General features: G+C 72.1%; 45 protein-coding genes, 1 pseudogene and 1 riboswitch (1 of these 47 running past the window's edge). Of the genes and pseudogenes, 16 read left to right on the top strand and 30 right to left on the bottom strand.

Annotation, left to right across the window (positions count from 1 at the left end; genetic code table 11):
- The 5 genes from ACH4YP_RS21690 to ACH4YP_RS21670 all read left to right on the top strand — a co-directional run.
- On the top strand, positions 1 to 857 hold the 3' portion of the coding sequence (locus ACH4YP_RS21690; RefSeq protein ID WP_398491875.1) for a PLP-dependent aminotransferase family protein. It extends 586 nt beyond the left edge of the window; 857 of the gene's 1,443 nt are visible here — the last part of the coding sequence; the start codon falls outside the window, past its left edge; the stop codon is at positions 855 to 857.
- A 196-nt stretch (positions 858 to 1,053) separates the two neighbouring features.
- Positions 1,054 to 2,631 (top strand): alkaline phosphatase D family protein, encoded by a 1,578-nt coding sequence (locus ACH4YP_RS21685; protein WP_361054729.1) that lies wholly within the window; start codon positions 1,054 to 1,056, stop codon positions 2,629 to 2,631.
- A gap of 200 nt (positions 2,632 to 2,831) precedes the next feature.
- Positions 2,832 to 4,247, top strand: coding sequence for an SWIM zinc finger family protein (locus tag ACH4YP_RS21680; RefSeq protein ID WP_361054726.1), 1,416 nt, complete (start codon positions 2,832 to 2,834; stop codon positions 4,245 to 4,247).
- Positions 4,244 to 6,904, top strand: a complete 2,661-nt coding sequence (locus ACH4YP_RS21675; RefSeq protein ID WP_398491872.1) for a DUF6493 family protein — start codon at positions 4,244 to 4,246, stop codon at positions 6,902 to 6,904. Before ACH4YP_RS21680 ends, ACH4YP_RS21675 begins: the two co-directional genes overlap by 4 nt.
- Positions 6,905 to 7,012: 108 nt before the next feature.
- Entirely contained in the window at positions 7,013 to 8,449 is a 1,437-nt protein-coding gene (locus ACH4YP_RS21670) for a GNAT family N-acetyltransferase (RefSeq protein ID WP_361054723.1), read from the top strand.
- Positions 8,450 to 8,613: 164 nt separating this feature from the next.
- Here ACH4YP_RS21670 and ACH4YP_RS21665 read toward each other — a convergent pair whose 3' ends face one another.
- Positions 8,614 to 10,062, bottom strand: coding sequence for a trans-sulfuration enzyme family protein (locus tag ACH4YP_RS21665; RefSeq protein ID WP_398491870.1), 1,449 nt, complete (start codon positions 10,060 to 10,062; stop codon positions 8,614 to 8,616).
- Here ACH4YP_RS21665 and ACH4YP_RS21660 point away from each other — a divergent pair.
- Positions 10,024 to 10,530, top strand: coding sequence for an Lrp/AsnC family transcriptional regulator (locus ACH4YP_RS21660; protein ID WP_361054717.1), 507 nt, complete (start codon positions 10,024 to 10,026; stop codon positions 10,528 to 10,530). The two genes, ACH4YP_RS21665 and ACH4YP_RS21660, sit on opposite strands and share 39 nt — an antisense overlap.
- An 84-nt stretch (positions 10,531 to 10,614) precedes the next feature.
- Positions 10,615 to 12,306, top strand: coding sequence for a DUF885 domain-containing protein (locus tag ACH4YP_RS21655; protein ID WP_361054714.1), 1,692 nt, complete (start codon positions 10,615 to 10,617; stop codon positions 12,304 to 12,306).
- 71 nt (positions 12,307 to 12,377) lie between these two features.
- Here the strand turns inward: ACH4YP_RS21655 and ACH4YP_RS21650 are convergent, their stop codons facing one another.
- From ACH4YP_RS21650 to ACH4YP_RS21640, 3 genes are all read right to left on the bottom strand, one after another.
- On the bottom strand, positions 12,378 to 13,226 hold the full coding sequence (locus tag ACH4YP_RS21650; RefSeq protein ID WP_361054711.1) for an SDR family oxidoreductase: 849 nt from the start codon (positions 13,224 to 13,226) through the stop codon (positions 12,378 to 12,380).
- 520 nt (positions 13,227 to 13,746) lie between these two features.
- Positions 13,747 to 14,262, bottom strand: coding sequence for an immunity 21 family protein (locus tag ACH4YP_RS21645; RefSeq protein ID WP_361054708.1), 516 nt, complete (start codon positions 14,260 to 14,262; stop codon positions 13,747 to 13,749).
- Between the two features lie 132 nt (positions 14,263 to 14,394).
- A complete protein-coding gene (locus ACH4YP_RS21640) occupies positions 14,395 to 14,895 on the bottom strand; it encodes a rhodanese-like domain-containing protein (protein WP_361054705.1) in 501 nt (166 codons plus the stop codon).
- A 191-nt stretch (positions 14,896 to 15,086) separates the two neighbouring features.
- Between ACH4YP_RS21640 and ACH4YP_RS21635 the strand changes: the two genes are divergently transcribed.
- Positions 15,087 to 15,533, top strand: coding sequence for an Lrp/AsnC family transcriptional regulator (locus tag ACH4YP_RS21635; protein WP_361054702.1), 447 nt, complete (start codon positions 15,087 to 15,089; stop codon positions 15,531 to 15,533).
- Between the two features lie 47 nt (positions 15,534 to 15,580).
- Here the strand turns inward: ACH4YP_RS21635 and ACH4YP_RS21630 are convergent, their stop codons facing one another.
- From ACH4YP_RS21630 to ACH4YP_RS21580, 11 genes and pseudogenes are all read right to left on the bottom strand, one after another.
- On the bottom strand, positions 15,581 to 18,571 hold the full coding sequence (locus tag ACH4YP_RS21630; protein ID WP_398491866.1) for an AAA family ATPase: 2,991 nt from the start codon (positions 18,569 to 18,571) through the stop codon (positions 15,581 to 15,583).
- Between the two features lie 139 nt (positions 18,572 to 18,710).
- Positions 18,711 to 19,874, bottom strand: coding sequence for an exonuclease SbcCD subunit D (locus ACH4YP_RS21625; RefSeq protein ID WP_361054696.1), 1,164 nt, complete (start codon positions 19,872 to 19,874; stop codon positions 18,711 to 18,713).
- Positions 19,875 to 20,013: 139 nt separating this feature from the next.
- Positions 20,014 to 20,979 (bottom strand): GNAT family N-acetyltransferase, encoded by a 966-nt coding sequence (locus ACH4YP_RS21620; RefSeq protein ID WP_361054693.1) that lies wholly within the window; start codon positions 20,977 to 20,979, stop codon positions 20,014 to 20,016.
- 194 nt (positions 20,980 to 21,173) lie between these two features.
- Positions 21,174 to 23,111 carry an FHA domain-containing protein gene (locus ACH4YP_RS21615; RefSeq protein ID WP_361054690.1) on the bottom strand — a complete coding sequence of 646 codons (1,938 nt, stop codon included), beginning with the start codon at positions 23,109 to 23,111 and terminating at the stop codon, positions 21,174 to 21,176.
- A 1,456-nt stretch (positions 23,112 to 24,567) separates the two neighbouring features.
- Positions 24,568 to 25,450, bottom strand: a pseudogene (locus ACH4YP_RS21610) (serine/threonine-protein kinase); the annotation flags it as partial.
- Between the two features lie 264 nt (positions 25,451 to 25,714).
- Entirely contained in the window at positions 25,715 to 26,341 is a 627-nt protein-coding gene (locus ACH4YP_RS21605; RefSeq protein WP_361054684.1) for a YigZ family protein, read from the bottom strand.
- A gap of 91 nt (positions 26,342 to 26,432) precedes the next feature.
- The gene (locus tag ACH4YP_RS21600; protein WP_361054681.1) at positions 26,433 to 26,996 is read right to left on the bottom strand and encodes a histidine phosphatase family protein; all 564 of its coding nucleotides are present in this window, start codon (positions 26,994 to 26,996) and stop codon (positions 26,433 to 26,435) included.
- Positions 26,993 to 27,784 (bottom strand): hypothetical protein, encoded by a 792-nt coding sequence (locus tag ACH4YP_RS21595; RefSeq protein ID WP_398491863.1) that lies wholly within the window; start codon positions 27,782 to 27,784, stop codon positions 26,993 to 26,995. The genes ACH4YP_RS21600 and ACH4YP_RS21595 overlap by 4 nt, the downstream gene beginning before the upstream one ends.
- 152 nt (positions 27,785 to 27,936) lie before the next feature.
- Positions 27,937 to 28,839 carry an ABC transporter ATP-binding protein gene (locus ACH4YP_RS21590; RefSeq protein ID WP_361054675.1) on the bottom strand — a complete coding sequence of 301 codons (903 nt, stop codon included), beginning with the start codon at positions 28,837 to 28,839 and terminating at the stop codon, positions 27,937 to 27,939.
- A complete protein-coding gene (locus ACH4YP_RS21585; protein WP_398491860.1) occupies positions 28,839 to 29,852 on the bottom strand; it encodes a FecCD family ABC transporter permease in 1,014 nt (337 codons plus the stop codon). The genes ACH4YP_RS21590 and ACH4YP_RS21585 overlap by 1 nt, the downstream gene beginning before the upstream one ends.
- Positions 29,849 to 30,883 (bottom strand): ABC transporter substrate-binding protein, encoded by a 1,035-nt coding sequence (locus ACH4YP_RS21580; RefSeq protein WP_398491858.1) that lies wholly within the window; start codon positions 30,881 to 30,883, stop codon positions 29,849 to 29,851. The genes ACH4YP_RS21585 and ACH4YP_RS21580 overlap by 4 nt, the downstream gene beginning before the upstream one ends.
- A 66-nt stretch (positions 30,884 to 30,949) precedes the next feature.
- Positions 30,950 to 31,137: riboswitch (cobalamin riboswitch) on the bottom strand.
- A gap of 228 nt (positions 31,138 to 31,365) precedes the next feature.
- Between ACH4YP_RS21580 and ACH4YP_RS21575 the strand changes: the two genes are divergently transcribed.
- The 3 genes from ACH4YP_RS21575 to ACH4YP_RS21565 all read left to right on the top strand — a co-directional run bounded on the left by ACH4YP_RS21575 (position 31,366) and on the right by ACH4YP_RS21565 (position 35,177).
- Entirely contained in the window at positions 31,366 to 33,294 is a 1,929-nt protein-coding gene (locus ACH4YP_RS21575; protein WP_398491856.1) for a TIGR03767 family metallophosphoesterase, read from the top strand.
- A gap of 105 nt (positions 33,295 to 33,399) precedes the next feature.
- On the top strand, positions 33,400 to 33,807 hold the full coding sequence (locus tag ACH4YP_RS21570) for a CoA-binding protein (RefSeq protein WP_398491854.1): 408 nt from the start codon (positions 33,400 to 33,402) through the stop codon (positions 33,805 to 33,807).
- Positions 33,808 to 34,040: 233 nt separating this feature from the next.
- Positions 34,041 to 35,177, top strand: coding sequence for a PQQ-dependent sugar dehydrogenase (locus ACH4YP_RS21565; RefSeq protein ID WP_398491852.1), 1,137 nt, complete (start codon positions 34,041 to 34,043; stop codon positions 35,175 to 35,177).
- A gap of 83 nt (positions 35,178 to 35,260) precedes the next feature.
- Here the strand turns inward: ACH4YP_RS21565 and ACH4YP_RS21560 are convergent, their stop codons facing one another.
- The 3 genes from ACH4YP_RS21560 to ACH4YP_RS21550 form a co-directional block, all read right to left on the bottom strand.
- Complete coding sequence (locus ACH4YP_RS21560) at positions 35,261 to 36,142, bottom strand: MHYT domain-containing protein (protein WP_398491850.1); 882 nt, start codon at positions 36,140 to 36,142, stop codon at positions 35,261 to 35,263.
- 236 nt (positions 36,143 to 36,378) lie between these two features.
- Positions 36,379 to 37,176 carry a VOC family protein gene (locus ACH4YP_RS21555; protein ID WP_398491849.1) on the bottom strand — a complete coding sequence of 266 codons (798 nt, stop codon included), beginning with the start codon at positions 37,174 to 37,176 and terminating at the stop codon, positions 36,379 to 36,381.
- 177 nt (positions 37,177 to 37,353) lie between these two features.
- Positions 37,354 to 37,713 (bottom strand): metalloregulator ArsR/SmtB family transcription factor, encoded by a 360-nt coding sequence (locus ACH4YP_RS21550; RefSeq protein ID WP_326731151.1) that lies wholly within the window; start codon positions 37,711 to 37,713, stop codon positions 37,354 to 37,356.
- 69 nt (positions 37,714 to 37,782) lie between these two features.
- Here ACH4YP_RS21550 and ACH4YP_RS21545 point away from each other — a divergent pair, with 69 nt between their 5' ends.
- Positions 37,783 to 38,916 carry a cation diffusion facilitator family transporter gene (locus ACH4YP_RS21545; RefSeq protein WP_361054655.1) on the top strand — a complete coding sequence of 378 codons (1,134 nt, stop codon included), beginning with the start codon at positions 37,783 to 37,785 and terminating at the stop codon, positions 38,914 to 38,916.
- A 27-nt stretch (positions 38,917 to 38,943) separates the two neighbouring features.
- Here ACH4YP_RS21545 and ACH4YP_RS21540 read toward each other — a convergent pair whose 3' ends face one another.
- Both ACH4YP_RS21540 and ACH4YP_RS21535 read right to left on the bottom strand, forming a co-directional pair.
- Positions 38,944 to 39,501: a YbaK/EbsC family protein gene (locus ACH4YP_RS21540; protein ID WP_361054652.1), complete on the bottom strand. Its 558-nt coding sequence runs from the start codon at positions 39,499 to 39,501 to the stop codon at positions 38,944 to 38,946.
- A gap of 43 nt (positions 39,502 to 39,544) precedes the next feature.
- A complete protein-coding gene (locus tag ACH4YP_RS21535) occupies positions 39,545 to 40,117 on the bottom strand; it encodes an XRE family transcriptional regulator (protein ID WP_361054649.1) in 573 nt (190 codons plus the stop codon).
- Between the two features lie 162 nt (positions 40,118 to 40,279).
- Here ACH4YP_RS21535 and ACH4YP_RS21530 point away from each other — a divergent pair, with 162 nt between their 5' ends.
- Entirely contained in the window at positions 40,280 to 41,131 is an 852-nt protein-coding gene (locus ACH4YP_RS21530; protein WP_398491847.1) for an EamA family transporter, read from the top strand.
- A gap of 64 nt (positions 41,132 to 41,195) precedes the next feature.
- Here ACH4YP_RS21530 and ACH4YP_RS21525 read toward each other — a convergent pair whose 3' ends face one another.
- On the bottom strand, positions 41,196 to 42,014 hold the full coding sequence (locus ACH4YP_RS21525; RefSeq protein WP_361054642.1) for an acyltransferase: 819 nt from the start codon (positions 42,012 to 42,014) through the stop codon (positions 41,196 to 41,198).
- A gap of 86 nt (positions 42,015 to 42,100) precedes the next feature.
- Here ACH4YP_RS21525 and ACH4YP_RS21520 point away from each other — a divergent pair, with 86 nt between their 5' ends.
- Positions 42,101 to 42,631, top strand: coding sequence for a gamma carbonic anhydrase family protein (locus ACH4YP_RS21520; protein WP_361054640.1), 531 nt, complete (start codon positions 42,101 to 42,103; stop codon positions 42,629 to 42,631).
- A 93-nt stretch (positions 42,632 to 42,724) separates the two neighbouring features.
- On the opposite strand, the gene ACH4YP_RS21515 is transcribed toward ACH4YP_RS21520, so the two are convergent.
- The 9 genes from ACH4YP_RS21515 to iolC form a co-directional block, all read right to left on the bottom strand.
- Positions 42,725 to 43,381 carry a DedA family protein gene (locus ACH4YP_RS21515; protein WP_361054637.1) on the bottom strand — a complete coding sequence of 219 codons (657 nt, stop codon included), beginning with the start codon at positions 43,379 to 43,381 and terminating at the stop codon, positions 42,725 to 42,727.
- A gap of 112 nt (positions 43,382 to 43,493) precedes the next feature.
- Positions 43,494 to 45,962, bottom strand: a complete 2,469-nt coding sequence (locus ACH4YP_RS21510) for a beta-glucosidase (protein ID WP_398491844.1) — start codon at positions 45,960 to 45,962, stop codon at positions 43,494 to 43,496.
- Positions 45,963 to 46,183: 221 nt separating this feature from the next.
- The gene (locus tag ACH4YP_RS21505) at positions 46,184 to 48,652 is read right to left on the bottom strand and encodes a SpoIIE family protein phosphatase (RefSeq protein WP_398491842.1); all 2,469 of its coding nucleotides are present in this window, start codon (positions 48,650 to 48,652) and stop codon (positions 46,184 to 46,186) included.
- Between the two features lie 118 nt (positions 48,653 to 48,770).
- Positions 48,771 to 49,553 (bottom strand): GntR family transcriptional regulator, encoded by a 783-nt coding sequence (locus tag ACH4YP_RS21500; RefSeq protein ID WP_361054628.1) that lies wholly within the window; start codon positions 49,551 to 49,553, stop codon positions 48,771 to 48,773.
- 122 nt (positions 49,554 to 49,675) lie between these two features.
- Positions 49,676 to 51,172, bottom strand: coding sequence for a CoA-acylating methylmalonate-semialdehyde dehydrogenase (locus tag ACH4YP_RS21495; RefSeq protein WP_398491840.1), 1,497 nt, complete (start codon positions 51,170 to 51,172; stop codon positions 49,676 to 49,678).
- Positions 51,173 to 51,203: 31 nt separating this feature from the next.
- Positions 51,204 to 53,078 (bottom strand): 3D-(3,5/4)-trihydroxycyclohexane-1,2-dione acylhydrolase (decyclizing), encoded by a 1,875-nt coding sequence (gene iolD / locus ACH4YP_RS21490; RefSeq protein WP_398491838.1) that lies wholly within the window; start codon positions 53,076 to 53,078, stop codon positions 51,204 to 51,206.
- 7 nt (positions 53,079 to 53,085) lie between these two features.
- Positions 53,086 to 53,970 carry a 5-deoxy-glucuronate isomerase gene (iolB, locus tag ACH4YP_RS21485; RefSeq protein WP_398491836.1) on the bottom strand — a complete coding sequence of 295 codons (885 nt, stop codon included), beginning with the start codon at positions 53,968 to 53,970 and terminating at the stop codon, positions 53,086 to 53,088.
- A gap of 19 nt (positions 53,971 to 53,989) precedes the next feature.
- Positions 53,990 to 54,868 carry a deoxyribose-phosphate aldolase gene (locus ACH4YP_RS21480; protein ID WP_361054617.1) on the bottom strand — a complete coding sequence of 293 codons (879 nt, stop codon included), beginning with the start codon at positions 54,866 to 54,868 and terminating at the stop codon, positions 53,990 to 53,992.
- 27 nt (positions 54,869 to 54,895) lie between these two features.
- Entirely contained in the window at positions 54,896 to 55,846 is a 951-nt protein-coding gene (gene iolC / locus ACH4YP_RS21475) for a 5-dehydro-2-deoxygluconokinase (RefSeq protein WP_398491834.1), read from the bottom strand.
- A gap of 315 nt (positions 55,847 to 56,161) precedes the next feature.
- Between iolC and ACH4YP_RS21470 the strand changes: the two genes are divergently transcribed.
- Both ACH4YP_RS21470 and ACH4YP_RS21465 read left to right on the top strand, forming a co-directional pair.
- Positions 56,162 to 57,178 (top strand): sugar ABC transporter substrate-binding protein, encoded by a 1,017-nt coding sequence (locus ACH4YP_RS21470; RefSeq protein WP_398491832.1) that lies wholly within the window; start codon positions 56,162 to 56,164, stop codon positions 57,176 to 57,178.
- Positions 57,179 to 57,183: 5 nt separating this feature from the next.
- A partial coding sequence (locus ACH4YP_RS21465) for an ABC transporter permease (RefSeq protein WP_398491830.1) occupies positions 57,184 to 57,671 on the top strand: 488 nt, incomplete at its 3' end.

The following is a 57,671-nucleotide window of genomic DNA, read 5'->3' as shown; positions in this document are numbered from 1 at the left end:
CACTGCTCGGATTCGTGCTCCACGCGCGCGGGGTGCGCACCGTCGGCGTGGAGGATCCCGCGAGCCCGGAGCACGGCGCCCTGTACGCGTCGGCGGGCATCGGCACCGTACCGCTGCCCCTGGACGACGAAGGGCTGGCCAGCGGGCCGCTCCGGGCGTCGGGGGTGCGGGCGGTGGTGACGACGCCGGCGCACCAGTTCCCGTCGGGGATCGCGTACTCCGCGCGGCGCCGCACCGAACTCCTCGACTGGGCGCGCGCCGTGGACGGGCTCGTCGTGGAGGACGACTACGACGGGGACTTCCGGTACGACCGGGCCCCGGTGGGCGCCCTTCAGGGACTCGATCCGGAGCACGTCGCGTACACGGGGTCGGTCAGCAAGTCCCTGGCACCCGGGCTGCGGCTCGGCTGGCTGTTGGTACCGGCGGCACTCGCCGAGGAGGTCGTCGAGCGCAAGCGCACGATGGACCTCGGCAATCCCGTCGTCGACCAGGCCCTGTTCGCCCGCTTCGTGGAGCGGGGCGACTACGACCGCCAGCTCCGCCGCTGCCAGCGCGCGTACAAGGAGCGCCGCGACACGCTGGTCGCGGCCCTGGAGGACCACTTTCCCGGCGCGGAGATCTCCGGCATCGCCGCCGGCCTCCATGTCATCGCCACGCTGCCCGACCGCTACGGGCCGCAGGACGACTTCCTGGTCTCCATGACCGCGGCCAAAGTCGCCGTACGCCCCCTCAAGGACTACACGTGGGCTCAAGCTGAGGGCGACAGGGTGCGCCTGGTGCTGGGCTACGCCCATGTCTCCCCGACCCGAATCCGGGAGGGGGTGCGCTTGATGGCGGAGGCGGCACGATCCAGGTAGGAGTCGCTCGTGTCCCCCTCAGGGACGCGGGGAACTGCGCGACAGGCCACAGGCGACCCGCACGTCACCTATCGCCCTCGTCCACCCGGTCCCAACCCGGCGGAGCACGTTGTTCACTTGTGGTTTGCGTGTGCGCTGCGGCGCACCAGTAGTTGTGGCCGTGCACACTGGTCCGACCCGTCCCAGGAGGCGTCCCATGTCACACCGCCCGCCGAGCCCGTCCCCCGGCCGCCGCAGCGTCCTGCGCGGCTCGCTCGCCGCGTCGGCGGCGCTCGCCCTGCCCTCTTCCGCCGCGGCCCCGGCGTTCGCCCTGTCCGGCCGGCCGAAGGCGCAGTGGGGTGTGCAGGCCGGAGACGTGACCACGAACTCCGGCCTCGTATGGGTGCGCTCCGACCGCCCCGCGCGCATGATCGTGGAGACCTCCGCGACCGAGTCGTTCCGCAGGGCGAAACGGTGGCACGGCCCGCTCCTGGGCGCCGGCACCGACTTCACGGGTACGGTCCCGCTGCGCGGTCTGCCGGCGGGCGAGCAGATCCACTACCGGGTGACGCTGGCCGACCCGGACGACGACCGCCGCACCGGTGAGCCCGTACCGGGCACCTTCCGGACCGCCCCCGCCAAGCGGCGCCAGGACGTCCGGTTCCTCTGGTCGGGCGACATCGTGGGCCAGGGCTGGGGCATCAACCCGGACATCGGCGGCCTCTACGCGTACGAGGAGATGCGCCGCCTGAACCCGGACTTCTTCCTGTGCAGCGGCGACACGATCTACGCGGACGGCCCGCTGTCGGCGTCCGTGACGCTCCCGGACGGCCGTGTCTGGCGGAACGTCACCACCGAGGAGAAGTCCAAGGTCGCGGAGACCCTCGCCGAGTACCGGGGCAACTTCCGCTACTCGCTGCTCGACGAGAACGTACGCCGGTTCAACGCGCAGGTGCCGACGATCACCCAGTGGGACGACCACGAGGTCGTCAACAACTGGTACCCGGGCGAGATCCTCACCGACGACCGCTACACGGTGAAGGACGTCGACACGCTGGCCTCCCGCGCCCGCAAGGCGTTCAGCGAGTACTTCCCGATCTCCACGCTCCCGCCCACGGGCGAGGACGGCCGGGTGCACCGCGTCGTGCGCCACGGTCCGCTGCTGGACGTGTTCGTGCTCGACATGCGTACCTTCCGCAACGCCAACTCCCCGGACCGCCAGCCCGACGACACCAACGGCATCCTGGGCGCGGAGCAGCTGGTCTGGCTGAAGCGGGAGCTGGCACGGTCGCGCGCCGTGTGGAAGGTCATCGCCTCGGACATGCCGCTCGGTCTGGTCGTGCCGGACGGCGCCACGGACATCGAGGCCGTCGCACAGGGCGACCCGGGCGCCCCGCTCGGCCGCGAGCTCCAGATCGCGGAGCTGCTGCGGTTCGTCAAGCACCGCCGGATCACCGGCACGGTGTGGCTGACGGCGGACGTGCACTACACCTCGGCGCAGCACTACGACCCGTCGCGGGCCGCCTTCAAGGACTTCGCGCCGTTCTGGGAGTTCGTCTCCGGTCCACTGGCCGCGGGCGGTTTCCAGGCGAACGCGCTGGACGGCACGTTCGGTCCGGACCGGGTCTTCGTCAAGGCACCCGACAGGGCGAACGTTTCACCGATGGAGTCCCCGCAGTACTTCGGCGAGGTCGACATCGACGGTGACAGCGGCGAACTGACGGTCCGTCTGCGGGCGACCGGCGGGGCGGTGCTGTTCACGAAGGTGCTGCAGCCGGGGCGTGTGGGCCAGTAGTCCCGCGTGCACGCGGGACGCCCCGTTCGCGTCCGCGCGGGTCGGCAGGTTCGCGTCTGCGCGGGGCAGCAAGTCCCGTACTCTCGAACCTCGTGCCGCGTACCGGAGTCATCCCCCGGTGCGCGGCACGGCCGTTGGCCCGTTTCTTGCGTTTCCGCAGGTCAGGGCCGATTGTCAGTGGTCGCCTCTACGGTTTTCCCATGACGCGATCTTTGCAGGCCGTGGCCTACACCCGACCCTCCGCGCTGGAGTCCGCACCGGACGGACGGCGCCTGGGACTTGAGACCTCGCGGGGTGCGACACCTCGCGGCGTCGAGGACCATCCGCGGTTCTTCGCGGGCTTCCTGACGTCACCTCAGGTGGCCTCGGCGGGTCTGCTCGCGGTGGCCGACGTGGCGGGCGCCCGGTACTACCAGCGGCAGCTGCCGGCATCGCTGGACCCGGTGGTCACGGGCAACGGCGACCGGCTCCGCTTCGAGTCCTTCTCCGGGTGCGGTGGGGTGTACGCGCGTCTGGACGTGCTGGAGACGGGCCTGGACGGCGGCGAGGTGGGCCACGGCACGACGAACGTCGACGTCAACAACCCATTGCGGGAAGCCCTGTCGAGGATCGGCTCGGACGATCCGCTGCATCTGCGCGTCGGCCCGGACGACATGGCCGTGACCACGCTCGACGGGCCGGTCGTGGAGAAGAAGGTGCCGCTGCCGGACCGGTGGCTGCGCGGATTCGCCGAGGCCCAGGTGACAGCGGCCGGCTTCGACCTGCGGGCCGAACTGCCCGCGGCGGAGGCCGTGCGGTTCCTGCGCTCCCTGCCCCGTTCCACGGCGCGTGGCGCCTCCCGGAGCGCGGGGTGGGTCGTGCCGGCCGGGCGGGGGCTGCGGCCCACGACCAGGCCGGTGCCCGGAGCCGTGTGCCTGCCGGGTCCGGAGCGGCTGATCGCCCTCCAAAGGGTGCTCCGCCATGCGACGGCACTGCGGGTGTACGGACCTCCGCTCGCCGGGAACACCTCGGCAGCCAGTGCCTGGGAGGTCGTGCTGCCCGGGATGCGGCTCACTCTGACGCTGTCCCCGGAGGCTTCGCGGGGATTCTCCGGCGAGGGCGGCGTCCTGGACGCGCTGTCCACCGACGAGGCCGCCGAGGACGCGGAGCTGATCTCGGTGCTCCTCGCCTGGGAGCCCCGGATCGACGTCGGGGACCTGTCCGCCGCCTCGGGCCTGCCGGCCGAGCGGGTACGCGCCGCCCTCGTCCGTCTGGGCACCTCGGGGCGCGTGGGGTACGACACGGCGGAGGCGGCCTACTTCCACCGCGAACTGCCCTACGACGCCGAGCACGTGGAGCGGCACAACCCGCGCCTGCGAGACGCCCGGGCTCTCGTGGCGGAGGGCGCGGTGGTCCTGGACGGCACGCTCGGCACGGTGACCGCGCGCGACGGGCACGTACACCGGGTGCGGGACGACTCGGGAGCGCTGAGCTGCAGTTGCCTGTGGTGGGCCAAGTACCGGGGAGGGCGCGGACCGTGCAAGCACGCACTGGCCGTGCGGATGGCCCGCCGGGGAGCGGTTGCCGGACAAACAGAGGTACAGACAGAGGTTCTGATCGACGGGGGTGCGCGATGAGCGGTGCGGTGGCGGCGAACGAAGCGTTGCTGAGGGCTGTACGGGCCGGGCGGATGGGCGAGGCCGCGGGGCTGCTGGACGGAATGACGGATGCCGAACGACGGGCCTGTTTGCCCGCGTTGAAGGACCTCCGCAAGGAACTGCGGGCCGCGCCCTGGGACGCCGCGTCGCGTAAGGCGTATCCCGCGCTGCACGCGGCCGGGGCCGCCTGTCACACCGGCGCGGCCGGGACGGCGACCTGGCTCACCGCCGCCGACCTGCGCTGGTCCCAGGCCTCACCCGGAGTGCTGCTCCATGTGCTGGGCGACCGGGAGCGCGACTGGCTGGGCGACGTGGCGCAACGGCTCGCGGAGCGCCCGCCGCTCGCCCAGGTGCCGTACGAGCTGATGTCGGGCCTGGTGCGGCTCTCCGGCTGCCCGGTGCCGACGACCGAGACCTACGTGGTGGGCTGGATCGAGCAGGTCGGCAGCCTGTGGCAGCGCGGTGACACCATCCTTCAGCGGCTTCGCCGGGACCCGTACACGGCGGAGCTGGTCGCCGCCGTCTTCGAGATCCCGGACATCGGGAGCCGCCTTGACTGGCTGTTCGGTGACGGCTCGGACAGCTGGTTCGCGGCGATCGCGCAGCTCACCCGGGAAGGCGCCCTCGACCGGAAGGCCATGGTCGACGCCTGTGTGGCCCGCCTGCTGCGCGGCGGTGTGCCGTCCGACTGCCGGGTGTTCCTGCGGCTGCTGACGGCCCTGGAGCTGACTCGGGACGAGGAGCGGGAGCGGGCCGCCGACTGGCTGGCGCTCGCCTCGGATGCGGTGTCCACGGTGGCGTCGCACGCCCAGTCGGTGCTCGGTTCCCTGGCGCTGGACGGCGAGTTGACGCCCCGGCAGCTCGCGGAGATGTCCGGCGGTGTGCTCTTCCGCACGGAGAAGAAGCTGGTCCGGGCTCAGCTCGTACTGCTCGGGAAGGTGCTCCGGCGCGACCCGTCGAGCGCGGCCGAGCTGCTCCCCGCGCTGGCCCAGGCCTTCGGCCACGAGGACACGGACGTGCAGGAGCGCGCACTGAAGCTGGTCGAGCGCCACCTCACCGCGGCATCCCCGGAGGTGCGGGGCGAAGTGGCCGACGCTGCCGGTGAGTTGAGCCCGGGACTGCGAGTGCGCGCCACGGAAACGCTGGGCCTGGACGTAGCCGACGGAGTGCCGGAGCCCTATGTGGAGCTGCTCCCGCCCGCACCGGAGCCGGCTCGGGTGCCGCCCGCGCCGGACTCGGCGGTCGAGCTGGCGGAGGAGGTCGGCGCCCTGCTGGCGTCCGGTGGTGACGTGACGGCGTTCGAGCGCACCCTGGACGGCTTGGTGCGGCACGGATACCGGGACCGGGAGGCACTGGCCGAAGCCCTGAGGCCGGTGCTCGCGAGACGCTGGTGGGTCGACGCCGACCCTCAGAACACCTCGGTGGAGCAGTACTTCCGCTCGGAGTCGCACGGGCTGGAGGTCGTGCTCGCGACCCTGCTGGGCCAGGTGAGTACGGCCACACTGCACAAAGCCGTCCAGCACGGGCCGATGACGGACCCCTGCGTGCACAGCGCGCTGGCCGCCGCCTTCAACGCCCGCCTGTGGGAGGCGGCCCACCGGCTGCGCACCGGCCCGCTGCCGTTCCTGCTGGCCACGCCCACCTGGGGGTCGGGACTTCTGGAGCCGGACGAGTTGGTGGCACGCCTCGACGAGTACCGACGGCTGGGCGCCCGGCCCGGGGAGGCCGACTTCGCCCAGGCACTGCTCCGGGTCCGGCGCGACGACCACGCGGCGACCGCTGCCGCCGCCGAACAGGCCGCGGCGCTCGGCACGGCGGAGGGCGACCGGCTGGCGCTGTGGCTCACCACCGACGGCCCGTCCATGCCAAGGAGCAGCCGGGGGACCTCGGGGGTCCGCATCCTGCTCGAACTCGGTGAACTCGACGGGTTGCCGGGAGAGTTCCCGCCGGCGTTCCGACGGCTCGGCCGGCCCATGGGTCTCTTCGAGTCGCGCGCGTACTGCGCCCACTACTGGGACCGGGCCGAGCGACACCACTGGCTGGCCGTGGTTCCCGGGCGGCGGGAGCTGGTGGCCGCGCGGCTGCTGCGCGAACTCTCCTCGGCCGCGGTGGAAGACACCCGCGGTAGTGCCTCCGTACTGCCGCTGATCGCCGAGGCACCGGGCGAGGCGGGCGAGGCCGTGCATCTCTGCGTGGCGTACGGGCTCGGCGCGCGTCACCCTGAGGACCGGCTCGGCGCGGTGGACGCGATGCTGGTGCTGGCCGCGCGGGGTCAGCTGGACGCCGAGGGGCTCGGCGCGGATCTGGGGCAGCTGATGCGCCGCGGGGCGGTGAAGCCGCTGCGGCTCGCCGAGTCCGTGCGGACCGCGGCGACGACCGGCGCGTACGCCACCGTCTGGGAGATACTCCGCGCCGCGCTGCCCGTGCTGCTCGCGGATCTCGCGACGGACGGCGCCGCCGCGTCCGCCCGCGGGTTCGGGGAGCTGCTGGCCATCGCCGCCGAATGCGCCGAACGGACGGGAGCCCGCGGCGACATGGCGCATCTCGCACAGGCGGCGAACCGGCGCGGTTCGTCCCGGCTCGTCACCCAGGCCCGCCGGCTGCGTGCCACGCTGGATCACGGGGTGGCCGCCTGAGTCGTAAAAAACGCAACAAACAGGTCAGAAGCACACTTAACCGATCAGTCACAAAGCGTTCGTGATCACGCAACACCCATCCTTCACAGTGACTGTATGACTCAAGACATGTCTCAAGTAACGCGTACGAAAAACGGTCGGCCGGTCCACCACTGGCGCCGGGATCTCGTCGAACTGGCCGCGCTGTTCACGGCGGTGGCGGTGGCCGACGCCGTGGCGAACCTCATCGGGCACGGCCCCGACGGCCCCACCCTCCTCCTGATCTCGGCGGTCGTGCTGGTCGCCACGGCGGGCTTCCACACATGGTGGTCACGCCGCCACGGCCATGCTCCTCCGACAGGCGATACCGGCTCCCGGCCGACCGCCGCCGCGCGGAAGGCCGGGGCGGCCGAAGCGGACGCCACCGCGCCCGAGGCCGTCGTCGGGGAGACCGTGCTGTGGCGGATGCGGACCACCGTTCGCGACGAGCCGGGATCACTGGCGTCGCTGTGCGCGGCGCTGGCGGGACAGCGGGTCGACATCCTCAGCCTCCAGACGCATCCGCTGACCGAGGGCACGGTGGACGAGTTCCTGCTGCGTGTTCCCGCGCAGGTCTCGGCCGCCGACGTCACCCGGGCGGTGTCCCACGCGGGCGGCGCCGGCACCTGGATCGAGCGGGCCGACGCCCATGATCTGGTGGACGCGCCCACCCGGGTACTGGGTCTGGCCACCCGCACGGCCCTGGACGCGGCCGAACTACCATTGGCGCTGCGGCAGTTGCTGGGACGGTGCACGATCCGGTCGCTGCCCGCCGGGTCGGTGCGCGGTGAGCGCGCGGACGAAACGGCGCCCGTCGAGGGGGCACTTGAGGACACTGTGATGCGGCTGCGTGCCCCGGAAGGCGGAGTGATCACTGTGGAGCGGCCGTATCTGCCGTTCACGCCCACCGAGTTCGCGCGGGCCCGGGCGCTGGTCGAGCTTGACGCCCGGCTCGGTCCGCGCGTCCCCCACAGCAGCGACGTTCTGACGCTGCCGAAGGGCAACGACATCACCGTGCGCCGCGCCGACGCCGGTGACGTCGAAGCCGCCAAGGCCATGCACGAGCGGTGCTCGTCACGCACGCTGAGCATGCGCTACCACGGGCCGGTCGGCGACGCCGACAAGTACCTCAACCACCTGCTCAGTCCCCGTTTCGGGCGCACCCTCGCCGTGCAGACCGCGTCGGGGCGCATCGTCGGGCTCGGGCATCTCCTCTGGGACGGCGACGAGACGGAGATCGCACTGCTCGTCGAGGACGACTGGCAGCGACGCGGTATCGGCGGCGAACTGCTCGGCCGACTGGTGACGATGGCCGTCGAGGCCGGCTGCGAGAGCGTGTACGCCGTCACGCAGTCGTCCAACACCGGCATGGTCGCCGCGATGCGCGGCCTCGACCTCCCCCTCGACTACCAGATCGAGGAAGGCACGCTCGTCATCACGGCCCGCCTCGACGCGACGCCGGTGGGTTCGCGACTGCCGTACAGCGAGGGCCAGCAGCACCAGCCGGAGCACTCCGTGCGGGACTGACGAAGAGGCGAGCGGTCTCTTGGCCAGTCGCGCCACGGCTCGGCACGCGACGGCCGGGCGCGCGGCGCCTCCACCCGACGCAGATCACCCCAGTACAGATCGTCCCGCGACGGTGGCGGGCCCGGTGAACCTCGCCGGGCCCGCCACCGTTCCCGCCGGAAGCGTCACCCGCGGCCCAACGCCCCGTCCAGATCCCGCCAAAGATCCTCGACGTCCTCCAGGCCCACCGACAGTCGCAGCAGCCGGTCACTCACTCCGCTGTGGCGCCGGTCGTCCGCGTCCACGATGCGGTGGCTGATCGAGGCCGGATGCTGGATCAGCGTGTCGACACTGCCGAGGCTCACCGCCGGGGTGATGAGGCGGACGGCGGCGATCACCTCGTGCGGATCGCCGTGGAGCTCGAAGGCGATCATGGCGCCGCCGAGCCGCGGGTAGTGGACCCGGGCGACACGCGGGTCGGCGGCAAGGCGCCGGGCCAGTTCGGCGGCGTTCGAGGAAGCGGCACGCACGCGTACGGGCAGGGTCGACAGCCCGCGCAGCAGCAGATAGCCGGCGAGCGGGTGCAGCACTCCCCCGGTGGCGAACCGGACCTGCCGCAGCCGCCCGGCGAACTCCTCGTCGCAGGCCACCACCCCCGCCATCACGTCTCCGTGCCCGCCCAGGTACTTGGTGGCGCTGTGCAGCACGAGCCGCGCGCCGTGTTCGGCGGGGCGTTGCAGCACCGGCGTGGCGAAGGTGTTGTCGGCGAGCAGCGGAACGCTTCCGCAGGCGTGGGCGATCGCCCGTAGATCGAGTTCGGCGAGCGTCGGGTTGGCGGGTGACTCGACGAGTACGAGACCGGTGTCCGGCCGCAGGGCGTCCGCGATGCCCGCCGGGTCGACCCACGTCACCTCGGACCCGAGCAGGCCCGCCGTCAGCAGGTGGTCGCTGCATCCGTACAGGGGGCGTACGGCCACGACATGGCGCAGGCCCATGGCGTTCCGTACGAGGAGTACGGCACTCAGCGCGGCCATGCCGCTCGCGAACGCGACGGCGCTCTCGGTGCCCTCCAGACGGGCGAGGGCGGTCTCGAAGCGGGCGACGGTCGGGTTGCCGAGGCGGCCGTAGACCGGCGGGCCCTCCGGCTCGGCCCCGTCCGTGGCGAAGGCGTCGATACGGGCCGCCTCGCCCCGGCTGTCGTACGACGGATAGGTCGTGGACAGATCGATCGGTACGGCGTGCAGTCCCTGCCGGGCGAGATCGTCCCGCCCGGCGTGCACGGCTTCGGTGGCCAGCGCGCGCGTTCCTCCGGTGGCCGAACCCCTCACGGCTGCGGTGACCGGGCCTCGCACGGTCTCGGTTGTCGCGCCCCGCACGCTGCTCCCCTTCACCCCGAACTCCGTCTCCCTGGCCGACGATTCCCCCAGCGCCTCCCCGGCCACCGCCTCCCTGCCGGACGTCTCCCTGGCCGGCGCTCGCTCCGTTCCCTCTACGTCGTCACACGTGTCGCGTACATCAACGCTGCCGATGTCCATGAACAGCAGCCTGAACACTGAACGGGTGATGGGGGCAGAGGTCCGTGTTACGTTCGGGCCATGGCCGAATCCGTCGTACTGGACCCGGTGGATCTTCATCTTCTGCGGTTGCTGCAGAACGACGCCCGGAGCACCTACCGCGACCTCGCCGCGCAGGTGGGTGTCGCGCCCTCGACGTGCCTGGACCGGGTGACCCGCTTGCGCCGAGCCGGGATCATCCTGGGCCATCAGCTCAGGCTCGATCCGGCCAAGCTGGGGCGCGGTCTGGAGGCCCTGCTGTCCGTGCAGGTCAGGCCGCACCGGCGGGAGTTGGTCGGTCCGTTCGTGGAGCGGATCAGGGCGCTGCCCGAGTCCCGGACCGTGTTCCACCTCACCGGGCCCGACGACTATCTCGTCCATGTGGCCGTCGCGGACATGACCGATCTGCAGCGGCTGGTCCTCGACGGCTTCACCGCACACCGCGAGGTGGCCCGCGTCGAGACCCGGCTGATCTTCCAGCAGTGGGACTGCGGGCCCCTGCTGCCGCCCGAGCCCGCGCCGATGACGCCCACGGCGAAATCGGGCTGACATCGAGCCACCGTCCGGCCGACGCGGCACACGGCCCGGTAAACCGGGCTGACGCACCGGCCGTCCCCGTATGAGGATGGCCGCATGTCACAGACGAAGAACCCGCTGCCCCGCGAGGTCGCCGACACCTACGTCGACGAGCTCATCGCCCTCAACCCTGTCATCGGTACGTATCTCGGCGTGAAGGAGAGTTCGGGCTCGTTGCCCGACACCTCGCCCGCCGGCCAGGAGGCGCTCGCGGCGCTCGCCCGCGCCACACTGGCACGGCTCGACGAGGCGGAGCGGCAGCCCGGCGCGGACAGTGACATCGAGCGCCGCTGCGCACGCCTGCTCCGTGAGCGGCTCACCGCCGAACTCGGCGTGCACGAGGCCGAGGAGGGCCTGCGGGCCGTCGGCAACATGAGTACGGCCGCGCACGCCGTGCGCGAGGTGTTCACCGTGACACCCACGGACACGGACGAGGACTGGGCCGCCATCGCCCAGCGACTGCGCGCCGTACCGACCGCCCTCGACGGCTACCGCGAGTCCCTCTCCCTCGGCCTGGAGCGCAAGCTGTACGCGGGCCCGCGCCCCACCGCGACGTTCGTCGAACAGCTCACGGAGTGGTCGGACACCGACGGTTCGGGCCGCGGCTGGTTCGAGGACTTCGCCTCGGCCGGCCCCGAAACGCTGCGCGCGGAACTCGACGAGGCCGCCGGCGCGGCGACCGCCGCCCTCGTCGCCCTGCGCGACTGGATGCGTGACGTGTACGCCCCCGCGATCGAGGGAGCGCCGAACACCGTGGGCCGCGAGCGGTACGCGCGCTGGTCGCGCTACTTCAACGGCACGGATCTCGACCTGGACGAGGCGTACGCGTACGGCTGGGCCGAGTACCACCGGCTCCTCGCCGAGATGAAGAAGGAGGCCGAGAAGGTCCTGCCCGGCGCCGAGACCCCGTGGGTGGCACTCGCGCACCTGGACGAGCACGGCAGGCACATCGAGGGCGTCGACGAGGTCCGCGAGTGGCTGCAGGGCCTGATGGACCAGGCGATCGAGGAGCTGGACGGCACCCACTTCGAACTCGCCGAGCGGGTACGGAAGGTGGAGTCCCGCATCGCCCCGCCGGGCAGCGCCGCGGCCCCCTACTACACGGCGCCCTCGGAGGACTTCTCACGCCCCGGCCGTACGTGGCTGCCGACGATGGGACAGACCCGCTTCCCGGTGTACGACCTGGTGTCGACCTGGTACCACGAGGGCGTCCCCGGTCATCACCTCCAGCTCGCCCAGTGGGCGCATGTCGCGGGCGACCTCTCCCGCTACCAGGCCACCGTGGGCGGCGTCAGCGCGAACGCCGAGGGCTGGGCGCTGTACGCGGAGCGGCTGATGGACGAACTCGGCTATCTCAAGGACGCGGAGGAACGCCTCGGCTATCTGGACGCCCAGATGATGCGCGCGGCCCGCGTCATCGTCGACATCGGCATGCACCTGGAGCTGGAGATCCCGGCGGAATCGCCCTTCCACCCGGGCGAGCGCTGGACTCCCGAGCTCGCGCAGGAGTTCTTCGGCGCGCACAGCAGCCGCCCGGCGGACTTCGTGGAGAGCGAGCTGACCCGCTACCTCTCGATCCCCGGCCAGGCCATCGGCTACAAGCTCGGCGAGCGCGCCTGGCTGCTGGGCCGTGAGAACGCGAAGAAGCGCCACGGCGACGCGTTCGACCCGAAGGCCTGGCACATGGCGGCCCTGTCCCAGGGTTCGCTGGGCCTGGACGACCTGGTGGACGAGCTGTCCCGGCTCTGACGCTCTGACAGGGTCGGCGACCGGGCTCAGCGCAACGCGGTTGAGTGCGCTGAGCCCGGTCGACGAACGCCTCAGCGCCGGAACCCGCCCTCCGAGTCGATCACCTGTCCGGTGACCCACCCGGCCTCGTCCGTCGAGAGCCAGGCGATGAGCCGCGCGGGGTCGTCCGGCATTCCCCAGCGCCCGGCAGGGAACATCGCGGCCACGGCCGCGTACGCGTCGCCCGTCATGTAGTCCGTGTCGACGGGACCCGGGTTCACCGTGTTCACGGTTACCGCGTGCTCGGCGAGCGTGGTCGCCAGCGAGCGGGTGACCGAGGCGAGGGCACCCTTCTGCAGGGCGTACGCGATCTCGTCCGGCATCCCGCCCGCGATGTCCTGACCCGACGTCATCATCACCACACGCCCACCCGCCGTACGCGGTGGCAGAACAGCGCGCAGCCGGGCGTAGGCCTGGACGAGGAGGATCACGGAACGGGTGTCGACCGCCCAGTGCGAGTCGAGCATCGTGGCGTCGATCGTGTCGAGCGGGCCGTCCGAACCGCTGAGCGCGTGGTTGGCGACGAGGATGTCGATCCGTCCGCCGAGTGCGTCGGCGGCCGTGGCGACCAGTTCGGCCGGGGCCGCCGGGTCGGAGAGGTCGCCCGGACCGCCGACGACCCGCGCCCCGGGGTCGGCGACCGCCTCGCGGATCCCGGCGACCACGTCCTCGGGGCGGTCCGCACCCCAGGGCATGCCGGCGTCGTGCGGTACGTGGTGGTGCGCGTACACGCTCGCGCCGTACGCGGCCAGCCGTCGGGCCACGGCGTAGCCGATCCCTCCGCGTCGGCTCGCGCCGGTGACCAGGGCGGTACGGCCACGCAGCGGGAGGGGGTCGCGGCGCAGCGCTTCGGGTGTGGGGGAAGGGAGTTGGGGTGGCATGGCGGACCATGATGCGCGGCGCCGGTGCACGCCGCATGTCATTTTCCACGGCGGGCGGCGCGCATCGACGCTGTCCAGGCCTGGCAATTGGGCTCACGCAGCCCGCGCGATTCGGCTCGTGCGGGCCAGGCGACTCGGCTCGCACCAGCGGCGCGATGTGGCTCGCGCAGGCCAGGCGACTCAGCTCGCACCGGCGGCGCGATGTGGCTCGCGCAGGCCAGGCGACTCAGCTCGCACCGGCGGCGCGATGTGGCTCGCGCAGTCCGGACGACTACTGGGCTCGCGGAGGCCAGACGATTCGGCTCAGGCAAGCTGCTGCGAGCGCGGGCCGCCAGGCGCGGGAGCCCGGGCATCACGCCCGCCCCCCACCGATCGCCCTCGACCACCCTCGACCGCCCCGCAGCCGGGGCAGATCGCAGGCCCGCCCTCAATCACCGGCCCGAGGCCATCCATCACTGGCCCCGGCCTCGCGTCCGTCACTGGCCGAGGTCTTGCGTCCGTGACGGGCCGAGGCCCCGCGTCACTGCCCGAGCGGCCTCAGTTGCACGAGTCCGAGCCATGTCTCGGGCCCAGGCTCCGCATGCGCCGCCCGCACCGCGTACCGCCCCGGCGCGAGCTCGATCCGCAGATGCCCCGTCTTCGTCGACTCCTCCCCCGGCCATGCCGCGTCGAACAGCACGACGGGCCCGGGGATCTCCCACCGCACCTCCCGCTCCCACGCCGCGCTCTCGATGGCGGCCGGAACGGCGGCCAGCAGCTCGCGCTCGGACTCCCCGGCACACCACCGTACGAAGGTGCCGTGCTCCGGCAGATACGCCGTCGCGGCGGGATCGTCGCCGAGGACGAGGGCGGTGGCGTTGCCGACGGGCAGCAGGCCGACGAAGCCCTCCACCTCGCACGCTCTGTCGTAGTCGGAGGCGAGCTCGTCGCCGTCCGCCCCCGTCCAGAACGGCAGCACCACTTCCGGTATCGCTATGAGCGGTCCACCGCCCGACTCCACCCACTCGACCGAACTGGGATCCGCGTAACTCGCCATGCCCAGAAGTTACATGGCGCGGCGACCCAGAATTGACGATTCCTTTGCACTACGGGGGAGGTGATACACGACTGAGTCCGTACGACGTCCCGACGGCGGCGAGATCGCGGCGTCACGGCGGCGATCCGGCGATCAGCAGCCGCAGTCCTCCGCGCCGACCGGAGCGGTCAACGGGTCGGCGGCGCGGCGCTCGTGGCCCTCCCAGGTCTCGAACTCGAAGCCCTCGCGCACCCAGTACTCGAAACCGCCGAGCATCTCCTTGACCTGGAAGCCGAGTTCGGCGAGAGCCAGGGCGGCGCGGGTCGCGCCGTTGCAGCCCGGGCCCCAGCAGTACGTGACCACCGGCACGGCCTTGTCGAGGAGTTGCTCCGCCTGCTCGGGGACGAGCGCGGTGGGCAGGTGGATCGCACCGGGCACATGCCCCTGGTCCCAGGACTCCGTGGAACGGGAGTCGAGGACGACGAAACCGGGGTCGCCGTCGGCCGCCAGCGCGGCGGCGACGTCGGACACGTCGGCGTGGAAGGCGAGGCTCGCACCGAAGTAGGCGGCCGCCACGGCGGGCGACGCCGGGGCGACTCGCAGAACGGGGTTCATGGCGATGGTGCCGCCTGTGGTGGTGCTGGTCGCTGTCATGGTCCGGCCTTCCCTCCCGGTCCCGCCGTCACCGTCGGACGACGGTGACGTACGACGGCCGGGTGCCTTCTCCGCACCGTCCTGCGCGGGACTTCATGACCAGAAATCTACGGCCGGATACCCGCTTCCTGAAGGAGTGATCCACTGCTCCGCACTTGATCCGCCGGGGATTCCCCTGCTATCCCTCGATCATGACCGCGTATTCCCCGGACGCCACCGACTGGCGCATTCTCGAAGTCCTCCAGCGCGAGGGCCGGGCCAGTTTCGCCGAGCTGGCCCGTGCCGTGTCGATGTCCGCGAGCGCGGTCACCGAACGCGTGCGCCGCCTGGAGGAGGCGGGCGTCATCCAGGGCTACGCGGCGGTCGTGGACCCGGAGAGCCTTGGGCTGCCGATCCTGGCCTTCGTGCGGCTGCGCTATCCGAACGGCAACTACAAGCCGTTCCACGACCTCGTCGCCGCGACCCCCGAGATCCTGGAGGCGCACCACGTCACGGGCGACGACTGCTTCGTCATCAAGGTCGCGACGCGCTCGATGAGCCACCTGGAGGAGGTCTCGGGCAGGATCGGCACACTCGGCTCGGTGACGACGAGCGTCGTGTACTCGTCACCCCTGCCGCGACGCCCCGTCGGCCGCTGAGAGCGACGACCACGCAACCGCAGCCCCACAGTCACGCGAACGCGCGGTCAGCCGCCGCCTTGGCGAACAACCGACCCCGACCGCCCCTTCACGACCTCCAGTTGCGCATGGATCCGGCGCCGCAGATCGGCGACATGGCTGACGATGCCGACGCTTCGGTCCCGCTCCCGCAGTGAGTCGAGGACGTCGAGGACCTCGTCGAGCGTCTGGTCGTCGAGGCTGCCGAAGCCCTCGTCGATGAAGAGCGTGTCGAGGCGTACGCCCCCGGCCTCGTCGGTGACCACGTCGGCGAGGCCCAGCGCGAGGGCGAGAGACGCGAAGAACGTCTCGCCGCCGGAGAGGGTCGCCGTGTCGCGCTCGCGGCCGGTCCACGCGTCGACCACGTGCAGGCCGAGGCCGCTGCGGCCCCGCCCGGCCCGGTCGTCGGAGTGGACGAGGGTGTAGCGCCCCGAGGACATCCGCTGAAGGCGCGTGGTCGCGGCGGCCGCGACCTGCTCAAGGCGGGCGGCGAGGACGTAGGACTCCAGGCGCATCTTGCGTTCGTTGTCCGCGGAGGTGCCGGCCGCGAGGGTGGCGAGGCGGGCCACACGGTCGTACTCCTCGCGCAGCGGCCCCAGTCTGCGCACGGAACCGGCCGCCCGGTGGGTCAGCCGGTCCAGTTCCGCGCAGCGGCGGTCGGCCGCGTCCCGGGCGGAGCCCGCCTCGCGCACCCGTCGGCCGGCGAGGGACGCGGCCTGTTCGGCGGCCTGGAGGTCGGCGGGCGGCTGCCCGCCGGCGGCCGTCGTCTCGGTCTCGGCGAGCACCGCGCGGACCGCCACCTCTTCCTGTTGCCAGGCGTCGAGCCGGTGCTGGAGGTCGCGATGGGCCGCGTCGTCGAGGAGGGCGTCCGCCGCGGCCGACGGCGTGTCGAACCCGGCGCGGAAGGCCGCGTCGGCGAGCCGCGCGTCGGCGTCCTTCAGTCGCTGGGCGGTGTCCGCCGCGACACGTGCGGCGTCCGCCGCCTCGGTGAGCAGCGTGACCTGCCGCTCCAGCTGCGCCGCCCGCGCGGTGACACTGCCGGCCGAACCCCGGGCCTGCGTCAACTCCCCCTCCAGGGAGGCCCGTTCGCGATCGAGCGCGTCCCGAAGCGAGGCACGGGACGCGACCCGGCGGGCGGCCTCCTGCTGGGCGGCGAGCCGCCGTTCGCGCTCGCGTTCCGCCTGGCCCAGGGCCTCACGGACCGCGTGCAGCCCGGAAGCGGCGCTGTGCGCCTCGGCGTGTCGTTGCTCCAACTCCTCGGCCAGTTCGGCGAGTTGCCCGGTTGGCAGGTCTCCCGCCTCGGCCGTCGCGGCAGCCAGCGCCTCGCGGACGACCCCGAGCCGCCGCTCCTCCTCGGCGCGCTGCTCATCGGCCCGCTGGTACGCGGCCAGCGCGGCCTCCTCGGCCTGCCTGCCGACGTGTCCGTCGACCTTCCGGGCGGGCGCCGGGTGCTCGGTGGCACCGCAGACGGCGCATGCCTCGCCGCCCACCAGCCCCGCCGCGAGCTCCGCGGCGATGCCCTTCAGGCGCTGTTCCTTGAGGTCCAGCGAGTGGGCGCGCGCGTCCGTGGCCCGCTCGCGTGCGGCGAGCACGCGCGCGTGGGCCTCTTCCGTGTCCCCGGCGAGCTGGTCGCGCATCCTGGCTGCGGCGAGTCTCGCCCGCGCAGGCTCGCGCTGGACGGCGAGCTGCTCGGCACGGGTGGCGGCCTCCTGGGCGGCCTCGATACGCGTCTGCAGGTCCGCCCGGGTCGAGTCCCACTCGGCGAGCCAGGTCCCGGCATCGTGCAGCACGTCACCGTCGGCGCGCTCCTGCCGGTCCAACCCGTCGCGTTCGTCGGCGAGTTCGGCGATCCGGTGCTCGGCGCGGCGGGCCGACTCCAGCCCGCCCAGTTCCTCGGCGGCCTTCCGCGAGGCAGCCGCGAGGCTCGTCGCCCCCGCCTCGGCGAAGGTCTCCGGCAGGAGGGCACGCGCGCGCGTCTCGGTACCGGCCGCCCGCCGGTGCTCGGTCTCCGTGGCGTCCCGCAGCCCGAGTGCGGGTGCCACCGCCTCGGCCTTGCGGGCGCGCTCCATGCGCACCCGGTCCTCCCGGTGGTCCCCGGACCGCTCCTCCAGCCGGGCGGCCCGCTCCCGTGCCTCGGCGAACCGGCGCTGGAGCCGCGCCACTTCGCGTACGTCCTCCAGTACGTGATTCGCGACGGCCTGGGCGGACTCGGCGGCCGCCTGCGCGCAGTGGGCGACCGTGAACCTCTCGCGGGCCGTGCTTCTGGCGATCGCCGCCCATTCCAGTACGGATTCGGCGAGGCCGGGGTCGCCCGGCGACAGGTCGGGCAGCGGCAGCTCCACGATGTCACCGGCCGCCTGCTGCATGCGGTGGCCGTCGGCCAGCAACTCCGCGTCCCCGGCGCGGACTTGGGTCTCGGCGGCGCGTCGGAGCTCGGCCAGTCGCTGTTCGACGGCGGCGAAGCGGCGGGTGTCGAAGAGCCGGCCCAGGAGCTTGCCGCGGGCCTCGGCGTCGGCCCGCAGGAAGCGCGCGAAGTCGCCCTGGGGCAGCAGCACGACCTGGCAGAACTGCTCGCGGCTCATGCCGAGCAGCTGGGTGATCTCCTCGCCGATCTCCTGGTGGGAGCGGCTGAGGTCCTTCCAGGAGCCCGTCGGCGCGTCGTACTCGCGCAGCCAGCTCTGCGCCTTGTCCACAGTGGTGCCGGGGCCCCCCTTCTTCTTGGGACGCTCCCAGGGCGGCTGCCGGGTGACCTCCAACCGGCGTCCGGCCACGGTGAGTTCGAGGGTCACCTCGGTGCGGGTGGCGGCCAGTGCGTGGTCGCTGCGCAGGGAACCTCCCTGGCGTGCGCCCGGCACGGATCCGTACAGCGCGAAGCAGACGGCGTCGAGGACGGACGTCTTGCCCGCGCCCGTCGGTCCGTGCAGCAGGAAGAGCCCGGCGGCCGACAGGTCGTCGAAGTCGACCTCCTGTGCGCCGCCGAACGGCCCGAAGGCGGTGATGTGCAGCCGGTGCAGCCTCATCGGGCCCCTGCCCCCTCGATGTGCGGGTCGTACGTCTCGACCGGGCGCCCCATGAGTCCGGCCCCACCGGCCGGCTCGCACTGCGCGTTCACCGGGCGTCCCATGGGTCCCGCTCCGTCGGCCGGCTCGTACGGTGGCTTCACCTGGCGACCTCACGGACCGTGTCGTCGGCGCGGACGGCGTCGAACACGTCCTGGAGCACGGCCTGTTCGCGTGCGTCGGGTCCGGCGCCGCGCACATGGGCCACGAAGTCCTCCGCGATCTCCTGGTCACTGCGGCCGGCCAGCCGCCGGGCGTACGAGACGTCGGGGTCGTCCGGTGCCCGCTCGGGCTCGAAGACGAGGCTGAGCGTGTGCGGGAAGCGCTCGCTGAGCCGGGCCATGGGGTCGGCCGGTCGCACCGGGTCGGTGAGAGTGGCCTCGACCCACGCCTCCTCGTGCCGAGCGAGGTCCGGGTCGACGAGCAGGTCCTCCAGATGCCCCCGGACACGGGCCAGGGCACGCGGCACCGGGCAGTCCAGGCGCTCCGCCCCGACCGAGCCGTCGGCCCCCAGGTCGACCAGCCACATGGTCTTGCGGTGCTCGGTCTCCGAGAAGGAGTACGGCAGCGGCGATCCCGAGTAGCGCACGCGCTCGGTGATGGCCTGGCTGCCGTGCAGATGCCCGAGCGCGGCGTAGTCGACGCCGTCGAAGACCCCGGCCGGTACGGCCGCGACCCCGCCGACCGTGATGTCCCGCTCGCTGTCGCTGGCCTCGCCGCCGGTGACGAAGGCATGGGCGAGGACGACGGAACGGGTGCCCGGCTCGCGCGTGGCGAGGTCGGCGCGGACCCGCTCCATGGCGGCGGCGAGCACGGCCTCGTGGCCCGCCTTCTCCACGCCGAACGCGTCCTTCACCAGCGCCGGTTCCAGATACGGCAGTCCGTAGAAGGCCACCTCGCCGAAGCCGTCCCGCAGCACCACCGGCGTCCCGCACGCCGAGGGGTCCGTCCGCAGATGGATGCCCGCGCGGTCGATGAGTCCGGCGCCGACGCCGAGGCGGCGTGCCGAGTCGTGGTTCCCGGAGATCATCACCGTGGGCACGCCGAGGTCCGCCAGCCGGTGCAGGGCCTCGTCGAAGAGCTCGACCGCGGCCAGCGGGGGCACCGCCCGGTCGTACACGTCCCCCGACACGACCACCGCGTCCACCTCACGCTCGCGCACGGTCGTGACGAGGTGGCCGATGAACTCGGCCTGGGCACCGAGCATGTTCACCCGGTGGAACGCCCGGCCCAGATGCCAGTCGGAAGTGTGCAGAATTCTCAAGACGCCGCTCCGACCCGCATGCTTCCCCCTGCTTCGCCCCTGGACTCAGCTCCGGACCAGCACGGCCCTCGCTCTCAGCACCGACCACGCTAACGCCTGTCAGCACCTGATCCATCACAGACCTCGAACCGACCCACCGCTACAGCGGCCGTACGTACCCGACCCAGGTGTGCCGGGTACGGAAACCGCACCGCTCGTACAGGCCCAGGGCGCCGGTGGCGTTTGCGCTGTCCACGTTGAGGCCGGCCCTGCGACAGCCCTGTTCCTGGACGGTCCGCAGGCAGGTGGTGAGCAGCGCGGTGGCCACGCCGGTGCCGCGCCAGGCCGGACGGGTGCCGAGCCTGTCGATCCAGCATTCGCGGATGCCGGTCATCGCGGTCTCGGCGTCGTACTCGTGGCTGAGGAGGTAGCCGGCGACCTCGCCGCCGTCCAGTGCCAGGAACGACGCGTTGGGCCGGAACGACCGGGTGCCCGTGCTCTGGTGACGCCACCGGTCCGGGGTGCTCGGGGTGTGACCCCAGTGGTCGAGGAAGGCTTCGTTGTGTGCCAGCCGGGTGGCGTCGTCGTACGCCACGGTGAAGGGCACGACACACAGCCCGCCCGCCGGGGTCGTCGCCGGGATCGGGTCGTCGTCCAGCGGTCGGCACATGTCGAAGAACCAGCGCCGCGCCTCGAACCCGGCTTGCCGGTACAGGTCGCGTTTGGCGGTGTTCGGTGCGTGGAGCTGGATGTGCGCCTCGCCCGGCAGGTCCGGAAAGCGCTCACGATGCCGCTGCGTCGCCCGGGTCACCAGCCAGTTCACCAGCTCGGTACCCACGCCACGGCCGCGTGCGTCGGGTCGCACCGCGCCCTCGACGTACACCCGGTGGACGTCGGTCGCGTCGGGCAGCCACATCGCCTTGGCGTAACCGATCAGCTGGCCGTCGGACCACACCCCCACCGAATCGCGGGCCAGTTCCACGTGTGGGTTGCCCAGTTCCTCGGCGAGGTCCTCGGCGTCGTAGTGCTCGTCGGTGCCGTCGGCCGCCTCCACCGCGGCGAACAACTTGGCCAGGGCCGGGGCGTCGTCCAGCACGAGTGGCCGCCGGGCCGGCGTCGCGTTCATGGAACGGCACGATAGGCGTCACCGGGGCCGCACACACCTCGGTTTCCGCGCGGCGGATTTCAAGAGCGCGCGGCGGACTGCGGAAGGGGGCCCGGATGTGCCGAGCCCCCCTTCTTCTGCTGACCTCCTACTGGCGCCCCTTCTCCTGCCGGGACAGGTGGTGAACCTGCGGTCTCAGGGGCACAGTGCCCGCGTCACGCCGGGTCGAGCGCCCCCGGCTGCCGGGGTCCTGTCGTCTGTCCCGCGGTGCGCGGATCGATGGGGCGGCCGACGAAGACCGGGGCGTCCGACTGGTAGAAGATGTCGATGTCGGCCTCCTCGCCGCCGACGATCAGCGTGTCCCAGGCGCCGCTCTCCTGTAGGGAACGGAGAGTCGACGGAGCGAGGGTGGACAGGTGGCTGCGCAGTTCCTCGTCGCTGGGCAGTCCGGGGAGACGGGGGGCGAGCCGCTCGCGGATCGCGCTCATCCGGTCCAGCAGGAGATCCAGGTCGGACCGCTCGGCGTCGGGCTCGGCGACGGCCCGTTCGCCTTCCATGCTGTCGGCGATGATGTCCTTGATGGCGCGGGTCACGCCTCGTTCGTCGGTGGTGACCATGGCGTTCCAGGCCCGGCTCTTGTGCCGGTACTGGAGCATGGACATCGCCGCCTCGTGCCGGATGAAGTCGGCGTCGCGCAGCGGACGGCCCTGCCAGACCCGGCTGAGGGAGCGGGCGAGCGAAACAGCCGAGGCGAGGCCGCTGTTGAGGCCGCGCCCGGGCCAGAAGTGGATGGCGTTGGCCGCGTCGCCCAGCAGGAAGCCGTACGTTCCGGGGCTCTTGGCGGTGGGGCGGCTCAACTGGGCCGTGAACCGGGGGCGTTGCACCATGTCCAGCCGGAACGACGTGATGGCGCTGAGATCGTCCTCGGGGACGCCGTACATCTTCAGGCCCTCCTGGATCCGCTTCCACAGCGGCGAGCCGCGCAGCAGGGCGGGCAGGAACAGGGTCCCGTGGGTCGGGCAGACGAACTCGTTGTCCTCCTGGCGGGTCATCAGGCAGGGCCGGGCCGCCACGCACTCCTCGAAGACCTGCCGGACCGGGTCGATACCGATCACGTTGCCGGCCTCCTCGCGGGTCAGCCTCATGTTGAGGAACCCCTCGCCACGCAGCGAGTTGAGCAGGAACCGGTTCTGCGCCACGGTCAGCAGGACGCTCATGGGGTCCGGGAGCCGGGACTTGACCCGCAGTCCGAGCACCAGGTCCTGAAGGTGCTCCCCGTCGAGGGAGTAGATCGAGGAGTCGGCCGCGCCGAACCGGTCCGCGAAGTGCTCCCGGGTGCGCGACCCGCCGCCCTCGGCGATCACCAGGACGTGTTCCTGGGAGAGCCGGTGCTGCTGCTCCGACGGATCGAACCGCTTCGGCACGAGGCGGATCGCGGACTTGGCGTTGGCCAGTTCCAGCAACTGGTCCTCGATGTAGGCGATCCGGATGTTGCGGGGCGGGCGGCCGTCCACGGAGTCCGGTCCCAGGGGCCACATCTCGGAGAAGCCGCCCGCGTCGAACAGCGCCGACTGCATCTCCTCGGTGAGCGCGAGGTACTGACGGCTCTGGGCGGTGACGACCTGCTGGCGGCGGACGTTGCCGTGGGTCTCGTCCTTCCAGACCACGGTGGAGCCGTTCCTGATCCACCGGCCGTCGTGGACGGTGATGGTCACCTTCCCCGGCAGGGCGTCCTCCAGCAGCAGGGCGAAGGCGAGGCCGACCGGGCCTCCTCCGGACACCGTGACCCGCAACTCGCCCGGGTTCGGCGTGGCATTGGCCCGGGGCAGGTCGAGCTGGGAGAGGTCCAGGACCGTCTCCAGTGCCTCCTGCGTCTCGAACAGGAAGGTCTCGTCGCCGATGCGTATGGAGTCGCCGGGCGCCAGCACATGCCGGGTGACGGGCCGGTCGTTCACGAAGGTGCCGTTCTTGCTGCGGTCGTAGAGGACGAACTCGCCGTCCTCCGCCACGATCTCGGTGTGCAGACGGGAGGCGCTGACACTGACGATGACCACGTCGTTGTCGCTCTTGCGTCCGAATCGCAGCGGAGCGCTGCCCAGAACCACGCTCTGACCGGCGAAGGGACCCGTGCGTCCCACGATGACCGACGACACAGAAACTCCTTGCGAACGTCTGGGGTGCGGGCAGAGGAACCGCACCCTGCGGTTGATCCGCTACGGGAGTGGGAGTCGTCCGTCGCTCCCACCGAACTCCGGTCCGGTGAAGCTCACTTGACCGGTGATGTCCGAGTCGGCCCGGCAGTGGTCCGACTCGTGCTTGTAGAAGTATGGCCGATGCTCGGCGATGACCCGGCTGCTCGGCATCGGCCTTGACGCCCGGTTGACTAACCGCCGTTCGTCGAGGAGCAAGTCACCGAGAACGGCACCGAGTTGGACACCGCCTCGAACGGTGAGCGGATCTCCACGGCCATCTCGCTGCGGAGGGTTCCGGACTTGGCATACGTCGACAGCCGCACCGTCTCCTTGTGGGTGCGGGGGCCGCCGTCCGGGAACGACAGCGTCCGCCACTGCCGGTCGATCACGGACCCGTTCGTCGAGACCCACCGGTACGAGAACTGGAAGGGCAGTTCGGCCACCGTGAAGGTCGCGGTGAACCAGGGAGCCTGCGAGTCCGCCGGGGGGCAGTCCCCGGCGTACGTGGTCGCGCCCCCGGTCGCGGTGACCGAGACGGGCGGCTCGGCGGTGTCGTCCGAACCGCTGCTCTCCGCCCCGGAGGAAGGTGCCTGCGCCTGCCCCGTGGGCGAGCCGGTGCCCTTGTCGCTGTCATCGGCGCCGCCGAACGCGTAGATCAGGCCGCCTGCGACCAGCGCGAGCACGACCGCTCCCGCCGCCGTCACGTACCCGATGCGCCGTCGCCGCCTCGTGGAGCCGTGACCGGACGCTGCGGCGTTCTCTGGCCCGATCACCACCGGCGAGGCGGGCATCGCGGAGACGACCGTGGGTACGGGCTCTGGTGCCGGGCCTGCCAGGACGGTGGGCGACTCGGTCGTGCCGGATGCCGAGGCGGCGTCCGGCGCGGGACGTGGTGGGGCGGGAGAAGCGGGGCCGCCGGGGGCGGTGAGGCCGGCAGGGCTGTCCGCGGCGGGCGGGGAGGCCGGGTCGACGGATGAGCGGGGCGCCGGGGTGGCCGTCTCGGCGGTGGCCGCGGGTGCGGGACCGGGAGGCGAGGGCCGCGCCTGGGCGTAGGGGGCACGGGGGTCTGCAGCGGCCGGGGGTATGGCGGCCGTGGCGGTGGGTGGGTCGGCCGGGGGTATGGCGGCCGTGGCCGTGGACAAGTCGGCCGCGGTCGTCGTCCCCGCTTCCGGTGCGGCGGGTTCGGCGGCTGTGTTCGCCGGCGCCCCGGAAGCCGCCGGTTCCTCTCCCTCCGCTGTGGGAACGTCGGCTGTGGCCGCCGTGTCCCTGGCAACCGTGGTGTCCGTGGCGTTCTCAGGGACGGGCGAGGGCGCGGGGACGGTCGGGGCCCCGGCCGTGGCCGTTGGCGCGGCGGTGGGCGCGGTCTCCCCGAGCGGGGACTCGGCGGTGGGCAGCTCTTCGGTGGCCGCCGCGGGCAGCGGGGCGGACGGCGTGGCCGTGTCGGCGCCCGAGGTGCCGTCGGCACCGGCCAGGCGCAGCTCCCGCTCGGCCTCGACGGCCGGCATCCGCTCGTCGGGGTCCTTGCGCATCAGGCCTTCGATGACGGACACGAGGGGTCCGGCCCGATGCGGCGGGGGCAACTCGTCGTCGACTATGGCGCGCAGAGTGCTCAGCGGGCTGGTCCGGCGGAAGGGCGAACGGCCCTGGACGGCCGTGTAGAGCAACGCTCCGAGGGACCACAGGTCCGACGCGGGGCCCGGGTTCCGGCCCAGTGCCCGCTCCGGCGCCAGGTACTCGGGAGAGCCGACGAGCTCACCGGTCATCGTCAGCGCGGAATCCCCCTCCACGGTGGCGATGCCGAAGTCGGTGAGCACCACCCTGCCGTCGTCCGCGAGCAGGACGTTGGCGGGTTTCACGTCGCGGTGCAGCACTCCGGCGCCATGCGCCGCGCGCAGCGCGGCCAGCACCTCGCCGCCTATCCGGGCGGCCTCCCGCGGCGCGAGGGCACCCTGGGAGCCGATCAGGTCGGCCAGCGAACGACCGCGGACGAGTTCCATGACGATCCAGGGCCGGCCGTCGTCGGTGGCGACGTCGTGGACGGTCACCACACCGCGCGCACTGATGCGCGCCGCCGCCCAGGCCTCCCGCTCCAAGCGGGTGTACATCCGCTCGACCTGCGCCAGGGCCTGTCCGACGGGAGCGCGTACCTCCTTGACGGCGACCTCGCGGTGCAGCACCTCGTCGCGGGCACGCCACACGGTGCCCATACCGCCCTCGCCGAGAACGGACAGCAAGCGGTAGCGACCGGCGACGAGCCGTTCGGCACCCGCGTCGGGCGACGCCGTGTTCTGTTCTGGCATGACGGCCGTTACTCCTTGTCCTTGGCGAACGGCCGAGGAGTGGCGACGCACCACGCCGCTGACCGAGAGGGACACAGCCCCTCCACATTATGATCAAACGCCTGATGTTCGTGAAGTGCGGACCAGGGCGAACGCTCGAATTACCGCTCGCTGTAGGGAAGTTGTGACGTCGCGGTGGTCATGCCGTCGACTTGTTCCAGAGGCCCTCGGCAGGTTCGGGCGGGCAGACAGCCGGGCGGGTGGGCGGCAGCGATGCGCCGAGCCCTAGACGTCCCCGTACGCCTCTCCGCCCAGTTCGAAGCCGGCGGTCCCGGCCGTGACGTCGGCCAGCCACCCCCGGAAGGCCTCGACCTCGGCGTCCGGCAGCCCGATCTCGATGGTGACGGCCTCTCCGTAGCGCACGTCGCGCACCTCGCGGCCGGTCGACCGCAGGTCGTTCTCCACCTTGCCCGCCCGCTGGTGGTCGACCGTCACCGTCGCCAGACGAAAACGTTTACGTGTGATCGTGCCGAGGGTGTCCAGCGCCTCGCCCACCGCGCCGCCGTAGGCCCGGATGAGCCCGCCCGCGCCGAGTTTGACGCCCCCGTAGTAACGGGTGACGACCGCGACGACGTACCGCATGTCTCGCCGCAGCAGCATCTGGAGCATCGGGACACCCGCCGTGCCACCGGGTTCCCCGTCGTCGCTCGCCTTCTGGACGGAGGCGTCGGCGCCGATGACGTACGCGAAGCAGTTGTGGCTCGCGTCGGCGTGCTCCTTGCGGACGGCGGCGAGGAAGGCCTGGGCCTCCTGTTCGGTGGCCGCCGGCGCCAGTGCGCAGAGGAAGCGTGAGCGGTTGATCTCGGTCTCGTGCACGCCTGCGCGGGCCACCGTGCGGTACTCGTCCTGCATCGGGCCAGCGTATGCGCTGCACGCGCGCGTGCGGCCGTCCGGTCCGTAGCGACCGGCCCTCCCCCGCGGACGGCTCTCCTCGCGGGCGGGATCAGCTCCCCTTGGCCTGGGGTCCCGGCTTCTGGCCCCGCGGCACGATCATGTCGGTGAGCAGTGCCGTGCCGGGGCCGAGGGAGCCCCAGTCGTCGCCGTGCCAGACGAGGACCGCGATCGCCGATGTGGGGAACTTCGTCCGTACGTCGTCCAGCGCGTCGTCGAGACCGTCGCCGGCCAGGGTGAGCACCAGCTCCTCCAGACCGGGGTTGTGCCCGACCAGCAGCAACGTCTTGGTGTGCGCGGACACTTCGCGCACCGTTTCGAGCAGCTCGGGCACGTCGGCCCCGTACAGCCGCGGGTCGTGGCGTACGGGAGGCGGCGTGCCCCACTGTCCGGCGGTCAGCTCCCAGGTCTGCCGGGCGCGTACGGCGGTGGAGCAGAGCGCCAGGTCGGGCAGGCAGTCGATGTCGGCCAGCGCGCGTCCGGCGGCCGGGGCGTCGCGGCGCCCGCGCGGGGCGAGCGGCCGCTCGTGGTCGCCGACGTCGTCCGGCCAGGCCGACTTGGCGTGCCGCAGGACGACCAGGCGGCGCAGCGGACCCGCTCCGGCGCGCGCGATCACGACGGGGTCCCGCGGCCGATGTCACGGGTGAGTTCGATCCCGAGGAGCCGGTCCGCGTAGGCGTACGTCTCGAAGCGGGCGCCGTCCGGGACGGTCCCCGACGTCTCCACCTTGCGCAGCACGGCGAGTACGGCGGGCACGTCCAGGTCGTCCTCCCAGGCGGCGCGCAGCTGTTGGCGTACGGGATCGGGGATGGGGCCGGACGGCCGGGTCGCCCAGGTGGCGACGGCGCCCCGCCAGCGCCGCAGGGTGTCCTCGGCGTCGGTGAGGGCCCCCTCGTCGAGCAGGAGGGGTTCGCGGCGGGGGCACGAGAGCAGGGCGAGGCGGAGGGCCGAGGCGCGCTCGTCGTCGTCCGCCACACCGCTCCCGGCGTCGGCCGGGGCGACCTCGACCCGCAGACCGTTCGCCGCCTCGTCGTGCCCGGCCCTGTCGTTCCTGGCCTCGTCGTGCCCGGCCGCACCGTCCGTCGTCCCGGTTTCGGGAACGCACACACGCAGTACCTGGGCCTCGCCGAGACCCGATCCGCTGTCGCGCTCGTCCTCGAACGGCCGGATGCCGAGCGCCGTGGCCCGGGCCCGGAGTTCCTCGCGCCCCTCGGTGCCGGTCAGCACGGTCCAGACGGGCGTCCCGCTGATCTCCAGGGCGCGTACGAGGACGTCGGCGACCAGGAGCACGCGCAGGCCTGTGATGTCGGGGCGCGGCACATGGGCCTCGACGCGGGTCAGGCCCCGGCGGGCGGGGGTGGCGTCGGTGGGCTCGCCGGTTCGGGCGTCGGTGATACGCAGCACGGGGTGAGCGTAGGCGCGTGCGGGGTCCTGCGGAGGGAGGCGGACATCATTTCCGGACACGTGTTCGCGAATCACCGGCGCGAACAGCACGATTCACCGCTGCCTCCCTCACGATCCACCGGCGCGGCCATCGTGGTTCACCGGTGCGCCGGTCAGCCCACGGTCCCCAGGAAGCGCACGTGCGGCCGGTCGTCGGGGCCGTCCCGTGTGACGGCGGCCCGGACCCCGTACACCTCGGCGATGAGCCCTTCCGTGAGGATGTCGCCCGGGCTGCCGCAGGCCACGACGTGTCCCTCGCGCAGGACCACGAGCTGATCGCAGTACATCGCCGCGAGGTTGAGGTCGTGCAGGGCGACGACGCTGGTGACCGGGAGCGAGGTGACGAGGGTCAGCAGGTCGAGCTGGTGCTGGATGTCCAGGTGGTTGGTCGGTTCGTCGAGGAGCAGTTCGCGGGGTTCCTGGGCGAGTGCGCGGGCGATCTGCACGCGCTGACGCTCCCCGCCGGAGAGGGTGTGCCAGGACTGGCGGGCGAGGCCGGTCAGACCGGTGCGGTCCAGCGCGTCACGTACAGCCCGCTCGTCCTCCTCGGACGCGGGGGTCCAGGCGCGGCGATGAGGTGTGCGGCCGAGCCGTACGACGTCCAGGACGCTCAACTCGACCTGGGTGTCGGCCTGTTGCTCGACCACGGCGACCCGGCGGGCGATGTCGCGGCGGCCCAGTTCGGCGAGGGGGCTGCCGTCGAGGGTGACGACACCTGAGGCCGGAGCGAGGACGCCGGCGAGCAGACGCAGGAGGGTGGACTTGCCGGAGCCGTTCGGGCCCAGAAGTCCGACGGTGGTGCCGGGGGCCGGGGTGATGCTGACGCCGTCGAGGATCACCCGGCCGTCGGCGGTGCGCGAGACGCGGTCGGCGCTGAGACCCTCTCCTCGTGCCGCCCGCGTATGCCCGGTCCCCCGCACCGCCTGCGCGCGCTCGGTTCCCGGTGCCGCCGGCGCGTGGTCGGTTCCCGCTGTCGCGCGCGGGTGCCCGGCGCTCTTGATGTCCTCCGCCGTCATCACGCCCTCCGCGTCCGGTACAGCACCAGCACGAACACCGGTACGCCGATCAGCGAGGTCACCACGCCCACCGGTACCTCCTGGGGATCGAGGACGGTACGGGCCAGCGTGTCCACCCACACCAGGAACACCGCTCCGGCGAGGGCGGTGACCGGGAGCAGCCGGGCGTGCCCGGACCCCACCAACGCCCTTGCCGCATGCGGGAGTACGAGACCGACGAAGCCGATCGCACCCGCCGAACTGACGAGCGCGGCGGTCAGCAACGCCGTGGCACACAGCAGCACGAGCCGCGTACGGGCCACCGACACCCCGAGCGTCGCGGCGGCGTCCTGGCCGAAGGCGAACGCGTCGAGCGTCCTCGCGTACCCGAGGCACACCAGCAGTGTCACCGCGAGGACCGCGAAGCACACCCAGACGTCGGTCCAGCCGACCCCGCTCAGCGAACCGAGCAGCCAGAACAGCACCCCGCGGGTGGTCTCGGCGTCGGCGGCGGTCATCACGACGAAGGAGGTGAGCGCGGAGAAGAGCTGCATCGCGGCGACCCCGCTCAGCACCACCCGGTCCGTCGCCCCGCCCAGCGTGTGGCTGAGCAGCAGGACGAGCCCGAACGACAGCACCGCGCCGAGGAACGCGCCCGCGGAGACCGAGACCAGGCCCCCGCCGACCCCCAGGACGACCACGATCACGGCGCCGGTCGAGGCGCCCGAGGACACCCCGAGGACGAACGGGTCGGCGAGCGGGTTGCGCAGCAGGGACTGCATCACGGCGCCGCACACGGCGAGTCCAGCCCCGCACACGGCCGCCAGGAGGGTACGCGGCAGCCGCAGCTCCCAGACGATCCCCTCCCGGATCGGGGTCAACTCCGAGCTGCCCCAGCCGAGATGGGACGCGACCACGGACCAGACGTCGCCGACCCGGATGTCCGCGGGACCGATGGTGATCGCGACGGCGACGGACAGGAGGAGCAGGGCGACGCCCGCGGCGATGAGCAGTCCCAGGCGCGGCCGTGTCACCCGGCGAGCCCGAACTCCCGCAGGGCGGCGGCGACTTGCTCGACGCCCTCGATCGTGCGGATGGTCGGGTTCATCGCCTGCCCGCTGAGCAGGACGTAGCGCTTCTTCTTGACGGCGGTCATGTTCTTGGTGACCGGGTCGGACTCCAGGAACTCGATCTTCTTCTTCGCGGACTCGGCGGTCTGCGACTTGCGCGTGAGGTCGCCGATGACGAGCACGTCGGGGTCGCGGTCGGCGACGGTCTCCCAGTTGATCTGGGGCCACTCCTCGTGCGTGTCGTCGAAGACGTTCTTCGCGCCGAGGGTCCGGGTGATGACACCGGGCGCGCCGCAACAGCCCGCCATGTAGGGCGAGTCGGAGTTGGCGAACCAGTACAGGAGAGTGACATCGGATGCGTCGATCCCCGAAGTGGCCTTCTTCGTGCGCTGCTTGAGGTCGGCGACGAGTCGCTCGCCGCGCTTCTCGACGCCGAACACCTCGGCCAGGTCGCGCACTTCGCCGTAGATGGCGTCGATACCGAGGGCCTTCTTCCGCGCTCCGTCGCCGCCCGAGGCGTTGTCCTTGCCGACGCAGTCGGAGGGCGAGACGTAGGTGGGCACGCCGAGCTTCTCGAACTGCTCCCGGGTGGCCACTCCGCCCTTGCCGAGCGTCGACACGAACGAGGCGGCGACGAAGTCGGGGTCGGCGTCCAGGACCCGTTCGAAGGAGGGGTTGTTGTCGGCGATCCGCTTCACCTTCGCGTTCGCCTTCTCCAGGCCCTTCATCACCGGGTCGGTCCAGGTGGCGGTGCCGGCCATGCGGTCGGCGAGGCCGAGCGAGAGCATGATCTCGGTGGTGCCCTGGTTGAGGGAGACGGCCCGCCGGGGCGGGGACTCGACGCGTACGGTCTGTCCGCAGTTGTCGAGGGTGACGGCGGCCCCGGAGTCCGTGTCGGACGACGAGTCCCCCGAGTCTCCCGAACCGCAGCCGGTCAGCAGGAGGGCCCCGGACAGGGCGAGGGCAGCGGGACGGGCAAGACGTGCGACGGGCACGGGAGTTCCTCAGGCGTCGAGGGCTCGAACGCGGAGCCCGGTCGTACGGTGCTCCCCCGTCGGCGCGTGACCGCGGAGGCCGCCAGCAGGTCTTCGGACTCGGGGTCACCCGGACGAGGCGCCTTCCCGGACCGTCGTTCCGGTCCAGTGGCCGATGCCCCGCCCGTCACCCTCACCGCTGCGCGTCAGCTCCGGATTCCCACCGGATTCCCTGACCCACGTACATGGGTTCGACTGGCCTTGGCAAGCTATCACGGCGGGTGTCGCGGCCCGGTGGGCGGACCTGCGGACCTGCGGGCCCACTGGCGGGCGGACCTGCGCTCGGACCCGTGGGCAGACCGGCAGTACGGGGCCCCATCGGCCGTCCCGCCTGTTCCGGCGGTGTTCACGGCTGCGCCACACCCCTGCCCACGCCCCGGCCCCCGCGGCCTGAATGAGTGGTTCCGCTCAGTCAGTCTCTCGGAGGCACGGAGGGCCGCCCCATGACCGGGACCGAAACGGCGGGGACCGCATCCGCTCCCCCGCCCTCGTCCACACCCACGTCCCCGCCACCGTCCCCACCCCCGTCCGCATCCTCGATCAACCGTCGTCACTTTCTGCTCGCGTCCGGTGCCGTCGCGTCCGGTGCCGTCGCCGCGGGAGCCACCGGAGGAGTGGCGGCCGTCTTCCCGCGGCAGCGCCCGGCCCCCTCCGTGCAGCCCGCCGCCGGGAGGGCCGCCCCACACCCGCCACTCGCCATCCGACGGCCGCCGCGCCGCGCGGCCCCGTACGCGGCGACCACCCTGGAGACGACGGCCCGCCTCGGCGGCCGCGCGCACGCCGACACCTACCGACGGCTCGTATCGGGCCCCGGCTGGCCCATGGTCGTACGCGGAGAACTCGCGCCTGCCGCCACCGGCCGCCAGGACCGGCGCACACCGCTCGCGTGCTTCGTGCAGTTCACCGACCTGCACCTCACCGACGTGCAGAACCCGCTGCGCACCGAGTTCCTGCGGTCGCGCGGGCCCGCCGCGTGGCGGGCCCAGGAGGCGCTGACGGTGGCGGGGGCGGTCGCGCTCGTGGAGCAGGTGAACGCGCTCGGCCAGGGCCCGCACACCGGCCTCGCGCCCGGGTTCGTGATGACGACGGGCGACAACGTCGACAACAACTCCGCGGTCGAACTGGAGTGGTTCCTCACGCTGATGAGCGGCGGCCGGATCACTCCCAACACCGGGGATCCGTCGGTGTACGAGGGCGTCCAGAACTCCGGCCTGCCGCTCTTCTGGCACCCGGACGACGCGGCCCTGCGCGACCTGGACAAGCGGCGCGGGCTGCCCCGCATCCCCGGCTTCCTCGACGCGGCGATCCGGCCCGTGACCAGCCCGGGGCTCGGCATCCCCTGGTACTCCACGGTCGGCAACCACGACGACATACCCGGCGGCTGTCTGTCGCCCGCGCTGGGCGACTTCGCCGTCGGCTCCCGCAAACTGCTGTCGGTCCCGGCCACGGACGCGGCCGCCTACGCGAAGGCGCTGAACTCCGGCGACGACCCCAAGAGCGAGGTGCTCTCGGCGATCCTGAAGAGGCACGCGGCCTCGGCACGGACGGTGACGGCCGACGAACGGCGCCGGCTGTGCACCCCGCACGAGTACCTGGCCGCGCATCTCGACCCGGCCCACGCCGGAGCGGGCCCGGTCGGCCACGGCTACACGGAGAACAACCTGGACGGCGACCGGATGTACTACTCGTTCCGGGTGGCCGAGAACGTCATCGGCATCAGCATCGACACGACATACCGCAGCGGCCACTACGAGGGCTCGCTGGGCACGGACCAACTCCGCTGGCTGGAGCGGACGCTGGCCGCGCACAGCTCCCGGTCCTACGACGCCGACGGCCGCCTCGTACGCAACGCCGGGGCCGACGACGCCCACGTCCTGGTCTTCAGCCACCACCACAGTCCGAGCATGACCCGCCGCCCCGACGCCGCCCGCACCGACGAGCCGCGGCACGACGGTGCGGAGGTACTCGCCCTGCTCCAGCGGTTCCCGAACGTGGTGGCCTGGATCAACGGCCACAGCCACGTCAACCGGATCACGCCCCACGCGCACGCCACGCCCGCCCGGTCCTTCTGGGAGGTCAACACCGCCTCCCACCTGGACTATCCGCACCACGCCCGGGTGATCGAGCTCGCCGACAACGGGGACGGCACGGTGTCCCTGTTCACCACCCTCGTCGAGTCCGCCGCCCCGCACCGCACCGACCCGGACTTCGCCGACCTGTCCGCGGTGGGCCTGGCCTCCTTGTACCGGGAGCTGTCGTACAACGCCCCCGACCTCGCCACGGGCATGACGGCCGGCGTCCACGAGGGCTGGGCCGGCGGTCCCGGCGACCGCAACGTGGAACTGCTGGTGGCCGCCCCGGCATCACGCTGAGGCGCCGCGAACCCTGTGGTGGGGGAATCACCGCGCCGCGCTCACTGTTGTCGCGCCCAGCAGCCCTCGTACGCATCCCGCGTACACACCCCAAGGAGGCCGACCGTGTACGGCGACCCGGCAACGATCCGCAAGATCCTCAGCGAGACCGGCGACACCTGGGCGATCGTCGGCCTGTCGTCGAACGAGCGGCGTGCCGCGTACGGCGTGGCGGACGTCCTCCAGCGCTACGGCAAGCGCGTGGTCCCGGTCCACCCGAAGGCCGAGACGGTCCACGGTGAGAAGGGGTACGCCTCGCTGGAGGACATCCCGTTCGACGTCGACGTCGTCGACGTGTTCGTCAACAGCGACCTCGCGGGCGCGGTGGCCGACGAGGCGGTCGCCATCGGTGCCAAGGCCGTCTGGTACCAGCTGGGCGTCATCGACGAGGCCGCCTACGACCGCACCCGCGCGGCCGGCCTCGACATGGTCATGGACCACTGCCCGGCGATCGAGATCCCGCGCCTGGGCTGACGCGACCGACCACCCCCCTTGCACGGTGGGTGTGGGATGTGAACCGCCAGTGAAACAGGGGCAGTTGGGCCGGTTATTGGTCTAGGCCAAACCGTCCTGCCCCAGTATCCTCATCCGTGGCCAGCGGCACACAGTCCCCCACCCAGGTTGCGTGCTGGCTCGGGCGACACCCACACAACCCTGCCCCAGGCAGCCGGGTGACTTCCCCATTCCCCGCCTTCTGGAGGGTCACGGTGAAAGTTCGCACCCGAAGCTCGGCGCTCGTCGGCACCATCTGCCTCGTCGCATCCCTCGCCCTGACCACGGCGTCCGCCGACGAGCCGACCGCCCCACATCAGGCGGCGAAGGTCGCGCTCAAGGAAGTGGCCACAGCCCAGAACCCGATCGCCGGCGCCGCCGGGCCCGGTGGCACGGTCTGGATAGCCGAACGCGCGGGCACGGTACGGGTCCTGGGCGACAAGGGGCTCAGCGAGCCCGTCCTCGACATATCCGGCGACACCACCACCGACGGCGAACGCGGCCTGCTGGGCATCGCGTTCGACAAGGGGTTCGCGCACTTCTACATCTCGTACACGAACCTCGAAGGCACCAGCACCGTGGACGAGTTCGCCGTGCGGCACGGCAAGATCCGGCCGAACACCCGGCGCACCGTCCTCACCCAGACGCAGCCCTACTCGAACCACAACGGCGGTGACATCAGGTTCGGCCCCGACGGCTACCTCTACATCGCGCTCGGCGACGGCGGTTCGGGCGGCGACCCGCACGGCAACGGACAGAACCTCGACACGCTGCTCGGCAAGATGCTGCGGATCGACCCGCGGGGCGGCAGGCCGTACGCGATCCCGCGGGACAACCCCTTCGTGAACGATCCGAACGCGAGGGACGAGATCTGGGCGTACGGGCTGCGCAACCCGTGGCGGTTCTCCTTCGACGCGCGCACCGGCGACCTGCTGATCGGCGACGTCGGCCAGAGCGACTGGGAGGAGATCGACTGGGCCCCGGCGAGGAGCAGGGGCGGCGAGAACTACGGCTGGTCCCAGATGGAGGGCACGCATCCCTTCCGGGGCGGAACGGAACCCGCGAACCACGTGCCGCCGGTCCACGAGTACGACCGCACCGGTCTTGGCTGCTCGGTGACCGGCGGATACGTCTACCGCGGCAAGGCGATCCCGGATCTCAGGGGGCAGTACGTGTTCAGCGACTACTGCGACGGCACCCTGCGCACGCTGCGGATGAAGAACGGCGAGGTGACCGGCGAGAGCGACCTCGGAGTCAACGGCGGGGAGGTCATCTCGTTCGTGCAGGGCGGCGACGGCGAACTGTACGTGCTCGCCATCGGCGGCAGCGTCTCCCGCATCGACCCGGCGTGACCACTACTCGCTGAAGCGGACCTGCGAGGAAGAACCGGCCGACGATCGAGATCCCGCGCCGGGGCCGCGGAGCCGGCGCACGCTCACCGGTTGCGCGGCGCCGGCGCCCCCTGCCCGTACACGCGCCGCCCCGCGTCGGAGGGCGCCTCGAACAGGGAGCCGGACTGTTCGGCCCGGCCCGCCTGCTGCATGGGTGCACGCCGGCCGGCGACGGGTCGCCTCCAGTCGCCGTCCCCGAGGACCAGCATCGGGTCGAACATCACCACCACTCCCGCGAGCAGCAGGAAGAGGACCGGGCCGAGGAGCATCGGGAGCAGGAGCGAGTAGGCGGAGCCGCCCGCGCCGGGCGAGCCGGTCGCGCCGTGGAGGTGCACGCTGACGGCCGCCATACCCGTGTAGTGCATGCCGGAGACGGCGACACCCATGACGAGGCTGGCTCCCAGGCTGGTCATGAAGCCGCGGATCGCGACCGCGGCCCAGAGCGCGGCGGTCGCGGCGACGATGGCGATCACCACGGAGAGGGCCACCGTGCGGACGTCGTACTGCAGGCTGCCGTTGACACGGATGGCCGCCATGCCTATGTAGTGCATGGCCGCGACCCCGAGGCCCGTGAAGGTGCCCGCCATGAGGAGGGTCGACGTGCTCGCGCCGCGGTAGCCGACGGCGAAGACGCCCAGACCGACGACGACAATCGCCACGGCGAGACTGAGAATCGTCAGGCCGACGTCATAGCGAATTCGGCTTTCCTCCACCTGGAATCCGATCATGGCGATGAAATGCATCGTCCATATTCCGCAGCCGATCGATGCCGCCCCCAGCGCCAGCCAGCCCGGTTTCCACGACTGGTCGTTGCGCAGTGACCGGGTGATACAGCGCAGCCCAAGGGCTGCTCCCAGGCACGCCATGACGTAGGCCGCCAGCGGTGTGACCATTCCATAGCTGAATCCGTCGACAGTTCCTTGCATATGCCAACATCCCCCCGAAAAACAAGTGTCGCGGGGGACAGATGTACGCGTCGTGACAGGCGGGGGCAAGCTTTTTCGATCGATTCGCAGTGAACTGCATGCCACACTCATCAATTCCGGCCACTGATGGGCTTTATTCAGCCAGAGGCATTCATTCTGGTGGCGCGATCTCGTCGTTCCGGCGGTGCGGTCTCAACCTTCCGGCCGCACGGCTTCACCGGCCCGGCCGTGCGACCTCACCGCTCCTTCCGCGACACCACCGTGAACTGCGCGCCGTCGGGGTCCCGCAGCACCGCCTCCTGCGAGGACGCGCCCTCCTGGACCGTGCCTCCATGGGCCGTTGCCGCGCTCACGCACGCGTCCACGTCGTCCACCGCGAAGTGGACCTGCCAGTGCGGCCGGACCGTGGGATCGGGGGCCGCCTCGACCGCACCGGAGTGGATACGGGCCACCACGTCGCCGTCGCTGCGCAGCACGACCTCGTCGCCGTCGTAGTGGACCTCGACGCAGCCGGGCTCCGAGGTCGCCCACTCCAGGACCTCCCCGTAGAACATCGCGGCGTCGAAGGCGTCGCGCGTGTGCAGCCGCAGAAAGGCCGGGGCCGCCCGGCGCCAGGTCTCCCAGCCGGCGACGAGCTGACCCTCCCAGATACCGAAGACGGCTCCGTCGCGGTCGGCCAGCAGGGCGGCCCGGCCCGGCGGGAAGCCGATGGGCCCGACCGCGGTGGTACCGCCGCGCTCCTGCCCCCGGGCGACGGCCTCGTCCGCGCTGTCCACGGCGAAGTACGGGGTCCAGGCGACGGCCATCTGCCACATGGAGGCCACGGCGGCGATGCCCGCGACGGGCACCCCTTCCGCGTACGCGATCCGGAACCGGTCCATCAGCCTGGCCTCCCGGAAGCGCCAGCCGAGCACCGCCCGGTAGAAGTCCTCCGCGGCCTGCTGGTCGCGCGCCGTCAGGCTGACCCAGCACGGGGCACCGACCACGGCATGGCTGGACATGACGTCGCTTCGGAGTGTTGCGTCGCGGTTCATGGCAGTACCGTCCTGAATCGGGCCGACCGGCGTGCGCGGACATCCGACAGCGTCGGCAGCACCCTCGGGGCCGTGGTTCCGTCACCTCCAGCATCACCCGCATCGGCGTCCCGCGCCCGGAGGCGGTTTCCGGCTCACGCCCCGAGTACCCGCGGGCCCGGCCCGAAACAGGACGCCTCAGTCGTGCGCCGGCCGGTCGCTGAGCCGGTGGTCGGCCAGGTTCAGCGCCTCGTCCACGACCCGGCGCAGGTGGCCGTCGCGCAGGGAGTAGATCACCCGGCGGCCCTCCTTGCGCGTGTTGACGAGACCCGCGAGCCGCAGCCGCGCCAGATGCTGGCTCACGGCAGGCCGGGCCGCGCCGCAGCGCTCCGTGAGCGTCGTGACGTCGGCCTCGTCCTCGGCCAGGGCATGCAGCAGGACGAGCCGGGTGCGGTCCCCCAGGAGGGCGAGCACCTCCGCGGCGAGGGCGAACTGCTCCTCGCCCGGCGTGCGCGGATGCTCATCGTTCGCAGGTGATAGGTGCATGCGTGCGCTCATACGCACATAATGGCTCCGTGGACGTCGTCGAGTCCACCGAGCACACCGGAAACCGGAGAGGGGATTCATGTGAGCGCCGGGCACCACGGGCACAGCCACCAGGACGAACACGGGCACGGGCACCACGGGCACCGGCAGGACCGCGGCGCCCCCGACCACGAGCACGGCGCCGGGCACCCGCCCCTCGCCCGCCACGACCCCCGCCAAGGCCTCCGTCACCGCCTGACCCACCGCGTCGCCCACCTCCTCAAGCCCCACTCCCACGCGTCCACCGACAAGGTCGACCCGGCCCTCGAGTCCTCGGCCCGAGGCATCCGCACCCTCTGGATCTCGCTGGCCGTCCTCGGCGTGACCGCGGTGGCCCAGGCGGCGGTCGTCGCGGTCTCCGGTTCGGTCGCGCTGCTCGGCGACACCGTGCACAACGCGGCGGACGCGCTCACCGCCGTACCGCTCGGCATCGCCTTCGTGCTGGGCAGGAGGGCGGCGACGCGCCGGTTCACGTACGGCTACGGCCGGGCGGAGGACCTGGCGGGACTCGCGATCGTGCTGACCATCGCCGCGTCCGCGGTCTTCGCGGGCTGGACGGCCATCGACCGGCTGTTCTCGCCGCGACCGGTCGAGCACATCCCGATCGTGGCCGCCGCGGCCGTCATCGGCTTCGCGGGCAACGAGTGGGTGGCCCGCTACCGCATCCGCGTCGGCCGCGAGATCGGCTCGGCCGCACTCGTCGCGGACGGACTGCACGCGCGCACCGACGGATTCACCTCGCTCGCCGTGCTCCTCGGCGCGGGTGGTACGGCGCTCGGCTGGCAACTAGCCGACCCGGTGGTCGGATTGGCGATCACGGCCGCCCTGCTGCTGGTGCTGCGCGACGCCGCACGCGAGGTCTTCCGCCGGGTCATGGACGCGATCGACCCGGAGCTGGTCGACACGGCCGAGCGGGCACTGCGCGAGGTGCCGGGCGTGCAGGCCGTCGGCGAGCTGCGGCTGCGCTGGATCGGTCACCGGCTGCGCGCCGAGGTGGCGGTGGTCGTCGACGGCGAGGCGAGCGTACGGCAGGCACACGGCATCGCGGTCGAGGCCGAGCACGCCCTGCTGCACGCCGTCCCGGGGCTCACCGCGGCCCTGGTCCACGCGGATCCGTCACCGGTGCCGGGTGAGACGGACCCGCACCTGGCGCTGGCCCACCACACGGCCGCCTGACGGAAACGGAAAGGGAAACAGAAAGGGTCAGGCGACCCCGAGTCCCTCCAGCACCACGGCGTTCGGCAGCTCCGCGAACGCCTTGCCCGGAACGAGCAGCTTCCCCCGCCGACGACCGCTGCCGACCAGCACGTACGGGAGGTCGACCACGGCCGAGTCGACCAACACCGGCCAGTCGGCGGGGAGTCCGATCGGCGTGATGCCGCCGTACTCCATGCCCGTCTCGCCGGTCGCCGTGTCCATCGAGGCGAACGAGGCCTTGCGCGCGCCCAGTTGGCGGCGCACAGCGCCGTTCACGTCGACGCGGGTGGTCGAGAGCACGACGCACGCGGCGAGCGTGGTCTCCCCGCCGCGCTTGCCCGCCACGACCACGCAGTTGGCCGACCGGTCGAGGAGGTCCTTGCCGTAGTGCTCGACGAAGGTGGCGGTGTCGGCCCACTCCGGCTCGGTGTCGACGTACACGATCTGGTCGGCGGGGACGCTGCCGCGCCACTGGCGTACGGCGTCGGCGACCGGGCGGGTCAGTGTGTCGAGGCGGTCGGGAGCGGGGGTGGCGTCGTCGAACTGTCCGATGGGTGCGCGCATGACGGCACGCTAACAGCCGTGCGCGCGGCGCCGGACGAGGGTCTCAGTGCACGCCCGGGACCGACACCGCCATGACCATCTCCAGCGGTACGTCGCCCGAATTGGCGTACGTGTGAGGGGTGTTGGCCTCGAAGGAGACGCTCGCGCCCACGGGGACGCGGTACTCCGCGCCATCGACGGTGAGCGTCAGTTCGCCCTTCGTGACGTGGAGCAGCTCGACCGTGCCCGCAGGGTGCGGGTCGGAGGGGCTCCCCTCGCCCGGCATCAGCAGCCAGTCCCACATCTCCAGCGGGCCGGGCGCCTCGGTGCCCGCGAGGAGCCGGTTGTAGCTGCCCGTGTCGGTGTGCCAGAGCCGCACGGCCTGGTCGGCCGGGACGATCCGGACCTTCGGCCCCTGCTCGTAGTCGAGCAGTGTGGTGATGCTGATGCCGAGCGCGTCACCGATCTTGACGACGGTGCCCAGGCTGGGGTTGGTGCGAGCCTGCTCGATCTGGATGAGCATGCCGCGGCTGACCCCGGCGCGGGCGGCGAGCGTGTCCAGGGTGAAGCCGCGCTCGGTGCGCCAGCGCTTGACGTTGCGCGCCAGGGACTGGGTCAGGAGGTCGAGGTCCGACACTTTCCGTCCAATGTTCTCGTGGTTCTCATGAGGCCCGGCTCTCACGAAGCTCGGCCCCACGAGGCTTGAGGGTTGTTCAATATTCTGGATGACAGAGTTCAATGAACTGAACTACGGTGTGGTGCACCGAATCGTCCATCGAACTGTACTGCGAGGCATCCGATGACAGCCCTGTTCGCCCTGGCCACAAGCCTCCTGTGGGGACTGGCCGACTTCGGCGGCGGGCTGCTGGCACGACGTACGCCCGCGCTGACGGTCGTGGTCGTCTCGCAGTCGATCGCCGCCGTCGTGCTCGGCGCGATCGTCCTCGTCACCGGCGCCTGGAGCGAGGCGGGCCCGCGGCTGTGGTTCGCGGTGGCGGCCGGCCTCGTCGGGCCAGTCGGGATGCTGGCCTTCTACAAGGCTCTCGCCCTCGGCCCGATGGGCGTCGTCTCGCCCCTCGCCTCGCTCAGCATCGCCGTCCCCGTGGCGGTGGGCCTCGTTCTCGGCGAGCGCCCGGGCCTGGTGCAGTTCGCGGGCATCGCGGTCGCCGTCGTGGGGGTCGTCCTCGCGGGCGGACCGCACTTCAGGGGCGCCCCCGTGCAGCGGCAGGCCGTGCTGCTCACCCTGGTCGCGGCGTTCGGGTTCGGTGCGGTGATGGCCCTGATCGCCGAGGCGTCGTCCACGCTCACCGGCCTCTTCCTCGCCCTGTTCGTGCAGCGCGTCACGAACGTCGTCACGGGAGGCACGGCCCTGTACGTCGCCGTCCGGCGCGGCAGCGTGGCTCCCCCGAGGATCGCATGGGAGTCGGTTCCGGCCCTGGCGTTCGTCGGACTCGCGGACGTGGCCGCCAACGGCACGTACTCACTGGCCGCCCAGCGCGGCCCGGTCACCGTGGCCGCCGTCCTCGCCTCGCTCTGCCCGGTCGTGACGGCCCTCGCCGCGCGCGGTTTCCTGAGCGAGCGGCTGCGCGGGATCCAGGCGGCGGGGGCGGGCCTGGCGCTGGTGGGCACGGTACTGCTCGCCACGGGTTGAACCACCACAGCTCGCCACGGGCTGAGCGACCCCCGCGCCTCGGCCCCGAAGGGTCCCCGGCCCGTCAGGACTCCGCGCGTACGTCCCCGTGGGCGTCCTCGACGGCCCGCAAGCCGGCGATGCTCTCCGCGTCCAGCTCCGCCAGCGCGAGCAGCTGCTCCGGTGTGACCCCGTCGGGAATCGGCACCGGCGCGGGTGTGCGCAGCGGCGGCTGCCAGCCGTCGGCGGCGGTCCAGCGGCGTACGACCCTGGCCGGCGCCCCGGCCACCACCGCGTGGTCGGGCACGACTCCGCGTACGACCGCGCCGGCCGCCACCACGACGTTCCGCCCGATCCGCGCGCCCGGCAGGATGACCGCGCCGGTGCCGATCCAGCAGCCCGGGCCGATCTCCACCGGCTCCATCCGCGGCCACTGCTTGCCGATGGGCTCGTGGGGGTCGTCGTAGGAGTGGTTGGTGGACGTCACGTACACGTACGGCCCGAAGTAGCAGTCGCTGCCGATCGTGACCGTCGTGTCGGCGATGACGTGGCTGCCGCGGCCGAGGACGACACCGTCGCCGAGGCGGAGGATGGGGTCCGGGCCGAGGTCGAGGTCGGGCATCAGCCCGGCGGTCAGAGTGACCTGTTCGGCGATGATGCAGTGGTCGCCGAGATGGATCCACGGCTCACCGAAGACGGTGCCCTGCGGGAAGGCCAGCCTGGTACCTGTTCCCATCGCCCCGAAGCGCAGTCGTCCGGGCCGCTCGGCGGTCACCGCACCCGTGCGCTGCACCCAGGACCAGCCCGCGTGGACGGCGCGCTGGACGAGCCGGCGCCGCCGGGATGAGAACGTGTTCTTGCGCTTGGGCACCCGCTCACCGTACTCAGCGTGACGTCCGGCCATGAGCCCGAGCACCTGTGATCTTCGCCCCACCGTGGCGTGGCCGTATCCCTTACGGTGCCGGTACCAACGAGAACGAGGAGACGGCGATGACGCACGAGGCGCTGATCGCGGGCGTGGGCGGCAAGGATCCGAAGGTGGATCAGGAGGCGTTCGTCGCCCCGATGTCCGTGGTGCTCGGCGAGGTGACGCTGCATCCGGGCGCGAGCGTCTGGTACGGGGCGGTGCTGCGGGCCGAGTGCGGGCCCATTGTCATCGGCGCGGACAGCAACGTGCAGGACAACTGCACGCTGCATGTCGACCCCGGGTTCCCCGTCACCGTCGGGGAGCGGGTGTCGATCGGGCACAACGCCGTGGTGCACGGTGCCACCGTCGAGGACGACTGTCTGGTCGGGATGGGCGCGACCATCCTCAACGGGGCGGTGATCGGGGCGGGTTCGCTGGTCGCCGCGCAGGCCCTTGTCCCGCAGGGGATGCGGGTGCCGCCGGGATCTCTTGTCGCGGGAGTGCCCGCCAAGGTCAGGCGGGAACTCACCGACGAGGAGCGGGAGGGGATCTCGCTGAACGGGACGTTGTACGTGGCGCTGGCTCGGGAACACCGGGCTGCACACGGGGGCTGATGTGCGTCGCGGGCCGCGGGCCGGCCGCGGCTGGTCGCGCGGTTCCCCGCGCCCCCAAAAACGGGGCTGCGCCCCGTTACAGGGCGCAGCCTCTCAGTCGGTCGCCGGGACCGGGTCGGCCGTCGACCGCTCGGCCTCTCGCTCCGCCGAGACCTTCTTCGCCTTGCGCTTGAGGACCAGCATCGAGGTGAGGCCGATGAGGAGGGCCAGGACCAGGCCGAGCCAGGAGAAGCGCTTGAGCCAGGACTCGGCGACGATGCCGACGTAGTAGATGACCGCGGTGGTGCCGCCGGCCCAGAGGATGCCGCCGAGGACGTTGGCGGTCAGGAACTTCCAGTACGGCATGCGCAGCACACCCGCGAGCGGGCCCGCGAAGATCCGCAGCAGGGCGACGAAGCGGCCGAAGAACACGGCCCACATGCCCCACTTCTCGAAGGACTTCTCGGCGGTGGCGATATGGCCCTCGCTGAAGTGCCGCGGGAACTTCGCACCGAGCCAGGCCAGCAGTGGGCGTCCGCCCTTGCGGCCGATGGCGTAGCCGATGGAGTCACCGATGATCGCTCCGGCGACGGCGCAGGCGCCGAGGACGACGGGGTTGATGTCACCGTGCTGGGAGGCGAGCAGCGCCGCGGAGACGAGGATGATCTCGCCCGGCAGTGGAATGCCCAGGCTCTCCAGGCCGATGACCAGGCCCACCAGCGCGTAGATGCTGACCGCGGGCACTGTCTCTAGCCACTCCTGGACGTGCAACGCCGGTTCCTCCCGATTCACCGCGAGCCGGGCCTGGCCCGGCGTGCGCCCGGGCCGGGCGCACGCCGGGCAGCCTACCCGGTCACTTGGACCGCACGGAGTCCCGTCGGCCTCACACCAGCGCCCGCCCGCTGAGCCGCGGTTCACCCGCCGAGGCCCCCACCCACACGGTCCGCCGCCCGGTGCCGAGCACCCAGCCGTGCCGCTCGGCGTTCCACGAGGAGAGCGTGCGCTCGTCGACGCGCACGGTGACCCGGCGCGACTCCCCCGCCTTGAGCGAGAGCCGCTGATAGCCGCCCAACACCCTTTCGGCCTGGTCGACTTGGAGGTCCGGCGAGGGACCCACGTAGACCTGCGGGATGTCGACCCCGTCCCGCCGTCCCGTGTTCCGCACGGTGAACACCACCTCAAGACCGTCCCCGGTCCGCGCCACCCCCAGCTCCTCGTACACGAAGGAGGTGTACGAGAGTCCGTGCCCGAACGGGAACAGCGGCCGCACGTCCTCGGCGTCGTACCAGCGGTGGCCGACGTGGACGCCCTCCGAGTACTCCTCGACGCCGTTCACGCCCGGGTAGCGGCGCGTGTCGCCCGCGACCGGGTGGTGGTCGTCGTCCACCGGGAAGGTCTGGGTGAGCCGTCCGCCGGGGTCGCAGTCGCCGAACAGGACGGCGGCGGTGGCGGCCGCGCCCTCCTGGCCCGGGTAGTACATCTGCAGCACGGCGGCGGTGCGCTCCAGCCACGGCATCGACGTCGAGGAGGAGGTGTTGAGGACGACGGTCGTACGGGGGTTCACCGCCGTCACCGCCTCGATCAGCCCGGCCTGGTGGCCGGGGAGCGCGAGGGTCGTGCGGTCCTGGTTCTCGGTGGCGTCCTCGTACGCGAAGAGCACGACGCTCTCCGCGGCCCGCGCAGCCTCCACGGCCTCGGCCACGTCCTGGGCGCGGGTCGCACCGGTGACGTGCCGCAGCCGGAACGTCTGCCCCTGGGCGCCGCCCTTCGCGGTGATCTCGACCCGGTGCTCTCCGGCGGTGAGATCGAGCGTCCTGCGGCGCACCGCGAGCCCGTCGGGCGCGGCCGACACCAGACCGCCCGCGAAGTACTCCGCGAGCCCGGTCGCCACCGGGAAGAGGTCGACGCCGTCGAGGAGCACCTTGGGACGCGTGCCCGAGTAGTGGATGACGAAGGTCCACTCGTCGTCGTCCTCGACGGTGAGCGTCCCCTCGTACGTCCAGGTCTTCCCGGCGGCGACCCGCTGGCCCTCCGGGTCGACGCCCTTCGTGAGCGCGTCCTCGGGCAGGGGCTTGCCGAAGAGGTCCTCGCCGAGCGCGTAGGACACCTGGGCGCCTTGTCCCGCGCGAGACTTGATGGCGTCCAGGGGGCGCTCGGCGTGGTCGGGGACGACGTGGGCGCTGCCGCCGCCGCTGACGAAGGGCAGCGAGCCGGTGGGGCCGACGACGGCGATGCTGCGGGCGGCCTCGCCGGTCAGGGGCAGCGTGCCGTTCCTGTTGTGCAGGAGGGTGGCGCCCGCCTTGGCGACCTCCAGGGCGACCGCCGCGCCCGCCGACGGGTTGCGGGCCGGGCGGGGCGGGGCGCTGCCGTCGAGCATCCCGAAGTCGTCCATGGTGGTGAGGATGCGACGTACCGCCCGGTCGACGTACTCCTCGGAGACGCTGCCGTTCTGGACGGCCGTCTTGAGCGCGGCCCCGAAGTACTTGCCGTTGGGCATCTCCATGTCGAGGCCCGCGGTGAGCGAGGCGACCGTGCTGTGGGCCGCGTGCCAGTCGGTCATCACCCAGCCCTCGAACCCCCAGCGGTCGCGGAGGATGCCGGTGAGGAGTTCCTTGCTCTCGCAGGCGTAGGTGCCGTTGACCTTGTTGTAGGCGCCCATGACCGCGCGGGCGCCGGCGCCGACGGCGGCCTCGAAGGCGCGCAGCTCGACCTCGTTGAGGGTCTGCTCGTCGACCCGTACGTCGATGGAGTCGCGGTCCTTCTCCTGGTTGTTCATCGCGTAGTGCTTGACGGTCGCGATGAGGCCCTCGCCCTGGATGCCCTTGATCTCCTCGGCCACGAGATCGGCGGAGAGCAGCGGGTCCTCGCTGAACGTCTCGAAGTTGCGGCCCGCGTACGGGGTGCGGATGAGGTTGACCATCGGGGAGAGCAGCACGTCCTGGCCGAGGGCGCGGCCCTCGCGGCCGATGACCTGGCCGTAGCGGCGGGCGAGGCCGGGGTCGAAGGCGGCGGCGAGCAGGACGGGCGCGGGCAGGGCGGTGGCGTGCTGCTTGACGCGGACTCCGGCGGGGCCGTCGGCGAGGCGCAGCGGCGGGATGCCGAGCCGTTCCACGCCGGGTACGTAACCGGCCTGGCCGAGGGCCTTGGGGTCGGTGGCGCCGTGCAGCAGGGAGAGTTTCTCGTCCAGGGTGAGCTTGGTGAGCAGTCCCTCGACGCGGGGGCCCGCGGCCGGTTGTCGCCGGGCGGCGGCCGCGTGCGCGAGGGACGGGGGCCCCGCGGTCGCGGCCAGGGCGACGGCGGTCGCGCCGCCCAGCAGGCGCAGGACGGACCGCCGGGACACGGTGTCGGACATGAGGCGTCACTCCTCGTTGGGTGCGGGCACGAGGAGGTGAACCGCGGGGGCGCGCGGGCGGCCGGTCCGGGGTAGACCTCCGGACACACCATGCGACAAAAGTGACTTAACACACCGTTAGGCACAACGGGCACGACGGAAACGTGTCGCGCCGTCGCACCTTGAGAGCATGCCGCGCCGCGCCGCGCCGCCGGGCCGGCCCGCCCAGGTCTCCGGCCCGCTCAGATCTCCGGGCCCGTGAGTGACTGCTCCGTCCAGATGATCTTGCCGTCCTGGGTGTAACGCGTGCCCCAGCGCTGGGTGAACTGGGAGACCAGGAACAGACCGCGGCCGCCCTCGTCGGTCGTCTTCGGGTGACGCAGGTGCGGGGCGGTGGGGCTGGCGTCCCAGACCTCGCAGACCAGCGTCCGCGACATGATCAGCCGCAGCCTTATCGGCCCGGAGGCGTGCCGGATGGCGTTGGTGACGAGTTCGCTGACGACGAGTTCGGTGGTGAAGGTCAGCTCGTCCAGGCCCCACTCGCACAGCTGCCGTGACGTCCGCTTGCGCACGTCGGCGACGGCCGCCGGGTCGCGCGGCAGCTCCCAGGACACCGTCCGTTCCGCGTCGAGGCGGCGGGCGCGGGCCATCAGCAGGACCACGTCGTCCGGCGGACGGGCCGGGACGAGCGCCTCCACCACGGCCTGGCAGCGGTCGTCGAGGCTCGGCGCCCGCCGTTCGAGCACCCGGCGCAGCCGCTCCCGGTCGGCGGCGGCGTCCCGCTGCGGCGCGGGCCCCTCGGCGGCGAGCAGGCCGTCGGTACACAGGGCGAGCACGCTGCCTTCCGCGAGCGGCAGTTCGACCGACTCGAAGGGCGGGCCGCCCACACCGAGCGCGGGGCCCGGCGGCAGCTCGGGGAAGTCGACCGTGCCGTCCGGGGCGACGATCACGGGCAGCCCGTGGCCCGCGGCGGCCATGGAGCACCGGCCGCCGACCGGGTCGTACACCGCGTACAGGCAGCTGGCGCCCTTGGCCCGTACGCCGTCGGCGCGCGGGGACGCTGCGGAGTCGTCCTCGTATCCGGCCCGGTCGACCAGGTCGTCGAGGTGGGCGAGCACCTCCTCGGGCGGCAGGTCCAGGTCGGCGAGGGTCTGCACGGCGGCCCTCAGCCGGCCCATGGCCGCGGCGGCCTCGATGCCGTGGCCGACGACGTCGCCCACCACCAGGGCGACGCGGGCGCCCGACAGCGGGATGACGTCGAACCAGTCGCCGCCGAGCCCGGTCAGCTCGTCGGCCGGGCGGTAGCAGGCGGCGACCTCCATCGCGTCCTGCTCGGGGAGCCGGTGCGGCAGCAGATGGCGCTGGAGCACGAGGGCCGCGTCGCGCTCCCGGGTGTAGCGGCGGGCGTTGTCGAGGCACAGGGCGGCGCGGCCGACGAACTCCTCGGCCAGGCCCAGGTCGTCCTGGTCGAAGGGGTCCTGCCGGTGGCGCCGGAAGAACGTGGTGATCCCGAGCATCGTGCCGCGGGCCCGCACCGGCACGATCATCGCGGTGTGCAGTCCGAGGTCGAGGAAGGTGGCGGCCCGGTCGCCCGCGATGCCCGTGGCCCACTCGGGGGCCAGCGGGTCGAGCCGCTCCTCGATCCAGGACGTGCCGCCGGTCAGCGCGCGGATCGGGGGTGCTTCGGGCAGGTAGGCGGCCACGTCGCCGATCGCGACCACTGCCTCGGGGACGCCCTCGTTCACCGACTGGTGGCCGGCCCGGCGCAGCGGCATGGCGTCCGTCCCGCTCAGCGGCCCGGAGACGGGCTCGCCCCCTTCGAGGACGGTCTCCAGCAGATCGACGGCGACGAAGTCCGCGAGTCCCGGAACCGCCACGTCGGCCAGCTCCTGGGCGGTGCGCATGACGTCCAGGGTGCGGCCGAGGCGCTTGCCTGCCTGGTCCAGGAGGGTGAGGCGTTGGCGGGCCCGGTAGCGCTCGGTGACGTCCACGACTGTGTAGTACACGCCGATCGGGTTGCCGTGGTCGTCGTCGAGCCGGGTGAACGACATCGCGTGGGCCGTGTCCCGGTGCGGCGCCGAGCGGACCGTACCGACGTGTTCGTAGCCGACGACGGCCTCGCCGGTCTCCAGGACCTGGCGCATCACGGACTCCAGGGCCCGGGCGTCCAGGCCCGGCTGGATGTCCGCGAGCCGTTTCCCGATCCGCTGGTGCGCGGGTCCGCCGCCGAACTGCTCCAGGGCCGCGTTCGACCACACGTACCGCAGGTCCGCGTCGACGATCGCTATGCCGATGGGTGAGTGCGAGGCCATCCGCTCCAGCACCGCGCGGCTCATGTCCCAGCCCGCGGCGCCGGTCGAGTCGGCGGCCAGGACCACCCAGCGCGGCGGGCCCTCCGCCGCCTCCACGGCCGGGACGACCCGTACCGTCGTGACGACGGGGTGTCCGTCCCGGTGGCGCACCGCGAGGAGCCCGGTCCAGCCGCCGTTGCGGCCGCAGCGGCGGGTCAGGTCGGGCAGGCGCGCGGCGTCCTCGGGCATCAGCAGGTCGGCCGCGGCGCGGCCGACGACCTCGGCCCGGCGGTAGCCGAACAGCTGCTCGGCGTCGCCGGTCCAGCCGGCCACCGCCATGCGCGCGTCCAGCAGCACCACCGCGGCGTCCGCCATGTCGAACCGCCGCCGCGTCACGCCGCTCTCCTCGCTCGTCGCCACTCTGATCCCCTCCGTTCCGGGGAGTGGTCCGTTCCCGTACGCCATGCTTTGTGCACCCGCGCGATACGGGCCCAACGTACCGCCGCGGCCGCCTTCCGACCCCGGCAGCCGCACCCGGTCAGGGGCGTACGAGCAGCTGAAAGTCGAACGTGTAGCGCGCGGCGCGGTAGACGTGGGTCCCGTACTCTACGGCCCGCCCGGTGTCGTCGTAGGCCGTGCGGCACATGGTGAGCAGCGCGGCTCCCTCCGGCTCGTCGAGCAGCGTCCCCTCGTCGGCGGTGGCGCAGCGGGCGCCCACGGTCTGGCGGGCGCTGTGCAGGGTGATTCCGGCGGCCCGCATCATCCGGTAGAGGCCCGTCGCCTCCAGCCGTTCGGTGTCCAGGTCGAGGAGCGTGGCGGGCAGGTAGTTGGTCAGGTGGGCGACGGGTTCGCCGTGGGTGGAGCGCAGCCGTTCGAGCATGATGACGTCCCGGCCCTCGGCGATGCCGAGGGCCGCGGCGACCTCCGGCGAGGCCGACTCGATCTCGTTGCGCAGCACCCGGGTGGCGGGGCTCTGTCCGGCCGCCGCCAGGTCGTCGTAGAGGCTGCTCAGTTCCAGCGAACGCCTGACCTGGCTGTGCACCACCTGGGTGCCGATGCCCCGGCGGCGCACCATCAGGCCCTTCTCCACCAGGGACTGGATGGCCTGGCGGACGGTCGGCCTGGACAGGCCGAGCCGGGCGGCGATGTCCACCTCGTTGCCCAGGAGGTTGCCCGGGGCGAGCGCCCCGTGCTCGATCGCGGACTCCAGTTGCTGGGCAAGCTGGTAGTAGAGCGGGATCGGGCTGCCCCGGTCCAGGGCGACCTCCAGGCTGTCGAACGCTGCGGCGTTCCCCGGACGTGCGGTTTCGGTCTCTGCCACGGAAGCCCCTCCCTTCACATGTCCGTCGTACGTGGCTTGCGGTCAGGTCCTGCCGGTCCCCCGGACGGCTTCGGTGAGGCCGTACCCGGGTCGGGCACGGCCTCCTTCGGGTGTGGCTTCCGTCAGGAGTTGCTGGGGAAGCCGAGGTTGATACCGCCGCCGTCGGCCGGGTCGGGCCAGCGGGTGGTGATGACCTTGCCCTGGGTGTAGAAGGCGATGCCGTCGTTGCCGTAGATGTGGTGGTCCCCGAAGAGGGAGTCCTTCCAGCCGCCGAACGAGTGGTAGCCGACGGGCACGGGGATCGGCACGTTGACGCCGACCATGCCGGCCTGGACCTCCAGCTGGAAGCGGCGGGCGGCGCCGCCGTCCCGGGTGAAGATCGCGGTGCCGTTGCCCCAGCGGGAGCTGTTGATCAGCGCGATGGCCTCGTCGTACGTCTCGGCGCGGACCACACAGAGCACCGGACCGAAGATCTCGTCCTTGTACGCGTCCGCGGTGACCGGCACCTTGTCGAGGAGCGAGACGCCGATGAAGAAGCCGTCCTCGTGGCCCGGGACGGTGAAGCCGGTGCCGTCCACGACGACCTCGGCGCCCTGGGCGGCCGCGCCCGTCACGTACGAGGCGACCTTGTCGCGGTGCTCGCGGGTGATGAGCGGGCCCATCTCGCTGGCCGCGTCGCTGCCGGGGCCGATCTTCAGGCCCTTGGCCCGCTCGGCGATCTTTCCGACCAGCTCGTCGCCGGTGTCGCCGACCGCGACGACGACGGACACGGCCATGCAGCGCTCGCCGGCCGAGCCGTACGCGGCGTTGATGGCCTGGTCGGCGGCGAAGTCCAGGTCGGCGTCGGGCAGCACGAGCATGTGGTTCTTGGCACCGCCGAGGGCCTGTACGCGCTTGCCGTGCTCGATGCCCTTGAGCTGGATGTACTTGGCGATGGGCGTGGAGCCGACGAAGGAGACGGCCGTGATGTCGGGGTGCTCCAGGAGGCGGTCCACGGCGACCTTGTCGCCCTGTACGACGTTGAGCACGCCGTCGGGGAGGCCCGCCTCGGAGGCGAGTTCGGCCAGCCGGTAGGAGGCGGAGGGGTCCTTCTCGCTCGGCTTGAGGACGAAGGTGTTGCCGCAGGCGATGGCCAGCGGGAACATCCACATCGGCACCATGGCCGGGAAGTTGAACGGCGTGATGCCCGCGACGACACCGAGGGGCTGGCGGATCGCGGCCACGTCGACGCGCGTGGAGACCTGCGTGGACAGCTCGCCCTTCACCAACTGCGGTACGGAACAGGCGAGTTCGACGATCTCCATGCCCCGGGCGACCTCGCCGAGCGCGTCCGAGTGCACCTTGCCGTGCTCGGCGGTGATCAGCTCGGCGATCTCGTCGCGGTGCGCGTCGAGCAGCTCGCGGTACTTGAAGAGGACGGTCGTGCGCTTGGCCAGCGAGGCGGTCCCCCAGCTGGCGAAGGCGGCCTTCGCGGAGGCGACGGCGGCGTCCACCTCGTCCACGGAGGCGAGGGGCACCTGCTTGTCCTGGGCGCCCGTGGCGGGGTTGTAGACGGGTCCGAAGCGGCCGGAGGCGCCCTCGACGGGCTTCCCCCCGATCCAGTGGTTCAGGTTCTTCATGGTGTGGATCCTTTTCGTGAGCGGAGGGAGGTCAGAGGTGGCGGCGGCGGTCGGCGACGCGCTCGTCGTACCGTTCGCGGGCGAGGGCGGCGGCTTCGCGGGAGGCGACCTCGGCGACCGGTACGTCCCACCAGGCCTCCGCGGCGGGGGCGGTGGGCGTCGGGTCGGTCTCGACGTACACGCACGTCGGCCGGTCCGAGGCGCGGGCCGTGGCCAGGGCGTCGCGCAGTTCGCGGACGGTCTTGGCGCGCAGGACGTCCATGCCGAGGCTGGCGGCGTTGGCGGCCAGGTCCACGGGCAGCGGGGCGCCGGTGAACGTTCCGTCGGCGGCCCGGTAGCGGTAGGCGGTGCCGAAGCGCTCGCCGCCCGTCTCCTCGGAGAGGCCGCCGATGGACGCGTACCCGTGGTTCTGGATCAGCACCAGGTTGACGGGCAGGCCCTCCTGGACGGCGGTGACGATCTCGGTGGGCATCATGAGGTACGTGCCGTCGCCGACCAGTGACCAGACGGCGATGCCGGGGGCGGCCTGCTGGACGCCGATGCCCGCCGGGATCTCGTAGCCCATGCAGGAGTAGCCGTACTCCAGGTGGTACTGGCGCGGGCTTCGAGCGCGCCAGAGCTTGTGCAGGTCGCCGGGGAGCGAGCCGGCCGCGTTGATGACGACGTCGTCGTCGCCGACCACGGCGTCCAGGGCGCCCAGGACCTGGGTCTGGGTGGGCACCGCGTGCTCGTCGTCCGCCCGGTAGACGGCGTCCACGACCTCCTCCCAGCGCTCCTTGCCCGCGCGGTACTCGGCCTCGTACGCCGCGTCCACACGGTGGCCGGACAGCGCCTCGGTGAGGGCCTCCAGACCGGCGCGGGCGTCGGCGACCAGGGTCCGCGCGCTCAGCTTGTGCGCGTCGAAGGCGGCCACGTTGAGGTTCACGAACCGCACGCCCGGCTCCTGGAAGAGCGTGGCGGAGGCGGTGGTGAAGTCGGTGTAGCGGGTGCCGACGCCGATGACCAGGTCGGCGGCGCGGGCCAGTTCGTCGGCGACGGCGGTGCCGGTGTGGCCGACGCCGCCGAGGTCCGCCGGGTGGTCGAAGCGCAGGGAGCCCTTGCCGGCCTGGGTGGACGCGACCGGGATGCCAGTGGCCTCCACGAACGCCTTGAGAGCCGGCTCGGCCTCGCTGTGGTGGATGCCGCCGCCCGCGACGATCAGGGGGCGCCGGGCGCCGCGTACGGCTTCCACGGCGGCCGCGAGCTCGGCCGGTTCGGGCGCCGGGCGGCGTACGTGCCAGATCCGGTCGGCGAAGAACTCCTCGGGCCAGTCGTACGCCTCGGCCTGGACGTCCTGCGGCAGGGCGAGGGTGACGGCGCCGGTCTCGACCGGGTCGGCGAGTACGCGCATCGCGTTCAGGGCGGAGGGGATCAGCGCCTCGGGGCGGGTGATCCGGTCGAAGTACCGGGAGACCGGGCGCAGGGTGTCGTTGACCGACAGGTCCGCCTCGACGGGGTGCTCCAGCTGCTGGAGCAGCGGGTCGGCGGCGCGGGTCGCGAAGTAGTCGCCTGGCAGGAGCAGCACCGGGAGGCGGTTGACCGTGGCCAGGGCCGCGCCGGTGACCAGGTTGGTGGCGCCCGGGCCGATGGAGGTGGTGACCGCCTGGGCGGAGAGCCGGTTCAGCTGGCGGGCGTGGCCGACGGCGGCGTGCACCATGGCCTGTTCGTTGCGGCCCTGGTGGAACGGCATGGTCTCCTCGCCGGCCTCCAGGAGCGCCTGGCCGATCCCGGCGACGTTGCCATGGCCGAAGATCCCCCAGGTGCCGGCGATCAGCCGGTGCCGTACGCCGTCGCGTTCGGTGTACTGCGCGGCCAGGAAACGCACCAGTGCCTGGGCGACGGTCAGGCGAAGGGTGGAGCGGCTCATCGGTTCCTCACTGGGTGGTTCGGGTCAGCCGGGGGTCGACGGGCTGGCTCGGCCAGGTGTCGCGGATCCAGGCGTGGTCGGGGTGGTCGCAGATCAGCCAGGCCCGGTCGGCGCCGGGGCCCGCCATGACGTTGAGGTAGTACATGTCGTGTCCGGGCGAGGCGATGGAGGGGCCGTGCCAGCCGTCCGGGATCAGGACGACGTCGCCGCCGCGCACCTCGGCGAGCACGTCGGTGCCGCTGCCGTGGCCGGACGGGGAGACCCGCTGGTAGCCGAGGCCGGGCGTGCCCTCGTGGTCGGCGATCTCGAAGTAGTAGATCTCCTCCAGCTCCGACTCCTCGCCGGGCCGGTTCTCGTCGTGCTTGTGCGGCGGGTACGAGGACCAGTTGCCGCCCGGGGTGATCACCTCGACCGCGATGAGCTTGTCGCACTCGAAGACCCCGGCCGCGCCGAAGTTGCGGACCATGCGCGAGCAGTTGCCGGTGCCGCGCAGCTCGACGGGTACGGACTCGGCGGACCCGTAGCGGGCCGGCAGGCGCCGGGAGCAGCGGGCCCCGGTGAGCGCGAAGCGCCCGCCGTCGGCCGAGGTGAGCGTCGCGGTCGCGTCGCGCGGGACGTACACGAGGTCGCTGGCACCGCTGAACACGCTGGCGCGGCCGCGCAGTTCGAACTCGTCGCGGCCGAAGTCGTCGACGACCGTGACGGCGCAGCCGCCACTGAGCGAGGTCACGATCCACTCGCTGTCCCCGGCGGTGAACAAGTGCGTGCCGCCGGGCGCCAGTTCGAGGACACGAAGGCTGGAGTGGTCCCAGCCGGCGCTCTCCGGGGTGACGTCCACGGCGTACGGGCCGCTCGCGGCCTTGCCCGCGGGCAGGTGGTGTGCGCTGGTCATGAAAGTGGGTTCCTTCCGGTCAGAGCAGGCCGACCGCGGTGTCCACCGCGGTCTCCACACTGCCCTCGGCGGGATAGAGCAGGGACCGGCCGACGACCAGGCCCTGGACGGTGGGCAGTCGCAGGGCCTTGCGCCATCTCTCGTACGCGCCCTCCTGGTCCCTGCCGACCTCGCCGCCGAGCAGGACGGCGGGCAGGGTCGAGGTCTCCAGCACGGCGGCCATGTCGTCCGGGTCGCTGGTGACGGGCAGTTTCAGCCAGGTGTAGGCGGACGTGCCGCCGAGTCCGGAGGTGATGGCGATGGAGCGGGTGACGGCCTCGGCGCTGAGGTCGTTGCGGACCGTTCCCTCGACGCGGCGGGAGATGAACGGCTCGACGAACACGGGAAGCCGGTGCGCGGCCATGTCGTCGATCGCGCGGGCCGTCGACTCCAGGGTGCTCAGCGAGCCGGGGTCGTCGTAGTCGATGCGCAGCAGCAGTTTGCCCGCGTCGAAGTTCAGCCGGGCCATGTCCTCGGCGCGGTGTCCGGTGAACCGGTCGTCCATCTCGAAGACCGCACCGGCCAGGCCGCCGCGGTTCATGGAGCCCATGACGACCTTGTTCTCCAGCGCGCCGAGCAGGAGCAGGTCGTCCAGGATGTCGGCGGTGGCGAGCACCCCGTCCACGCCCGGCCGTGACAGCGCGACGCACAGGCGCTCCAGCAGGTCGGCGCGGTTGGCCATCGCCAGCCTGCGGTCGCCGACTGCGAGCGCGCCGCGTGCCGGGTGGTCGGCCGCCACGATCATCAGGCGGCCGCTGTCGCCGACGAGGGGCCGCCGGGCACGGCGGGCGGCCGCTTCGGCCACCGCCTCCGGGTGCCGGGCGCGCACCCTGACGAGGTCGGGGATGGTGATGCTCAAGGGTTGGCTCCGTTCAGGGGTGGCGCGTCAGGCGCGGGAGGCGACGAGATCCTCGACCTCGGCGGCGGTCGGCATCGCGGAGGAGCAGGCGAGGCGGGAGGCGACCAGGGCGCCGGCCGCGTTGGCGTACCGCATCGTCTTCTCCAGCTCCCAGCCGGCCAGCAGTCCGTGACAGAGCGAGCCGCCGAACGCGTCGCCCGCGCCGAGGCCGTTGACCACCTCGACGGGTACGGGCGGCACTTCCGCGGTGGTGCCGTCGCGGTGGACGGCGAGGACGCCCTTGGGGCCCTGCTTGACGACGGCCAGTTCCACGCCCGCTTCGAGGAGGGCCTCGGCGCAGGCGCGCGGCTCGCGGACGCCGGTGGCGACCGCGCACTCCTCAAGGTTGCCGACGGCGACCGTGACATGCCGCAGGGCCTCGGCGTAGTACGGGCGTGCCTCGGCCGGGTTCTTCCAGAACATGGGGCGCCAGTCGAGGTCGAAGACGGTGGTGCCGGCCTTGTCGCGCGCCTTGAGGGCCGCGAGCGTGGCGGAGCGGCTGGGCTCCTCGCTCAGACCGGTGCCGGTGATCCAGAAGATCTTCGCCGCCCGGACGGCGAAGAAGTCCAGCTCGTCGGTGCGGATCTCCAGGTCGGGCGCCTTGGGCTGCCGGTAGAAGTACAGCGGGAAGTCGTCGGGCGGGAAGATCTCACAGAACGTGACCGGCGTCGGGTACGCCTCGACGGGGGTGACCCACCGGTCGTCGACCCCGAACTCCTTGAGAGCCTGGTGCAGATAGGCTCCGAAGGGATCATCGCCGGTTCGGGTGACGATCGCCGTGGAACGGCCGAGACGGGCCGCGGCGACCGCCACGTTGGCCGCCGAGCCACCGAGGAACTTGCCGAAGGTTTCCACCCGCGCGAGCGGCACTCCGGTCTGCAGAGGGTAGAGATCGACCCCGATGCGACCCATGGTGATCAGGTCGAAGGACTCGGTCATACGCGTCGCTCCTCGTGGTGGCTGCGGGCTCCCGGGGGTGCGGGATGCAGGGGACCGGTGTGTCCTAGGTGTAAGACCGAGGTCGAGCCATGTCAAGACTTTGTACTTACATTCTCACGTCGTCGTGAAATGATGTCTTAACAAAGTATTGACAGCGGGGTCCGTCAGGCACTTACATCCCCTCCCAACAGCACAGCCGAATTTGTCGGTACGCGGCCCTGCGGTCTCCTTCCGTACGGGCCGAAGGACCGGGCATCCCGCCCGGGCCGCTGCCCCTGCTCCCTTTCTTCTCTCGCACAGTGAGGTGCCGGAAAGATGGACCGCACGTCTCGCCCCCGTTCCCGCAGATTCGCCCTCGTCGCCGCGGCCGCGGCGGCGGCCCTGATAGTCACCGGCTGTTCCAGCGACTCCGGCGGCAAGAAGGCCGAGGAGGACGCGGGCAACGGGTCTGCCGGCAAAGCCGACACCCCCCGCATGAAGGTCGCGATGATCACCCACGCGGCCCCCGGCGACACCTTCTGGGACCTCGTCCGCAAGGGAGCGCAAACCGCCGCCGCCAAGGACAACGTCGAATTGGTGTACTCCAACAGCCCCGACTCGGCGAAGCAGGCCAACCTGGTCCAGAACGCGATCGACCAGAAGGTCGACGGCATCGCGGTCACCCTCTCCAAGCCGGACGCCATGAAGGACGTCGTCGCCAAGGCGAAGAAGGCCGGCATCCCGGTCGTCGGCCTCAACGGAGGCATCGACGACTGGAAGGAGCAGGGACTCCTGGAGTACTTCGGCCAGGACGAGTTCGTCGCCGGTGAGGCCTTCGGCGAGAAGCTCAACGAGCTCGGCGCGGAGAACAACATCTGCGTCATCCACGAGCAGGGCAGCGTCTCCCTGGAGGCCCGCTGTTCCGGTGTGAAGAAGACGTTCAAGGGCAAGACCACGACGCTCAACGTGAACGGCACGAACATGCCGGCCGTGAAGTCGACGATCAACGCCAAGCTCAAGCAGGACACGTCGATCGACTACGTGGTCACGCTCGGCGCTCCGTTCGCCCTGACCGCGGTGGAGTCCGTGGACGACGCCGGCAGCAAGGCGAAGGTGGCGACGTTCGACCTGAACAAGGAGATGGTCAAGGCCGTCGAGGACGGCGACATCGAGTTCGCCGTGGACCAGCAGCCGTATCTGCAGGGCTACCTGTCGGTGGACTCCCTGTGGCTCTACAAGACCAACGGCAACTTCAGTGGCGGTGGCCAGGAGCCGGTGCTGACCGGCCCGGCGTTCGTCGACAAGTCCAACGTCGAAGCCATCGCGAAGTTCGCCGCGAAAGGCACTCGGTGATCCCCATGCCCCAGGCAACGGCACCGGCGACGAGTTCCTCGTCGCCGGCTCCGCCGGCCGCCCCCAAGGACGGCCGGACCTCGGAACGCTCCCTGGCCCGCAGGCTGGCGGCCCGTCCCGAAATCGGCGCGCTCATCGCGGCGATCGCCGTGTACGCCTTCTTCTTCGCGGTCGCTTCCCCGTTCCGCGAGGCCAGCTCCCTGGCCAACGTGCTGTACGAGTCCTCGGTGATGGGCATCATGGCCCTGCCGGTGGCCCTGTTGATGATCGGCGGAGAGTTCGACCTGTCCGCCGGTGTGGCCGTGACCACCTCGGCCCTGACGGCCAGCATGTGGAGCTTCCAGCTCTCCATGAACGTGTGGACAGGCGTCATCGTCGCCCTCGTCGTCTCCCTGGCGATCGGCGCGTTCAACGGCTACCTGCTCGTACGTACCGGGCTGCCGTCGTTCCTGATCACGCTGGGGTCGTTCCTGATCCTTCAGGGCGCCAACCT

Origin of the sequence: Streptomyces sp. NPDC020747 (genome assembly GCF_044334695.1) — a bacterium.
Classification (GTDB): domain Bacteria; phylum Actinomycetota; class Actinomycetes; order Streptomycetales; family Streptomycetaceae; genus Streptomyces.
This window is presented reverse-complemented; position numbering and strand designations above follow the sequence as displayed.

Excerpts from the sequence above, each read along its gene's own strand:
- ACH4YP_RS21685 (WP_361054729.1), top strand. The coding sequence starts at position 1,054 with ATGTCACACCGCCCGCCGAGCCCGTCCCCCGGCCGCCGCAGCGTCCTG.
- ACH4YP_RS21680 (WP_361054726.1), top strand. The coding sequence starts at position 2,832 with ATGACGCGATCTTTGCAGGCCGTGGCCTACACCCGACCCTCCGCGCTG.
- ACH4YP_RS21675 (WP_398491872.1), top strand. The coding sequence starts at position 4,244 with ATGAGCGGTGCGGTGGCGGCGAACGAAGCGTTGCTGAGGGCTGTACGG.
- ACH4YP_RS21670 (WP_361054723.1), top strand. The coding sequence starts at position 7,013 with ATGTCTCAAGTAACGCGTACGAAAAACGGTCGGCCGGTCCACCACTGG.
- ACH4YP_RS21660 (WP_361054717.1), top strand. The coding sequence starts at position 10,024 with ATGGCCGAATCCGTCGTACTGGACCCGGTGGATCTTCATCTTCTGCGG.
- ACH4YP_RS21665 (WP_398491870.1), bottom strand. The coding sequence starts at position 10,062 with ATGAAGATCCACCGGGTCCAGTACGACGGATTCGGCCATGGCCCGAAC.
- ACH4YP_RS21655 (WP_361054714.1), top strand. The coding sequence starts at position 10,615 with ATGTCACAGACGAAGAACCCGCTGCCCCGCGAGGTCGCCGACACCTAC.
- ACH4YP_RS21650 (WP_361054711.1), bottom strand. The coding sequence starts at position 13,226 with ATGCCACCCCAACTCCCTTCCCCCACACCCGAAGCGCTGCGCCGCGAC.
- ACH4YP_RS21645 (WP_361054708.1), bottom strand. The coding sequence starts at position 14,262 with ATGGCGAGTTACGCGGATCCCAGTTCGGTCGAGTGGGTGGAGTCGGGC.
- ACH4YP_RS21640 (WP_361054705.1), bottom strand. The coding sequence starts at position 14,895 with ATGACAGCGACCAGCACCACCACAGGCGGCACCATCGCCATGAACCCC.
- ACH4YP_RS21635 (WP_361054702.1), top strand. The coding sequence starts at position 15,087 with ATGACCGCGTATTCCCCGGACGCCACCGACTGGCGCATTCTCGAAGTC.
- ACH4YP_RS21630 (WP_398491866.1), bottom strand. The coding sequence starts at position 18,571 with ATGAGGCTGCACCGGCTGCACATCACCGCCTTCGGGCCGTTCGGCGGC.
- ACH4YP_RS21620 (WP_361054693.1), bottom strand. The coding sequence starts at position 20,979 with ATGAACGCGACGCCGGCCCGGCGGCCACTCGTGCTGGACGACGCCCCG.
- ACH4YP_RS21605 (WP_361054684.1), bottom strand. The coding sequence starts at position 26,341 with ATGCAGGACGAGTACCGCACGGTGGCCCGCGCAGGCGTGCACGAGACC.
- ACH4YP_RS21590 (WP_361054675.1), bottom strand. The coding sequence starts at position 28,839 with ATGACGGCGGAGGACATCAAGAGCGCCGGGCACCCGCGCGCGACAGCG.
- ACH4YP_RS21575 (WP_398491856.1), top strand. The coding sequence starts at position 31,366 with ATGACCGGGACCGAAACGGCGGGGACCGCATCCGCTCCCCCGCCCTCG.
- ACH4YP_RS21560 (WP_398491850.1), bottom strand. The coding sequence starts at position 36,142 with ATGCAAGGAACTGTCGACGGATTCAGCTATGGAATGGTCACACCGCTG.
- ACH4YP_RS21555 (WP_398491849.1), bottom strand. The coding sequence starts at position 37,176 with ATGAACCGCGACGCAACACTCCGAAGCGACGTCATGTCCAGCCATGCC.
- ACH4YP_RS21550 (WP_326731151.1), bottom strand. The coding sequence starts at position 37,713 with ATGAGCGCACGCATGCACCTATCACCTGCGAACGATGAGCATCCGCGC.
- ACH4YP_RS21540 (WP_361054652.1), bottom strand. The coding sequence starts at position 39,501 with ATGCGCGCACCCATCGGACAGTTCGACGACGCCACCCCCGCTCCCGAC.
- ACH4YP_RS21530 (WP_398491847.1), top strand. The coding sequence starts at position 40,280 with ATGACAGCCCTGTTCGCCCTGGCCACAAGCCTCCTGTGGGGACTGGCC.
- ACH4YP_RS21525 (WP_361054642.1), bottom strand. The coding sequence starts at position 42,014 with ATGGCCGGACGTCACGCTGAGTACGGTGAGCGGGTGCCCAAGCGCAAG.
- ACH4YP_RS21520 (WP_361054640.1), top strand. The coding sequence starts at position 42,101 with ATGACGCACGAGGCGCTGATCGCGGGCGTGGGCGGCAAGGATCCGAAG.
- ACH4YP_RS21510 (WP_398491844.1), bottom strand. The coding sequence starts at position 45,962 with ATGTCCGACACCGTGTCCCGGCGGTCCGTCCTGCGCCTGCTGGGCGGC.
- ACH4YP_RS21495 (WP_398491840.1), bottom strand. The coding sequence starts at position 51,172 with ATGAAGAACCTGAACCACTGGATCGGGGGGAAGCCCGTCGAGGGCGCC.
- iolD (WP_398491838.1), bottom strand. The coding sequence starts at position 53,078 with ATGAGCCGCTCCACCCTTCGCCTGACCGTCGCCCAGGCACTGGTGCGT.
- iolB (WP_398491836.1), bottom strand. The coding sequence starts at position 53,970 with ATGACCAGCGCACACCACCTGCCCGCGGGCAAGGCCGCGAGCGGCCCG.
- iolC (WP_398491834.1), bottom strand. The coding sequence starts at position 55,846 with ATGACCGAGTCCTTCGACCTGATCACCATGGGTCGCATCGGGGTCGAT.
- ACH4YP_RS21470 (WP_398491832.1), top strand. The coding sequence starts at position 56,162 with ATGGACCGCACGTCTCGCCCCCGTTCCCGCAGATTCGCCCTCGTCGCC.